We start from the raw sequence: 57,671 nt of genomic DNA, 5'->3' as shown, positions 1-57,671 counted from the left end.
GCTCGCCGACCTTGACGATGCGGCGGACGAGATCGACGGAGAGATCGCCGGAGCGGAACACCGGACGCTCGCCCTGCACCTGCAACTGATGCCGCAACGCCGCGCGCAGCCGCGCCAGCAATTCATCCATGCCGAACGGCTTGGTGATGTAGTCGTCGGCGCCGAGATCGAGCGCCTGGACCTTGCCCGCCTCGTCGCCGCGGCTGGACAGCACCACGACCGGCACAGCCTCGTTGCGGCCACGGATGGTACGCAGCAGCTCGAGCCCGTCGATGTCGGGCAGGCCAAGGTCGAGAATGATCAGCGCCGGCTCCTGGCCCAACAGATCCAGCGCAATCCTGCCGTTCGAGGCTTCGAGAATCTCGTAGCCCTGCGTGGTCAGGCCCATCCGCAGCAGCTTGCGGATCGGCGGCTCGTCGTCGATCACGAGCACCTTGATCGGAGCGCCGGTCATGCGGCCGTATCCAGCGGTCTGGCCTGCGCCAGCACCGGCAGGCGGATGGTGAGGACCGCGCCGCGCCGATCGGTGCGGTTGCCGGCGAAGATGCGGCCATGCATCGCCTCGATGAAGCCGCGCGAGATCGCGAGCCCCAGCCCGGTGCCGGGCCGCACCTGGTCGCCCTTCTGCACGCGATAGAACTTGTCGAACACGTGCTCGACCTCCGCGGCGGGAATGCCGTCGCCTTCGTCACGGATCTCGAGCACGACCCAGTTGTTGTCGCGGGCCGCACGGATCGCGATCGAGGTCTCGGGAGGCGCATATTTGGCGGCGTTGTCCAGCAGATTGAACAGCACCTGCTCGAACAGCACCGCGTCGACCTCGACCATCGGCAGATCGGGCGCCAGCTCCAGCGAGACATGATGACCGGCGAGGATCTTGCCCGCGCGCCGCAGCGCGCTGCCGACGATCTCGCCGACGTCGTGGAGCGCGGCGTTCGGCACGATCGCGCCCGATTCCAGCTTGGTCATGTCCAGGAGATTGGCGATGAAGCGGTTGAGCCGCTCGGATTCGTCGATGACGGTGGCGAGCAGGTCGAGCTTCTCCTTGTCGGACAGCCTGGCGGCCAGATCGCGCATCGTCGAAGCCGCGCCGAGCACGGAGGCGAGCGGCGTCTTCAGATCGTGCGAGATCGAGGTGAGCAGCGCCGAACGCAGCCGGTCCTGCTCCATGGTGCGCTTGACCTTGTCCATGTCCTCGACCAGCAGCACGCGCTCGATCGCGAGCGCCCCCTGGTCGACCAGGGCATCGAGCAGCCGGCGCTGGTCCGGCGTCAGCAGCGGCCCGGTACGATCGTCGTCGATGCCAATGACACCGATCGAGCCGCGCCCGGTGCGCATCGGCAGGAACAGGCGCTTCGCGCCGGGCAGCGTGTCGGAGCCGCGGCCCGCTGCGCGGTCGTTACTCCAGGCCCAGCTCGCCGCGGCGAGGTCGGCGTCGTCGAGCTGATCCTCCGGCGGGTAGCCGGTCATGACCGTGAGCTTGCCGTCCTGCGGCAGCAGCAGCACCACCCGCACCTTCAGCATCAACGCCGCCTGATAGGCCGTCGCCCACAGCACGTCGTCGAGGGTCGCGGTGCCCGCGAGCTTGCGGCTGAAGGCGTAGAGCTGCTCGGTGGTCCGGATGCGCTGGGTGGCCGAATCCGCCTGAACGCGCACGCGCGCGGCGACGTTGGACACCAGGATGGCGATCAGCATGAAGAAGAAGAACGCGCCGATGTTGGTCGGATCGGTGATCGTGAACGTATACAGCGGCGGCAGGAAGAAGAAGTTGTAGCAGAGCGAGGCGGCGAGGCTCGCCAGCAGCGACGGCCCAAGACCGTAACGCGCGGCGACGCCGACCACGGCGGTCAGGAACACCAGATCGACGTTCTCGATACCAAAGAAGGGCTGGATGAGCTCGGCGAGGCCAAGGCCGACAGCCGTGATCAGCAGCGCCATCAGATAGGGCTTTGGCTGCAGCGGCTCGCTGCGCGGGCGCGTCTGCACCGACGGGCTCGGCGTGTCCGGCGCCTCCTCGCCGGCGATGACGTGGATGCTGATGTTGCCGGCGCGCCTGACGAGGTCATGCACCACCGAGCCCCTGATGATCTCGAACAGGCGCGAGCGGCTCGACTTGCCGATGATGATCTGGGTGACGTTGTTGGCCTGCGCGAAGCTGATGAGGTCATCCGCGATGCGCCGGCCGACGCCCGGAATCGTCAGCGCCTCGCCGCCGAGGGTCTCGGCCAGCCGCAGCGTATCGGCGAGCCGGTCGCGCTGCTTGTCCGTGAGCTGCAGGTTGCGCCGGGTCTCGATGGTAACGGCGGTCCACGGCGCGTGGACACGGTCGGCGAGCCGCTTGGTGTAGCGCACCAGCCCTGTCGCCCGCGGATCCTCCGACACGCAGACGAGGATCCGCTCGCCGGCTGCCCAGGGTCCGGCGATGGCGTTGGCCTGCATGTGGGTGAGCAGTTGCTCGTCGACGCGCTCGGCCGTCCGGCGCAGCGCGAGCTCGCGCAGCGCGGTCAGATTGCCGGGCGAGAAATAATGCTCCAGCGCGCGCTCGGCCTGTTTGGGGACATAGACCTTGCCCTCCTTCAGCCGCTGGATCAGATCGTCGGGCGTGAGGTCGATCAGCTCGATGGCATCGGCCCGGTCGAGGATCGAGTCCGGGACGGTCTCGCGTACGCGCACATGGGTGATCTGGGCGACGACGTCGTTGAGGCTCTCGATGTGCTGGACGTTGACCGCCGTGTAGACGTCGATGCCGTGCGACAGCAGCTCCTCGACGTCGAGATAGCGCTTGGGGTGGCGGCTGCCGGCGGCATTGGTGTGCGCAAGCTCGTCGACGATCGCGAGCTTGGGACGGCGCGCGATCACGGCATCCAGATCCATCTCCTCGACGATCTGGTCCTTGTAGGAAATATGTTTGCGCGGGACGACCTCCAGGCCGCGCACCAGCGCCTCGGTCTCGGCGCGGCCATGGGTCTCGACGAAGCCGATGACGACGTCGACGCCGGCCCTCAGCTTGGCATGCGCGCTCGACAGCATCTCATAGGTCTTGCCGACGCCGGGGGCGGCGCCGACGAAGATCTTGAGCTTGCCGGCAGGACTGTCCTCCCGCCGGGCCGCTTCGAGCAGGGCTTCCGGCGAGGGACGTTGGTCAGGATCGCGGCGTTGACTGGCCATGCGGCATTATAGACGGAGGGACCTCGGCGCCAAGGCCAGGACCGTTAAGGCCAGGACCTTTAAGGCCAAGACCCTCAAGGCGCGGCCGGCAAGGCTTCATTGCGGTTTGGCAGCATCGAGCGCCAGATTGAGCGCCAGCACGTTAACGCGGGGTTCGCCGAGCAGCCCGAGCAGACGGCCCTGGGTCTGCTGAGCGATCAGGCTGCGGACGCTGGCCTCCGGCAAGCCGCGTGCCTTGGCCACCCGCGGCACCTGGAACAGCGCCGCCTCCGGCGAGATGTCCGGATCGAGCCCGCTCGCCGAGGTCGTCACCAGATCGACCGGCACGGCCTGGGCGGGATTCTCCGCCTTCAGCTTGTCGACGTCCTCCTTGACGCGGTCGGCCAGCGCCTTGCTGGTCGGGCCCAGATTGGAGCCGGACGAGTTGGCGGCGTTGTAGGGTGCCGGCACGGTCTTGGTCGCATCGTTCGGATCGGCGGCCGAGGTCGCGGACGGGCGGCCGTGGAAATATTTGTCGTCCTTGAACTCCTGGCCGATCAGCGCCGAGCCGATCACCTGGCCGTTGCGCGTGATCAGGCTGCCCTCGGCCTGCGCCGGAAAGATGGTGCCGGCGACGACGGTCATGGCGAGCGGGTAGATCAAGCCCGTGATGAGCGTGAGGGCGAGCAGGACAAAGATGGCGGGACGGATTTCTTTGAGCATCGGTGTCTCCTATTTTTCTCCGTCATTGCGAGGAGCGAAGCGACGAAGCAATCCAGGGCTGCGCGCGGGACTCTGGATTGCTTCGCTTCGCTCGCAATGACGCCGGTAAGTGGTCAAGCCAAATGCAAGGCGGTCACGATCAGGTCGATCGCCTTGATGCCGATGAAGGGGATGATGATGCCGCCTAAGCCGTAGATCATCAGGTTGCGGCCGAGCAACGCGCCGGCGCCGATGGCGCGGTAGGCGACGCCCTTCAGCGCCAGCGGGATCAGCGCGATGATGACGAGCGCGTTGAAGATGATCGCCGACAGGATCGCGCTCTGCGGGCTCGCCAGGTTCATGACGTTCAGCACGTTGAGCTGCGGGTAGAACGCCAGGAACATCGCCGGGATGATCGCGAAATACTTGGCGACGTCGTTGGCGATCGAGAACGTCGTCAGCGCGCCGCGCGTCATCAATAGCTGCTTGCCGATCTCCACCACCTCGATCAGCTTGGTCGGATTGGAGTCGAGGTCGACCATGTTGCCGGCCTCGCGCGCGGCCTGCGTGCCGGTGTTCATGGCGACGCCGACATCGGCCTGCGCCAGCGCCGGCGCGTCATTGGTGCCGTCGCCGCACATCGCCACCAGCTTGCCCTTGGCCTGCTCGTCGCGGATGAGCTTGAGCTTGTCCTCAGGCGTGGCCTGCGCCAGGAAATCGTCGACGCCGGCTTCGGCGGCGATCGCCGCCGCGGTCATCGGGTTGTCGCCGGTGATCATGATGGTGCGGATGCCCATCCGGCGCAGCTCGGCGAAACGCTCGCGGATGCCGCCCTTCACGATGTCCTTGAGCTGGACGACGCCGAGCAGGCGCCCGTCCCTGGCGACCGCGAGCGGCGTGCCGCCGGATTTGGCGATGTCGTCGGAGATTGCACGGATCTCGCGGACAAGCTCGCTCTCGACCGGCTGGACCGCGCGCACCGTATTGCCGGAGACGGGCTGGGTCGGGCCGCCGCCGCCGATGGAGTTGAGGATGGCGTCGACCGCGCCCTTGCGCACCGAGGAGCCGCCGGCATCGACGCCGCTCATGCGGGTCTGCGCCGTGAACGGCACGAAGGTGGCGCCGAGCTCGGCCATGTCGCGGCCGCGGATGCCGTACTTCTCTTTCGCGAGCACCACGATCGAGCGGCCCTCCGGTGTCTCGTCGGCGAGCGAGGCGAGCTGCGCTGCGTCGGCGAGCTCCTGCTCGCTGACGCCCCTGACGGGACGGAACGCAGTCGCCTGGCGATTGCCGAGCGTGATGGTGCCGGTCTTGTCGAGCAGGAGCGTATCGACATCGCCGGCGGCCTCGACCGCACGGCCGGACATCGCCAGCACGTTGAAGCGCACCAGGCGGTCCATGCCGGCGATACCGATTGCCGACAGCAGCGCGCCGATCGTGGTCGGGATCAGGGTCACGAACAGCGCCACCAGCACCACCACCGAGATCGAGCCGCCGGCATAGGCCGCGTAGCTCGGGATCGTCACGGTCGCGAACACGAAGATGATGGTGAGGCCGGCGAGCAGGATGTTGAGCGCAATCTCGTTCGGCGTCTTCTGCCGCTCAGCACCTTCGACCAGCTTGATCATACGGTCGATGAACGTCGAGCCTTGCGCCGCCGTGATCTTGACGCGGATCCAGTCCGACAGGACCTGGGTGCCGCCGGTCACCGCCGAGCGGTCGCCGCCGGATTCGCGGATGACAGGAGCGGACTCGCCGGTGATGGCGGCCTCGTTGACCGAGGCGACGCCTTCGATCACCTCGCCGTCGGAGGGAATGGTGTCGCCGGCCTCGACCAGCACGATGTCGCCGACCTTCAGGCTGGTGCCGGGCACGAGCTTGTAGGTGTGATCGGCCGGGTTCGTGCCCGTCAGCAGCTTGGCCTGGCTCTCGGTGCGCGTCTTGCGCAGCGAATCCGCCTGCGCCTTGCCGCGGCCTTCGGCGACCGCTTCGGCGAAATTGGCGAACAGCACGGTGAACCACAGCCAAAGAATGATCTGGAAGGTGAATCCGAGATTCGCTCCGCCGATGACGACGTCGCGCAGGAAGATCACCGTGGTGAGCGCGGCGACGACCTCGACCACGAACATCACGGGGTTCCTGATCATCAACCGCGGGTCGAGCTTGACGAGCGCCGCCTTGATGGCCGGCAGCACGATCTTCGGGTCGAGCATCGTCGACATCGACGAGCGCTTCTGCAGTTTCATGGTTTCCATGGAGGTTGCTCCGAAATCAGAACACGGTGCCGGCAGTCATCGCGAGATGCTCGACGATCGGACCGAGGGCGAGAGCGGGGAAGAAGGTGAGGCCGCCGATGATCAGGATGACGCCGACGACGAGACCGACGAACAGGCCGCCGGTGGTCGGGAACGTGCCGGCGGAGGGCGGGATCGACTTCTTCTGCGCGAGCGAGCCTGCGATTGCCATCGCCGGGATGATCATAAAGAAGCGGCCGACGAACATCGAGGAGGCGAGCGTGAGGTTGTAGAAGAAGGTGTTGCCGGTGAGGCCGCCGAAGGCCGAGCCGTTGTTGGCGGTCGCCGAGGTGTAGGCGTAGAGCACCTCGGTGAAGCCGTGCGGACCGGCATTGGCCATCGAGGCAACTGCCGAGGGCAGCACGACGGCGACCGCGGTCCAGCCGAGATACATCAGCGGCAGCACCAGGATCGCCAGCATCGCCATCTTGACCTCGCGGGCCTCGATCTTCTTGCCGACATATTCCGGCGTGCGCCCGACCATCAGGCCGGCGACGAAGATCGCGAGCACGACGAACAGCAGCATGCCGTAGAGGCCGGCGCCGACGCCACCGACGATGATCTCGCCGAGCTGCATGTTGATGAGCGGGATCATGCCGCCGAGCGCGGTGAAGCTATCATGCATGGCGTTGACGGCGCCGCAGGATGCCGCCGTGGTGATCACGGCGAACAGCGACGAGGCGACGATGCCGAAGCGGACCTCCTTGCCCTCCATGTTGCCGCCGGTCAGGCCGAGCGCGTTGAGCACATTGCTGCCGCTGGCCTCGGCCCAGTAGGTGATGGCGACGCCGGCGATGAACAGGACGCCCATCACCGCGAGGATCGCCCAGCCCTGGCGCTGGTTGCCGACCATGCGCCCGAACACGTTGGTGAGCGCAGCGCCGAGCGCGAAGATCGAGAGCATCTGGATGAAGTTCGACAGCGCGTTCGGGTTCTCGAACGGATGCGCGGCGTTGGCATTGAAGAAGCCGCCGCCATTGGTGCCGAGCATCTTGATCGCGACCTGCGAGGCCACCGGGCCGACCGCGATGGTCTGCTTCGCCCCTTCCAGCGTGGTCGCCTCGACATAGGGCCCGAGCGTCTGCGGGATGCCCTGCCAGACCAGGAACAGCGTGTAGACGATGCAGAGCGGCAGCAGCACATAGAGCGCGCATCTGACGACATCGACCCAGAAATTGCCGACGGTCCGCGCCGAGGCGCGTGAGAAGCCGCGGATCAGCGCGATCGCAAGCACGATACCGGTCGCGGCCGACAGGAAGTTCTGGTGCGTGAGCCCGAGCATCTGCACGAGATAAGAGAGCGTGCTCTCGCCGCCGTAGTTCTGCCAGTTGGTGTTGGTCAGGAAGCTGATCGCAGTGTTGAAGGAGAGATCCTCAGCGACCGCGGACTGTCCTGCGGGATTGAACGGCAGCACGGCCTGCAAGCGCATCACGCCGTAGATGATCAGGAAGCCGCCGACGTGGAACAGCAGCATCGCGACCGTGTAGGTCAGCCAATGCTGCTCGCGGCGCTCGTCGACGCCGCTGGCCCAGTAGATCGCGGACTCCACGGGCCGCAGCACCGGCGACAGGAAGGTGCGCTCGCCATTGAAGACGCGCGTCATGTACCAGCCGAGCGGCTTGGCGAGCGCGACGATGACGGCGCAGTAGAGCAGGATCTGGATCCAGCCGATCACAGTCATGGGATGTGTCCTTGAAGGTGCGAGAGCCGGCGGTCAGAACCGCTCGGGCCGCAACAGCGCGTAGGTGAGATAGATCAGAAGGCCGAGCGACACGGCGCCGGCGAGCGAATAGTCGAAGATCATGGCGCGTCTCCTAGAGTCGCTCGCAGGCGTAGGTATAGCCGATCGCCAAGGCGAAGAAGCCGGCGGCCAGCGCCAGCATCAGGATGTCAAGCATGGTGTGCTCCTCATGCGCGCGAAAGACGCGCAATGCGTGGAGCGGCCGCGAGCGCCGGTGCAGCCACGGTCCGTTCCATGGCGGACAGATGGCATCGGGCCTCGTAGGTTTTCGAGACGGCACCACCGGCTGAGTTATAGGAATCTCATAAGGACCGCGGCATTCCCCGGGCAAAATCGCGCGGCTGCGGGCCTCGTCCGCATATGAGCGGCCGCACGGCGGAGGCGTCTTTATGCGCCGCTTATTTCTCTCAGCCCCCGCCCCTCTCGCATTCCTACGGCGCCGTCGGCCACATTGCCGGTCAGGGCCCACCGGGCCAACGCTCACTGACGACGGGAGGCCAGCATGGCTGCCTTGACGACACGACCGGATGTGCCGGAGCCGGCACAGATCGCGCAGACCACCACGGCGATGCTGGCGGCTTTGCTTGACGACGACGAGGGAGTCTCACCCTTGTCGGCGCGCGGGCGGCGCCGGCTGCGGATTGCACGATTCCTGGAGACCGAGGCGCGCGTCGATGCCGCGCTCGAACTGGTCGCGCTGCAGCTGCCGCGATGGCAGCTTCGCCGCATTGCCTATGACGACGGCGAATGGCACTGCGCATTGTCGCAACAGCGGGAATTGCCGGACTGGCTCGATCGTTGCGCTGAAGCCCGCCACAGCGATCTCGCCCTCGCCATTCTCCACGCCGCGGCCGAAGCCCGCCGTCTCGAGCCGAGCGTCTCGCAGCCTGACGCAAGGCGCGGCATCACGACGGAGCCGGCGGTCGCCGACCTGCTCTGCTGCGACAATTTCTGAGCCGCCGTCATTGCCGCGATGTTGCTTTCCGCTGACAAGGCCACGGAGCTTCCGGCCGCCAGGGTGCTGCTTCGATTTCTGCTACGAATGTTGGTCCTCATCCTGTTCGCCGCGTTCGGCAGCATCGGCTTCGGTCGCAGCCTCGCTGCCCTGCTCTGGATGACGACGATCCTGTGTGCCGTGCTCGCGATGCTGCGTCGGGAGCGCGTGTTCGCCGCGAGCCTGAACCATTGGGACGAGATGATCGGCTACACCGCGCTCTATTGCGCGGTGATGGCGCTGATCCAGCCGTCCGGAAACTAAGCGCCCTTACACCGCTCTTATGCGATCGCACGCGGCGCCATCTCGAATTCCTACCCCTCGCCTTCGATATTGCCGACCATGAGCGCCGATCGTTCCGACCGGCCTGCTCACACCACAGCAAGGATCACACCCGTGAAAGGTCTCGAACCCCCATCGTGCAGCATGCCGGCCCCCGCGCTCGTCTTCATCGGCAAGAACGGCCGTGGCCAGTGGGTCGCCCAGGAGCAGAATGGGCTCTATGGCGGCCTGTTCGTGAGCCGTGCCGAGGCGATGAAATATGCGCTGTTCGAGAACGGCCACCATCCGGAAACCATCGTCGAGCTCGCGCGCACGATCGAGCTCGATGCCGATGGCCGGCTTGCTCCGATCGGTCTGCTGTTCGCGAGCGGAAGGCGACCGGTCGCATGAGCGATGCGCTCAGGATGCAGCCTGGATCGGCCGCACGCTGGCTCGCCGGCACCATCGCGGACATTCCAACCCCGTTCGATGCCAATGGTGCGCTCGACCGCCCGGCGCTCGCCAGACTGTGCGAGCGGCAGATCGAAGCGGGCGCCAGCGCGATCCTGGTCTGCGAAACCGCAGGCGAAGCATCTACGCTCACCGCGGCAGAGCGCGAACAGGTCATTCGCACGGCAGTGACGGCGGCCGCCAATCGGGTCCATGTCATCGCGGGAGCAGGATCCAACGCGACGCTCCAGGCCGTGCAGAACACCCGCCAGGCGGCAGCCGCCGGCGCGGACGCGATCATGTCGGTGGTCCCTTACTACAACCGACCTACGGCAGAGGGAATCTACGCGCATTTCCGCGCCGTCGGCGACGCGACGGCGCTGCCGGTCATTCTGCACGATTGCCCGTCGCGCACGGGACGCGCACTGCCCGACGATACACTGGTGCGCCTTGCGCGGTGGGCGCAATTCGTCGGCCTGCGTGACGGCACCGGCGATATCGCACGGACCGTACATCTGCGATCACGGCTTCCGATCGGCTTCCGCCTGCTGTCAGGCGACGATGCGATGGCCGTGCCGTTCGCGGCCGCCGGAGGTGACGGCAACGTCTCGCTGGTGGCCAACGTCGCACCGCAGCTCTGCAGCGCGCTTTTCGCCTATTGTCAGCGCGCCCGCTGGCGCGCTGCGCGACGGCTGCATCATCAGTTGCTGCCGCTGATCGAGGCATTCAGCCGCGATACGCCGGCCGCAGTCAAATACGCGCTCAGTCTCCAGGGGCTCATCGCCGCCGGCGTTCGTCTGCCATTGACAGCTTTGGACTCTCCCACGATGGCAGCCGTCATGCAGGCCATGACGCTGCTCAGCGCTCACACCGCAGCCGCGTCACGGAGGCAAGAGGTCCGGTGTTGAGAGGGCCCACCGCGCGGTGCCGCGAGGACCGATCGTTCAGAAGCTCCCTTTGTCGTCAACAATCTGCGGCGACCGCGGCCGGACTCTCGCATCACCCGGCAGCGACGGAGACGCCACGGAACTGCGCCGACAGAGCAGCTCGTTGCGCAAGCGCCGCAGCTTGGCCGCGGCGACCGCGGCATGAATGGTCCTGAAGATGCCGCGCAGCGTCTTGATTGGATGCGGCCGCCGGATGGCTCTCAGGCCGATAGCGCCGCGGGCTTCGCGAAACAGGTCAACCGCGCTCATGTCCATTCTCCGTCGGGCCGGCGCCAGATCCGGCCGGCAAGGCGGAAGATGGAGCCCAGCAGCGTAGGAATGCGAGAGAGGCCGAATTCGTCTCGTATAGGAAATCAATAAGTGCAAGGAGGTTCGGCGCTTTCGCGGTAAGCGAGCTTCCACCTAGCGGCCGCGCAGCACCGCGCAAAAAAAAGGGGCGGCCGATCCGGCCGCCCCTTTTGTATCATCGTCGATCGGTCAGAAGATCTTGACCGCGCTTTCCAACGTCTTCCAGACGCCCCAGGCCAGCGGCACGCCGACGAAGGCCCAGAACAGGGCGGCCTTGACGTCGAGGCCGCCCTTGCCGATGCCGAACGACCCGTGCTGGATCGCCGACTCGTTCTTGGCGAGCTCCGCCTGGTACTTCGCGACTTCGTCCGCGCTCATGTTCCACTTGTCATCGACGGGCTTGATCAGGAAGTTGCAGATCAGGCCGGCGAGCAGCATGGCGCAGAGGATATACATCGTCGTGTTGTACAGCTGGTCGCGCGGCACGCCGGCGGCGAGCTGGAACTCGCGGATGTAGTTGACGACCACCGGACCGATGATGCCGGCCGTCGCCCACGCGGTCAGCAGCCGGCCGTGGATGGCACCGACGAACTGGGTGCCGAACAGATCGGCCAGATAGGCAGGTACGGTCGCGAAGCCGCCGCCATACATCGAGAGGATGATGGCGAAGGCCCCCACGAAGAGCAGCTTGGACCCCATCGCTGCGAAGGTCGGCGCCAGCGCATAGAGCACGATGCCGATCAGGAAGAAGCAGTAATAGGTGTTCTTACGGCCGATGTGATCCGAAAGCGACGCCCAGAAGAAGCGGCCGCCGATGTTGAACAACGACAACAGGCCGGCAAAGCCTGCCGCGATGCCCGCGATCGCGGCCTTCTGGCCGGCGTCGAGCTGGTTGAAGCTGACGTCGGGCAGACCGATCAGCTTGCCGGCGAAGATCTCCTGCAGCATCGGCGAGGCCATGCCGATCACGCCGATGCCTGCCGACACGTTCAAGCAGAGCACCCACCAGACAAGCCAGAACTGCGGAGTCTTGTGCGCGTTGTCGAGATGCACATGGTGCTCCGAGATCATTGCCTTCTTGACCGCAGGCGGCGTCCAGCCTTCGGGCTGCCAGCCGACCGGAGCGACGCGATAGGCAAAGGCACCGATCATCATGAAGACGAAGTAGATCACGCCCATCGTGACGAAAGTCTCCCAGACACCCACCGACGTCGGGGTCTTGAAGTAGTTCATCAGCAGGTTGGCGAGCGGAGCACCGATCATCGCGCCGCCGCCGAAGCCCATGATGGCCATGCCGGTCGCCATGCCGCGCCGGTCCGGGAACCATTTCACCAGGGTCGACACCGGCGAGATGTAGCCGAGGCCGAGGCCGATGCCGCCGATGACGCCGGCGCCGACCCACATCATCCAGAGCTGGTGCACATAGATGCCAAGCGCTGCGATCAGCAGGCCGCCACCCCAGCAGCAGGCCGCAACGGCACCCGCCTTGCGCGGTCCGGCCCGCTCGAGCCAGCCACCCCAGACCGCCGCGGAGCCACCCAGCAGTACGAAGAACAGGGTGTACATCCAGCCAAGGCTTGCGACCTTCCAGTCGCAGGTCGTCGTAAACAGCTCCTGCACCAGGGTCATGTCCGGGCAGGCCTGGGTCTTGGTCACGCCGATCGCGCGCGACAGCGGCAGCCAGAACACCGAGAAGCCATACGCCATGCCGATGCACAGATGGATGCACAGCGCAGCCGGAGGAACCAGCCAGCGGTTGAACCCCGCCTTGGCGACCGTGTGCTCACGATCGAAGATCCCCGCTTGCGAGCCCGGGAGCGTGCCCGCGCTTTCAATGGTAGCCATGCATTCCTCCCCTACGGACTCCCGTCCAACGCAACAACGTCATGTTCTGTCCCCTTGATCAGAATCAATACGCCCACTCACCCCGCCCGCTATCGCGTACCAGAGCAGTCCCGCAACGCACAAACGCTCATCATTGGCTCGATGCGCATAACACCCCACCCGAGACGTTATGCCCTCACCATCTTTGTGCCGCTGTTCTGCCTGGCCCGCTCCCCAGCGGGCATGACTCGTCTCCCGCAACCTCCGCGGAAGCGTCTCAATTGGTGCAGAACTGAGGCAAATTGTCGATAGTAAAATGGTAATAATCGGTCGATCTTCGTGGATTGATCGCACTGCAGCGGGAATGTGTTGCTAACAAACACACAAATTCACGTGCAACCAACGCGACCGCCACTCACGGCTGTAGCCACATTGCTCTCGATTACTTTCCGGACGCGTCACGACCATTCCTGATGGAATCAACTAATGAGATGTCCGGGCGATCAGCGACGGGACACGGCTTAAGGCCGCATGCGCGCGCTCGCGGAAACGTGAAGACGAAGCAACTTGTCCTTGCCTGGCAACAGCGGCGCAAGGCTGGACTGAGAACGCGGCATTGTTGTGAGCTCGGGTTGACGCCGCTGCGACGATAGGAAGCAGCACAATCCCTTGACACATCGATGCGTCGAGATCGCACGCACGAACTACGTAGTTCGAGCAACCTGCAGCAGAGGATGTTCACCGCCGCACGGGTCATCCGGCCGGTCCCGCCGCCTTCTCGATCCGAAACAGAATGCCGCGCTCGGTGCGATCGACGCTCTCCACCCGATCTCCGGTCTCCCGTACCAGATTCGGGATGTCGATCACCGCAAGCGGGTCGGTACAGCACACTTCGAGCCGCTCTCCCGCCTTGAGCGTCCGTAACGCCTTCCGGGTCTTCAGCACCGGCAGTGGGCACTTCAGGCCCGTCAGATCCAGCCTCGTCATCATCATGTGCGCGACCATGGCCAAGCGGTTCCGGCACGTCAACCGGGCCGCACCATCACGGGAACCCTGAACTGGGTTCCTGGGATGCCAGAGGAACACTGGCGTTGCGAACTCGCGCGAGTTCCATCACGGAACACCAAGTTTGTCGCACAACGCCAGAACGTCCGCCAGCGGCATCGCCAGATGGTGGACGAGCGCCGCGATCGCCGGGATATCGTCGAGATGAACGCGCGGCAGCGCGGTCTCGACATCGCCGTCGCTGGCGAGCCCGACGATGCCTGGATCATCGGGAAACAGCAGCGGCTTGCCGTTGGCTGTGCGATGCACCTCGATGCGGCGATGCGGCCCGGCCTTGTAGCCTTCGATGACGACCAGATCGACGGGAGACAACTTCGCCAGAAGCTCCGCGAGTGCCGGCTCCCTTGCGCCGCGCAGCTCGTGCATCAGCGCCCAGCGCGTGCCCGACGCGACGAGGACCTCCTCGGCGCCAGCCTCGCGATGCCGCCACGAATCCTTGCCGGGAACGTCGACGTCGAACTTGTGATGGGCATGCTTGATCACCGAGACGCGCAGTCCCTGCCCCTTGAGATGAGGAATCAGCCGCGTCAGCAGCGTGGTCTTGCCGGCGCCGCTCCAGCCGGCGAGGCCGATGACTTTCATCGCGGTCTCCAGAAAAGCCCCGGCGCTTTCGCACAGCCAGGAGCGCGGAATCGATCGATGGCCCGAAGGCCGGGTGGAACGCCATGTCCACGCTTCGCGCTTGTCATGCCAGCAGCCCCGCGGACCAGGCAAGGCCCGTAAGCGAGGGGCATGCCGGTGCGGCCGCCCCGCAGGCGCAAATGGTGGATCGTGCGCGCCCAACGCTGACGCCCTGGCAGCAGTCGTGGTAACGAACCCGCGATGACAGCCATGACCTCGACTTCGATCCCCGGCGTGCTGCTCGCCGGCGGTCGCGCGCAGCGGATGGGCGGCGGCGACAAGCCGTTGCGCATGGTCGACGGCCGCACCATCCTGGAGCGCGTGATCGCGCGGCTGGCGCCGCAGTGCAGCCGGCTGATCCTCAATGCCAATGGCGACCCCGCGCGCTTCGCAGGCAACGGCCTGACAGTCGTGCCGGATGGTGTCGTCGGCTTTCCGGGCCCGCTCGCCGGCATTCTCGCCGGCCTCGACTGGGTTGCGGCGCACATGCCGGAGGCACGGTGGATGCTGAGCGCCGCCGGCGACTGTCCATTCCTGCCGCGTGATCTGGTCGCACGGCTGGCGACAGCGCGGGCGGCGGAGCAGGCCGAACTGGCGTTGGCGGCGTCCGGCGGACAGATCCACCCAGTGATCGGGCTGTGGCCGGTCGGGCTGCGCGAGGACCTCCGCCACGCCCTGGTCGCGGAGGACATCCGGAAGGTCACCCGCTTCACGGCGCGCTACAAGGTCGCGACCGTGAGCTGGCCGTCGGTTCCGCTGGATCCGTTCTTCAATGCCAATACCGCGCTCGACCTCGCCGAGGCGGAGCGGCTCGCAGCTCTCGAGGATTGAGGACGCCTGATGGACGCGACAACCATGGTCCGCCGCGCCGTGCTCGCCGTTGCCGTGCTCAATCTCGGATATTTCGGCATCGAGTTCGCCGTGGCGTTGGCGATCGGCTCGGTGTCACTGTTCGCCGACAGCGTCGACTTTCTGGAAGACGCCTCGGTCAACATCCTGATTGCGCTGGCGCTGCGCTGGAGCCCGCCGCGGCGGGCGCTGCTCGGCAAGGTGCTGGCGCTGATCCTGCTGGCGCCGGCGATCGCCGGACTGTGGACCGCCGGCGAGAAGTTCTTCACGCCGATCGTGCCCGCACCGCTGCCGCTCACCGTGACCGGCCTCGGCGCGCTGATCGTCAATCTCGGCTGCGCGCTGATCCTGGCGCGGGTCAGGGACCACCGGGGCAGCCTGACCCGCGCCGCCTTCCTGTCCGCACGCAACGACGCCTTCGCCAACATCGCGATCATCGCGGTCGGTCTCGTGACCGCCTTTGTGTGGCCCTCGATCTGGCCCGACCTGATCGTGGGCGTCGGCATCGCACTGATGAACGCCGACGCCGCACGCGAGGTGTGGGAGGCTGCGCACGAGGAGCAAAAGACCGCCAAGGCCTGAACGGCCGAGGAGCCTGCGCGCGTGAGCGACGACCTCGCTGCTTGCGGCATTGCAGCGCACAGGATCGCTCCACCGCTCCGCCGTCCGGCACGATTGACGGCCGCCCTGGATTGATTGCAGATAGGCGGACCGGCCGGCAGAGCCGGAACAAACAACGGCATCATGCCGGTATCGGTGGAGGACTGATTGCAACTCAGCTGCTTGAAGCGGGCGGCGTGGGCCGCAGCCGCGCTGCTGGTCACGACCGCCGCGCAGGCCGAGATCTCCGACAACGTCGTCAAGATCGGCGTGCTCAGCGACATGAACGGCCCGGCCTCGACGCCGACCGGACAAGGGTCCGTCACCGCGGCGCAGATGGCGGTCGATGATTTCGGCGGCAAGGTGCTGGACAAGCCGATCAGCGTCATCGTCGGCGATCATCAGCTCAAGCCCGACATCGGCGCGGCGATCGCGCGCCGCTGGTACGACACCGAGCAGGTCGATCTCATCGTCGACGTGCCGGTCTCCGCGGTGGGCCTCGCCGTGCAGACCATCGCCACCGAGAAGAAGAAGCTGTTCATCACCCAGTCGACCGGTTCCGCCGATTTCCACGGCAAGTTCTGCTCGCCCTACGCGATGCAATGGGTGTTCGACACCCGCGCACTCGCCACCGGCACGGCGAAGGAGGTCGTCAAGCGCGGCGGCGACAGCTGGTTCTTCATCACCGACGACTACGCCTTCGGCCATTCGCTGGAGCGCGACGCGTCGAGCGTCGTCACCGCCAATGGCGGCAAGGTCGTGGGCGCGGTGCGGCCGCCATTCGCGACGCCGGATCTGTCGTCCTTCATCCTGCAGGCGCAGGCCTCCAAGGCCAAGATCATCGGCATCGCCGCCGGCCCGCCCAACAACATGAACGAGATCAAGACCGCATCCGAGTTCGGCCTGCTCAAGGGCGGACAGCAGATGGCGGCTTTGCTCGCGCTGGTCACCGACATCCATTCGCTCGGCCTGCCGGCGGCGCAGGGGCTCCTGCTCACCACCTCGTTCTACTGGGACATGGACGACAAGACGCGGGAATGGTCGAAGCGCTATTTCGCCAAGATGAACCGGATGCCGACGATGTGGCAGGCCGGCGTCTATTCCGCAGTCATGCACTATCTCAACGCCATCAAGGCGGCGGGCAGCGACGATCCGCTCGCGGTCGCCGCGAAGATGCGGGACACGCCGGTCGAGGACTTCTTCGCCCGCAACGGCAAGCTGCGCGCCGACAATCTCATGGTGCACGATCTCGTGCTGGCGCAGGTGAAATCGCCGGAGGAGAGCAAATATCCCTGGGACTACTACAAGATCCTCGCGACCATCAAAGGCGATGACGCGTTCGGGCCGCCCGATCCGGCGTGCCCCTTGATCAAGAAGTGAGGGCGCCGCAACGATGAAGGCATCGTCCCGGCGAACGCCGGCGTTCGACGGGACGACAGCGGTTCACTTGGCAACGCCAATCTCTTTCAAATATCGCATCACGCCTGGATGGATCAGTGCGAGATCGGGCGCTGCCGCAACGGTGTTGGCGGCCGTGGTCTCGCAGGCCTGCGCCAGCGTCCTGCACAGCGCGGCTTCCGCGCCATGCAGCGTCTTCGCCAGCCGGTAGGCAACGTCGTCGGGCAAGGTCTCGCGCACCAGCACGAAGCTCCATGACCCGATCGAATCGATCGCCGCGTCCTGCCCGGCATAGCTGCCGGCGGGCACCGTCAGGGCCTTGAGGAAACCGTGCTTCGCCCTGACCTGCGCGATCTCCTCGGCGGACGGCGCGATGAAGCGGGCACCGCCCGGCGCCTTGGCCATCGCCGCGAAGCCGGGCCAGCCGATGCCGGCGCCCCACAGCGCCGCGGCGCGCCCGTCCTGCACCATGGCCGGGCCGTCGCCAGCACGGTCGAGATAGATCGCCTTGAAGTCCTGGTCCTGCTGCAGGCCGAGCCCGTCGAGCATGTAGCGCGACATGATCGGCAGGCCCGAGCCCTTGGCGCCGAACACCACCGTCTGGCCGACGAGATCGCGGATGCTGCGATAAGGACTGTCGGCGCGCACCACGAACAGGCCCGGGCTGGAAAAGATCGCGGTCAGGATCTTGAGCCGCGTCTTGGGGCGGTCGATGCCCATGAAGGCCTGGTAGGCCGGCTCGCCGGCGACGAGGCCGAGATCGAGCTCACCCTGCTCCAGCAGCGGAATGTTCTCGTTGCTGCCCTTGGTGTTGCGCGTGACGATCGCAAGCCCGGCATCGGCGTCATTCAGGGCCTTGGCAAAGGCATCGCCATAGAGCGGAAAGCCGCCGCCTGGCGTCGCGGTCCCGAGACTGATCGTGAGCTTGCTGATGGCGTTCCCTCCCTGCTGCGCTGCGGCGGCGCTGGACACCAGCGCAACGGCAAGGCCGAGCATTCGCAACGACGTCATGAGCCTGCCTTTCCCTGCCTGCGCGTCCGACACAAGCTTGTATGCAAGCGTGCAGATCTATGGAAGCATGTCGCCAAAGACGACGACAAGAACTTCGGGAGGACGAGATGAAGTGGGCGCGCACGTTCCTGGCCGGCCTGGTGGTCACGGCATGCCTGGCGATACAACCGGCCGCGGCGGCCTACCCCGACCGTCCGATCCGCTGGCTGATCGGCTTTGCACCGGGCGGGCCGGTCGACATCGTCGCGCGCATCATGGCGCAGTGGCTGTCCGATCGGCTCGGCCAGCAGGTGGTGGTCGAGAACCGCACCGGCTCGGGCGGCAACATCGCTGCAGCCGCCGCGATCAACGCGCCGCCGGATGGCTATACGCTGCTGTTCGTCGCGCCGAACAACGCGATCAGCACCTCGCTGTACAAGAAGCTGCCCTACGACTTCATCCGCGACACCGTGCCGGTCGCCAGCATCATGCAGCTCACCAACATGCTGGTGGTCAGCAACGACGTGCCGGCCAAGTCGGTGAAGGAGTTCATCGACTATTGCAAGGCGAACCCCGGCAAGATCGCCTTCGCCTCCTCCGGCAACGGCACCTCGGTGCACATGGCGGCCGAGCTGTTCAAGGCGATGACCAAATGCGACATGCTGCACGTGCCCTATCGCGGCTCGGCGCTGGCGTTCCCGGACATCATCTCCAACAAGGTGCAGTTGATCTTCGACAATCTGCCGACGGCGCTGGAGCAGGCGCGCGGCGGCAGCGTGCGCGCGCTCGGCGTCACCTCGCCGCAGCGCTGGCCGACGGTGCCGGACGTCCCGGCGATCGCCGAGACCGTGCCGGGCTACGAATCGGTCGGCTTCTACGGCATCTCGGCGCCCAAGGGAACGCCGCCTGAGATCGTCGAGATTCTCAACAAGGCGGTCGGCGAGGCGCTGAAGGACCCCAAGCTGGTGGCACGGCTCACCGAGACCGGCGGCATCCCGCGCGCGATGACGCCGGCGGAGTTCGGCAAGCTGGTCGTCGACGAGACCGAGAAATGGCGCAAGGTGGTGGAATTCGCCGGGGTTTCGGTGGACTAGCGTCGCGGCGGGCCGAGACCGGGCCGGCGGCGACGGCGGCGCGCCAAAACGATCCGGTAGCGGCATTGCCGGATGGCTGGCCAGGCTGTAAACGGAGCCCGAACCGTCGTTGGGGTTCCCACGCCGCGCCGGACAGGCCCGCTCCTGCCCGCCGCCAGCAAGACCTCCGCGCCGCGGGGCCTGTAGCTCAATGGTTAGAGCCGACCGCTCATAACGGTCTGGTTGCAGGTTCGAGTCCTGCCGGGCCCACTCGCAAAGTCAATAGTCTACGGCTTGCGGGCCAAGTGCCTCTCCAGGTCAACCACTGTTTCGACCACCGATACGTTCTGCTTGCGGTCCTTTGACGTAATCGCGGCCGCGGCCTCGCGCATGTAATCCGGATGATGATGGCCATATGTGTCGAGCAGTACCTTGACCGACATTCCGAGAAAACCTGAGGCCTGCCAGGGGTCGGCGCGCCTCTGCATGAGCCACGTCGCTGCCGTGTGGCGCAGCGTGTGCGGCGAGATATTCCCCTCCCTCAGCGACAGCCCTGACAGCCGCACCGCGGTCGCAAATCCAGTTCTGACGGATTTGACCGGCTGGCCGTTCCATTCGACGAATGTGCGAACGCACTGCGCCGCGCCGCGTCCAGCGCCGCATGTGCGCCAAAAGCCGTCCTGGTATCGGTACTGGAGGCTGCCGCTTGTTAGTCGCTCGCTTGCCCTCCGCGAGGCGATAGAAGATCCCCCGATCGAGATCGACGAATGACCGGCCTCCGTCGCGCTCAGGCGAAGCCGACGCGATGGCCCCAGCGCGCGTACCAGTGTACAACCCGATCAGCAAGAAACGGGCGATATGGCGCAGCGGCCGCCGGCTCGGAGAATTCCTCCATGCGGCGACTGGCCAACTGCGAGCAAGGAAGTCGTTGCCGGGATGGAGACCTGCTCGGCCCAACGCCGGATGCGGTCAACCTACCTTGCTCATGACGTTGACCAGATCGGCATCGGCAGGCGCGTCGGCAGGAACCAGGGTCGGAGAGGTCGCACGTTGTGGCCGCACGGACTGAGCCGTGGCGACAACGCTCGAGCGGCCGACGATGATGTGGGCGGTGATGACAGCCGGAACGCCGAGCCCGAACGCAATGTGGACCGTGCTGATCCAGGGCCGAAGCGCTTCGGATCCGACGTAGTAGAGCCCGAACGCCGTCGCGATGAGCAGACCATACATCGCGAGGCTGACGATACCGGTCGCTCGATTCTTCCCGGCACGCCACGCGCGCTGGACGTGCACGGGACCGAGCGCCCCAAGCAGCATCAGCGTCACCATTGCAGTTCCGCCATGCATGCTCAGCAGGAATGCGGCGGCCTGCTGCCACATCTCGCTGTCCAGCTCCGTGCGGGTCTTCATCTGATCGGCATAGATCCACAGCGCCCCGCTGGTGAACAAGAGTCCGAGAATTCCGTAGAGGGCGAACCGAAACAAGCCTTTAAGCCGCATGCTGGTGAACTCCTTGCCAGTCCGGTGTCGTATGAATGGCGCCGTTCGCCGCAATCAACATCGCGCTCGCCTGGAAGCGCGCCAGTGGCGCCGCAGCCTGTTGGCCAGCCACCATCACGACCTTGGTGAGGGCGTCGGCAACCATGCAGGTTGGCGCGCTCACGGTGGCGCCGTGGGCCACCCCTGTGGGCAGCCGGGTCGAAGGCGTGACGACCGCTGTATCCATTGTTTCCATCGATCGAAACGGGTCGAAGCGGCGCGCCGACGACGCGAGCGCCCCATTGCTTACTTCGACCTGGCACAAAAGCCTGTCTGGGAAACGCGGGTCGCGAATGTGGACGATGCGGGCATCGGGCCCGAAGGCGGCGAGGTCCCCACCTGCATTGACCATTGCGGAGCGCACGCCGCGGCTCTGCAACGCCGCGATCGCGCGGTCCACGGCGAACCCCTTGGCGATGCCGCCGAGATCGATCTTGACGGCGGAATCGCGGAAACGGACGCGGTCGTCGGCGAGCAACTCGATCGCAGTCGACTGCGGGACATCCGCTTGCGCCGTCGAGCCCACAGACGGCCTTCCCGCGCCGGCGACGGCAACGTCGAAGGCGCCGTCGGAGTGATGGGTCACATCGAGCGCCATCTTCAGCACGGCGTAGGTCCAGGAATGCACATTCACGACGCCGCTCGATGCCGCGCGGTTCAGCCGCGACACGTCGCTGTCGGGATCGTGGAAACTCATCAGCCGATGCACGTCGGTCACCGCGGAAAACGCAGCTTCAACGGCATTCTCCGCATCGCAGCGGTGTGCATCCGTGACGTCGATCTCGACGAATGTCCCGAGCAGAGCCCGTGCTCGTCGAAGGCTAGCGGAAGTGGCTGGCATGATACGACAGCACCTTCTTAACGCCCTCGGTCAAGTGGGTCGAGGACAGCGTGGCGCCCGAGATGTTGCGAATGTCGGAGTTGATGCGAAGCTCGTTCTGACTGCTCTTGCCGACGAACTGACCGAGCCAGCTGGCATCGTGCACCTCGCCGCCATAGGATTCGCGATAGTTCAGAATGTCGACGCGACGCACCCGCCCGTCGGGTCCGACGGCAACCGTGTAGTCGATCAGGAGGTGCTTGCCGACGACGTGATCGTAATAGAAGTAGCCGCCATTGCTCGCCTTCCATACCCTGCCCGGCTGGACTTCGGAAAAGCTGGCTCCCGGAAAAGCGGCCTTCTGCGCCTCTTCGACGCTCATGTACTGAATGGCATGGGCCGGTGCGGCGATCGACATGACGGCCACTGCGGGCGCCGTCCATTTCAACCAATCGCTCATCTCGTCCACCTCAACTTTGTTTCCATGGTACGCCCTCCCTCGCCGAACGCATTTTCGTCTTCTCAGGGCATCAATCGCTGTCAACCTCTCCTGCGAAGCCGTCTAAACGGCAGCAGCGACGCTCCGAACCATCCAGTTCAGTGCGACAATGAACCCGAGCGATCGATCACACTTTGCCTCGGCAACAGCCCTACCCGTTCGCGGGTCTGCCTCCGTCCTTGCGACGTTCGCAACCAAGCGCGCTGCAAATGGCTCCGAATGTCAGTCGAGAGAGTAGTGTTTCGATTGCGGCGAATTGCCACGTCGATGTTGGCGATTTGCCGGAGCGGCTGAGGAATAACAATGTTGCTGCAGATCGCCACATCGCGGGGACCGCGCTCGTGCAGCTTGCGGCACGCGAGCCTGACATTTCAAAGTCATGCAAAGACGTTTGCAGCCGTTTAGACCGATTCAAAATGCGTAATTCCTTCTTCGAACCGGACCTGGAAAGCGCGTCGCGTTTGGCAGGCGATCGTCCTTCGCGGCGGTAAGGCGGCCGCGCAAGAGCATCGCTGCGCACAAACGAAGGTCGGCGCCGCAGATGTGGCGCCGACCTCGTGAACGACATGGCAGAAGACCGCTGCCGCAACTACCACGGCATCTGGTTCATTGCCTCCCATGGATTGCCGCCATAGGGCGAGGGCACGACCTTGATCTTCGCCATCATGCCTCCGTCCTCATGTTCGAGAATATGGCAGTGATAGACGAACTCGCCGACCTGTGAGAACGGGATATCAATCACCACGGGCTTCGACGTGCACTGCCCGTTCCGCCACTGCTCGATGCTGCAGACCCCGCTCTGGGATTCCATTACTTCCGGGACGTTCGGAGTCGCGACGCCGAGCGGGACGTTGTCCTGCAGCATGCCCCCGCCGATGCTCCTGTTCAGCGATACTGATAGTGGCGTGTTCTCCCCCGCCTTGCTGTTGACGGTCCGGAAGCGCGTCTGGTGAATGTGGAAGTTGTGATTTTCCGTCGACAGCTGCACCAGCTCCCAGGTCTCGTGGACGGGGCGCTGTCCCGGCGCGAGCGGCAGACAGACGATGTTCTGCGACGGGTCGAACTGGCTCACCGGAAGCTGGGTGCCGGGCACCGGGTTGCCGTTCTGATCGACCTCCTCATAGCCGAGACCGAAGGTGCCGTCGTCGGTCAGGTCGGCGATGCCGAAGAAGATCCGGCGGCGATGTCCCGCCGGCAGCGGACGGCAGCCGGCACGCAGCGGCGCAGCGTTCGCATACGGCACCTTGGCATCGAGGATGCCTGATGGCTGCATGGTCGCCAAGGCGTCGCCCCTGATGTCCATGGCGTAGGCGATGTGGTTGCGCCAACCGCGCTGGTGGAAGTGCACCTTGGCGAGATCGACCGCCGGCCACTGATCGCCGCTGCCCATCGTCAGTCCGGCCATCTTGAAGGTCGCGGAAGCAGACCGCCCGAGGCTGGCGATCGCACCCGTCGCGGGATCGCGATAGGTGACGAACACTTCGGTGCGCGAGCTCGGCATCATGACCATCTGGGTGACGCAGACCGGCTTCGAATGGAAGCCCGACGTCGGCGACGGCGGACAGGGAACGACCCTGAAGCGGGCGCCGCCGAGACGAACCATGGTGTCCATCGTCGTATCCTGCGGCAGGTTCACGCTCACGCCGTCGACCGAGATCAGCTGCATGACCATCGGCTTCTGCGTCTCGTCATCGGTCAGCTGAAGATTGTAGGACAGGCTGCCGGACGCATTGGTGAGCCGCCAGATCTCGCCATCGGGATCGGTGACCTTGATCTTCGGGAACGTCTGGCCGTTGACCGTGAAGAACCATTTGCCGCCGGAGAAGTTGGAGCCGCCATCGGCCGACAGATCGACGCCCGGGCACGACCCTTCACGCACTTCGGAGCTGCCTGCCGGAAACTGGGCGCAGAAGCCCGGATCCTGCTGGTTGATCACCTCGCCCGGCTGGACGTCCACCGGACCGCTGTCGAACTGCACCGGGCCGCCGGGCGCGACCTGAAGATCCTTCAGAATCAGATGGCGCACGCTCGCGTCCGGAAACGGCGAATGCCTGGCATCGCCATGCGCGTAGTCCGAGACCTCGCCGACCGAGATGATGCCGGCCAGCCCCTGCGAGACCTGGTTGAGCGAAATGCCATGGATGTGCGGGTGAAACCAGAACTGGCCCGACGGGTGGTTGCGCGGAATCTCGATGCGGAAATCCGCGGAGTCCATCTTGTTGGAGCCGTGCTGGTGGGTGGTCTGCGGCACCGGCATGCCGTTGGCCGAGTTGAAGACCTGGACGAAGACGTAGTCCCCGAAGGTCTGGTCGGTCAGCGTCGGCGCGCGCGGCTCGACGATCAGCCCATGGGTATGAAGGTTGGTCGGGTTGCGAAACAAATTGGCCTGACCGGGATCGGTGTTGTGATTCACCTTGGCCGGGTCGAGCTGCGGCAGCTGGTTCACCAGCCTGATCTTCAGCGTATCCCCCTTCTGCAGGGCAAGTCGCACGCCCCCGTAATCCGCCACCGCAGCACCAGCCGGGCATTTGTCGCCGGATGCCGGCCGCTGGCAGATCTCGTAGACCCAGCCGGTCGGATTCATGGGCGCGCCGCCAGGCGGGGCAAAGGTAATCGTCGAGATCGGCTTGGGACGCGCGATCATCAGCAGATCCAGCACACCGCGCGAGCTCCTGAACACCGTCGGCTCGGCCAGATCATGGGCCTGAGCCGCTGCCCCTGCAACGGTCAAGCCGGCCAACACCGCCGCCGCTGATGTCAGTGTTCGCAGAGTTGGTTTGTGCACACGCCCGACTAACATGCCTGATCCCCATCTGGCTCGAGATACACCCGGTAAAAGCGATGACGGTCTCCGGCGCGTGACAATCGAATGAGTCGTCCGAACTCATCAGCAGATCGACCGCCATCGTCCCCTCAGCTTCGTCGCTATGGACGTCGGGTGGCTCCTTTGTGACGATTTTCTTCGTTTTGTGAGAATTGCCGACCGGCGTTTAAGAATCGATCTAACAACATGGCCGGCCGCTTGCGTTGTGCGCGTGGCGGACAAGCGTCGACACAAAAACGACAACCCGCCCTCGTAGCTCGCGATGGATCTCTCTAGATCGTGCCGGACGCGGACGCTGTCGGACGGATTTGTGAGTGCCCTGCTCCAAGGAGACCGAAGGATGCTGCTTGCTGTTGTTCTCGCATGGGCCTGCAATGTGACCGGCATTGCCTGCGGAGCGCCGACCACCGAGATCATCCAGAAGGCCTACGAGCAGGAAGCGCCGTCATCCGGCGTGCGCCACGACAAGGGACTGAGGATCGTCGAGGCGACATGCGACAAGGGCGGCGAGGGCGGGCGCTTCCTGTGTCAGGTCTCGTTCGTGTCAGAGGACGACCCCGATAAGCGCCTGTATTTCGACATCGTCTCCGCCGCTCTCACGGACAAGGGATGGGTTCTGACGAGCGGATTGTGCAAGCGCTAAGCGCCGTCTGGCACAGGCCGAAACGGCCGTGATCGAGAGCGTGCCGGCGCGGACTGCAGGCGCCCATCGACGCGCCCCGTTCCCGGTCGGATCGCTGCTTACAATTGACGGCGCCCCGAGCGCTGGCGCTGGTGCATCCGAAGCAGCCTGGACTCGGGCGACAGATAGGGCGGCCCCGCTTGAGCCAGCGGAGGCGCCGTGGGCGTCGATGGCATCTGCGCAAGGCTCTCGCCGACCGTGTTCGCCGGCTGGCCCGGCGCCGGCGCGAGCGTGAGAACGGTAACGTCCTCGCCCCTTTGCAGCGTGACGGATCTCGCCTCTACGAGACGCAGCGTCCAGCCCTGATAGTCCGCACCGGTTCTGATCCGCAACGCGGTCTTGCTGCCCGGGTCGACGAAGACGGCGAGGCCGCGATCACCGTTCACAACGGTGCCGACAAGTGAGAGCTGCGGCCGTTCCGGAACGGACGCCTCCTGCACCACCGGAGCGGCCACGACGGCCGGCGGCGGGACATCGGTCGGCGGAGGGCTGCGAGACGGCGAGAACAGCGGGCGTTCGCGCGTTGCCGACAGCTGCTCGAGCGGAATGCCCCACAATGGGTTGCCGGTGCGCGACGGCGGTCGCTGCGCGATGGACGAGGCTTGCGCCGATCCGCTCGGCTGTTCGGCGGAGACCGCTTCCGAGACGTCCAGGCCGGTCGAATGAGCGATGCCGAACGCCGACCCCACCGCCAGAACGCTGCAACAGCCGATCATGCAAAGCTTGGCGAGACTGCTCATTGCGGGCCCTGCCACTGTCCAGAGACCGTGATCAGCACGCGCAGTTTTCCGCTGGATGCCGCCGCGGGGGCGTGCCCCTCGACGACCAGCTCGTCGACGAACAGACAGGGCATGCCGGCCTCCAGATCGTAGAGGATCGGCTGCAGGTCGGACTGACCGGCCTCGAAGTTCGCGCTCCCGCTGATATGACCGTCCTTGGCACGGGGGCCCTGCACATCGAGCTGCGACGACGACACGCTGCCGCCATGACGCGTCACCACGTCGCCGAGGCGCTGCAGCAGCGCTGCTCCTGCTACGGTCACGGTCGGTCCTTCGAGAAAGGCCGATCCCGTCATGCCGGCATCGCCGTTGCTGTCCTGACGCGCGGCCGCCATGCTGTGGGCGTCCAGCAGGTGGAGTGTATCGGCGAGCGAGGTCACTTCGCTGCGCTGATCGATCATGCTCTTGATCGACAGCACCGTGACCGAGATCAGCACGATCAGCAGTCCCGCATAGGCGACCGCGGCGATCGAGGGCGATGCGGAATTATCCGTGACGAGCTTTGCGACGCTCATGTGCCAAGTCCAAAATGGGGCTTGATGCCAGCTTCGATATGGAACCGTTCTCCGGGATCCTCAGCCGAACGCGTGGTCGGCGCGAAGAAGGTCGCACGCGTGAAGTGCGCCGACTGCTCGATTAATTTGACCAGCGCCGGCGCGTCCTGGGTCATGCCGACGATTTGCATCCTGTCCTTCTCGATCCGCAACTCGGTCACGTAGGTGTTGTCCGGTAGGATCCGGGACAGCGCCTCCAGCAGCACGACCGCTGCGGGAGTCTCCTGCTTGCGTCGCATCAGGCCACGCAGCGCGGCACTGTCGGCCCCTTGCAGATCGAGGCGCAGCGCTGCGCGCCGATCCGAGATCTTCTGCGCGAGCTGGCGTTGCTGCTCGTCCAGATGTCCTCCCAGCAGGCTCGTTGTCGCGAACGACAGCGCCGCCGCGAGGGCGGCGACCATCAGGAGCGCGGTGAGGACGCGACTGATACGGCCGACGTCGAACGCTCCCTCCAAGCGCTGCTCGGTCAGCCTCGTTTCGCTGAACGCAATGAGCCGGTCGTCACGCGGCGTCGGCGCCGTCTCGGGCGCAGCAAACAGGACGATCGATCCGGCACGCCAGGACTCGGCAAGGCGAATGAGCGGATCCAGCTTCGCTCTTGGTGCTGCGATCACCATGGTCCGGATGCGCTCACCCGATATCTCTACTGGCGCAGTCCTGCCGAACACGGCCTCTTCGGCCGACCACGGCGTCAGCCGATCGAGCTGCGAGCGTATCATGGCATCGAGAAACTCGACGGCCCGCTTGGGCAGATCGAGCGGCCGCCACAGGAAGCGGTCCGATCTCAGCACCACTTCGATCCGGCTGCCGCGCAGGACTGTCTTCCAGCTCTCGGGAAGTGCGGGAAAGGCCTCGTGGCCGTCCGGCAGACGAACGCGACAATCCGGCGGGACCGGTCGCCGAGGCCGCGCGACCATCCGCATGATGAAGACGTTCCGTTCGGTCTCGATCAGCCGAATCCCCGGCCTGATATTGAGCCGGCCGATCGCGGCGACGATGGTTTCGGCGACGGAGCCGATCCAGGCCGCCAGTTCGTGGCGCACTCTCGTCGACATCGTCATCTCGGCGCCCTCCCCGCTTGTTTGAGCATCCCCGGAGCATCGACGTCATCGCGCCACGACAGCACCCGGTAAGGATCGTCACCATCGCCCAGCAGGATGACCGCCTCCGTTGCGGCCCGGCGACCGCCGTCAAAGCCGATCGTGATCCACACGCGGACGGCATCGGCGACCTCCAGCGTCGCTGCGGCGCGTGCGGGACCGAGCGCCGCGTTGAGCGACCTGACGTCTCGACGCAGGCCGGCTCGCTGCTCGAGGAAGCTCTTCAGCTGATCCGGCGTCATTCCGGGAAGCGCGGCCACCACTTCGGGGGCGGCCTCCAGCGGGTCGACCTCCCTGCGGCCGCTGAAGACGGTCACGAAGGGCATCGCCTTGTCGACCAGCGCCGGCGGCAGGTTGAGCACCAGCCGAAGCTCCTCGACATTGGCGAACGGCGCGGTGCGCGGCATGTAGTCCGCACCGGCTGTGCGGTAGAGATCGCGCTCTGCGTCCGCGCCGGTCTCGGCCGGCGGCGTTCGCCAGCCGACGATCCGCTCGGCATATTCGCCGGCCCTGCCAGCGCGCGCGCCGAGACCCTCTAACAAGGCGGCCAGCATCTGCTTGGAGGCATGATTGAGATCGATGCGAGCTGCTTCCGACCGAAACGCGACCGAGACCTGCGCATGATCGAGCCGGAACGAAAAGGCCCCGGCAGCGGGGCGCTGCGGCTTCGGCAACGCCAACAATTTGTAGGCCGCAAGCTCCAGGCCGGCGGGGACCAGCGCGGCGGATCGCAGGCGCGCATCGTCGAGCGACAGCCGCTGGGCGGTGCTGACGAGATAGACGGACAGGGCTCCCGCGAGTCCTGCGAGCGAGACAAGGAGCCACAGCACCGCCACGAGGACGAAGCCACCTTCCCGATCATCGGGATCAGCGTCTCGCGGATGGCTGTCTCGGCACATGATCATTGCTTCGATGCCGCGGAGGCACGCCCGACCGTCGCATCGGCGGAAAGCGCCTGCCTGTCGCAATTGGTGTCCGCGGGCCGGCAGACGCTGTCGGCCGGTGCCGAGACACGAATGACCGCGATCCGCGACAGCGACGGCGCGCTCCCGCGGCTTCCGTCATGCACCGTCACCCGCACGGCTGCCGGCAGCTTCTCTGCATTGCGCCACGACGGACTCCAGATCCGGTCGGCCCCCGCATAGGCGAACGACACCCGGTACGGCGCCTGCAGCAGCACGACCGGATCGGCGAACTCCCAGGCGGACACACTGCCAGGTGCGAAGGCCGCGCGAGTCCGCGTCAACGCCACGTCGTCGCCACCGCCGCTTTCGGCGATGCGGATCACATCGAGACCCCGGCCCCGCTGCGGTCCGAGCGCCGTTCGGACGAGCGTGATCGACGTCTCCGATCCGTCGAACAGAACGGACCTGGCCTGTCCATCGGGCCTCATGAACTCGGCGGCCGCGATATCGGCGGCAATGCGGTCGAGCGCCACGCTCACCGATTCGCTGCGCTGGATGCGATGCAGACCGCGATTCCAGTTCGGCAGCCATTGCGCCGTGATCGCGAACAGCGCGGAGACCAGCAGCCCCATCACCACCATTGCGACGAGGGCTTCGACCAGCGTGAAGCCTGCTCGACGATCGTTGACCCGTGTCGTCATCACTCGGCCCGCCTCCGGAACAGCCGGACGGTTTCCAGCTCCATGGTCGCGCCCGATGGCGATCGCACCTGGAGCATGATCTTCTGCGGGATCCAGGCGGATGCGCCGCCCGGCGCGCCGATATCGACGGGGAGGGGCTCCGCCTGCGCGCGCCAGAGATGTGCCGTCGCCTCCCCCGACTGCGTCGGAGATGCTGGCGGCAGGCGCGACGGAAAGGCCAGCCACAGCGCGTCGTAGGCGGCCTGCACCAGCGCGACGTGCTGCTCCAGCTTCCTGCTGCCGCGCGCCGAGGACCCCATGAGCGCACCGATGGCGACGAGCGACACCGCCATGATCGCGAGCGCGACCAATGTCTCGATCAGGGTAAATCCTGCCGTCGCCCTATCGGCTCGACAGACCAGTGCGCGGGACAATCTCGATCCCTCCTGTCAGCCAGTTGACGCGAATTTGGTAGCCCGCATCGAGATGGGTGAGCGTGATGACGCCGCCGCATGACATGCCCGTTCGGAAGAAGCTGATGGTCTGGAATGCGGGCCGGTCGTCGCAGCGGCGCGGCAGCACCGTTTCGACCCGCACGTCCATCGGCAAGCGAACGACCTGCCCGTTCGCGCCCGAGCTGAGCGAGCGCGCCTGCGCGTCAATGCGCGTCGCGACCTCGAGGCCTCGCCTGATGGCAGCGTTCCGATCGGCCTTCAACAGCGCGGCAGCCTCGACGGCATAGGCCTCGAGTTGCGGCCGCGAGGTCTGCCGCGATACGGCGGGGACCACGACGGACGCCAGCAGCGCGATGATCGCGAGCACGCACACCACCTCGATCAGAGTGAAGCCGGCCTCGCAGCCGTCGCGGCCCCCCATTGCTATCTGGCACCGATCGTCATCGACGAGGAGATGTCAGCGGCGAGATCCACGCCCCCCTCCTGCCCGTCCGATCCGTACGACACGATCTCGTAGGGCACATGCTGCCCGGGCGAGCGGTAGACGTAAGCGTGGCTCCAGGGATCGCTCGGGACGCTTCCTCCCTTGAGATAAGGTCCCGCCCAGCCTGGGATGGTCGAGGCGGGCCGGACCAGCGCGGTCAGGCCTTCCGACGAGGTCGGATAGCGGCCGGTGTCGAGATAGAACAGATCGAGCGCGCTGGAAAAACTCTGAATCTGAATCCGGGCCGTCTTGACCCGGGATTCGTTCAGGGAGGACAGCACACGCGGTCCGATCAGACCCATGATCATTCCGATGATGGCAATGACGACCAGCATCTCGACCAGCGTGAAGCCGCTCTGAGGGTCGTCGCGCGCGGTGCGTCTCCGCCGCGCGGTGCCGCTGATCCCTGCCTGTTTCATGCGATGGTCCATCTTGGGCTACCCGACGAGTTGCGTCACCGACAGGAGCGCCGTCATCACCGAGACGATGAGACCTCCGACGACGGTGCTGATGAGAATGATCGCAGCCGGACCGACGATGCCGACGATCCGATCGAGGCCGCGTTGCAGCTTCGCCTCGTAGAACTCGGCGATGCGGCCGGCGAGGACCGGAAGCTGCCCGGTCTCCTCACCGATCCGGATCATCCGCGTCGCCATCGCCGGCAGGATGTTGGTCGCTGCCAGCGCCTCCGACAACTTGCCGCCGTGACGAACACGGTCAGCGGCGGCGTTCCACGCTGCACCGCTGCCGGTGACCGACATGATGTCGACCAGGATGCGCAGCGTCGCCGTCAATGTCAGCCCGCTGCCAAGCAGGATCGCGAGATTGCGGCAGAAAACGCTCGTGCGATACGACCGGAACACGGTCGCGAGGCCCGGAAGCCGGCAGACCCGCGCGATCACGGCAGCGCGCACGCTTGCGCGGCCAAGGAGAAGGAGAGCGGCAGCAATCAGCGCGCTCGCCGACAGCGCGATCGCCGCGCCGTTGCCGCGGACGAAATCGGAGATGTCGAGAAACGTGTTGATGGCGGCGTCGGACCTGGCGCCGAAATCGCGCAGCACCGCCGAGAACTGCGGCAGCACGACGATGAAGAAGAACAGCATCACCAGAAAAGCGGCGATCAGGACAAAAAGCGGGTACTGCATCGCGTCGCTGAGCTTGCGACGCATGGCTTCCGCGCGCGCCCGCTCGGCGCCGAGCACATCGAGCACGTGATCGAGAGTGCCCGAGACCTCCCCGACCCGCACCAGCGCGACATACATCGCGGGAAACTGCAAGGCATGATGCGTCAGCGCTTCGGCGAAACTCTCTCCGGCCAGAACGCTGGATCGCAACCGGCCGATGATCGGACGCAGCCGCCCGATATCGGCGTCGCCGGCCAGCAGTTCGAGCGACTCCTCGAGCCGTGCTCCGGCCTTTAACAACAGCGCCAGATCGCGCGTAAAGGTCGTGACATCGCCGTGGGTCGGACGGCCGAGCAGCGCAAGCATGTCGCGCGCGACGAAGCTCGCGGTCCTTTCCTCGATCGTCTCGATCGGCAACAGCCGCAGATACTCGATCCGGTCAATCACCTCCTTGGCCGTCGCAGCCGAGATCGTGCCGCGCACCACGTCGCCGTTCTCGGTCAGTGCGCGATAGCGGAACTTGCTCACCGGCTCACCGTAACGTTGTGACGCGCAGAATTTCGGCGACCGACGTGGCGCCTGCCCGGCACTTCGCGACGCCATCGTCGAGCATCGTGGTCATGCCGTTCAGAATGGCGCTGCGGTCGATCACGGCCGCATCGGTCGTGCCCTGGATCAGCGACCGGATCTCCGGATTCAGCTCCAGAACCTCGAAGATGCCGAGCCGGCCGCGATAGCCGGTGCCGCCGCAGCGCACGCAGCCCGCCGGCTCGTAGACCGTCTCGCCGACGTCGAAGCCCACCGCGGCATAGCGCGGGTCCGCGCAGAGATCGTCGGCGCTCAGCATCCGCTTCGACCTGCAGCGCTCGCACAGCCGGCGCACCAGCCGCTGCGCGATCACCGCGCGGAGCGTCGAGCGCAGCAGAAAGTCCTCGACGCCGAGATCGAGCAAACGCGGCACAGCAGCCGCGGCGTTTTCGGTATGCAGCGTGGTCAGCACGAGATGGCCGGTCAGCGCGGCATGGACCGCGACATGGGCGGTCTCGCCGTCGCGCACCTCGCCGACCATGATGACATCGGGATCCTGCCGCACGAAGGACCGCAGGGCGGAGGCGAAGGTCAGCCCGATCGATGGCTTGACCTGCGATTGGTTGATGCCCGGTATCTCATACTCGACCGGGTCCTCGATGGTGAGGATCTTGCGCGTCGGCTCGTTGAGGATCGACAGCGCGGTGGCGAGCGTGGTGGTCTTGCCGCTGCCGGTCGGCCCGCAGATCACGATCATGCCGTGCGGCAGCGCCAGCAGGCGGCGGAGCGATCGGTCGTCGTGGGGAGAAAAGCCGAGCTTCTCGATCGCGAGCAGACCCCGGTCCTTCGGAAGCAGCCGGATCACCGCCGACTCGCCATGCTGCGTCGGCATCACGGCAACGCGCACGTCGAGCTCGAAGCGGCCGGCGCGGAGCCGCGCAGCGCCATCCTGAGGCAGGCGCCGTTCGGCGATATTCAGCCCGGCGACGATCTTGATGCGCGAGATGACGGCTTGGGGCAGCACGCCGGACGGCTCAGGGAGCGGCTTCAGCAGGCCGTCGACACGCATCCGGACCGATAGCCCGCTCCGCATCGCCTCGACATGGATGTCGCTGGCGCGCAGCTCCACCGCCCGCTCGAACAGATCGTTGACCGCGCGTACCACCGGCGCTCCGGTGGCGAGGTCGCGCAAGCCCTCGATGTCGTCGTCGCGCAGCTGCGGCTCAGCCGTTTCGTTGCGCGCCGGTACCTTGTCCTCGCCGGCGAGCCGGTTCAGCGCGGTGGCAACATCCTCGGCGGAGGCGACCACCAGTCCGACCGCAGTGCCGAACACCAGCTCCGCGGCGCGTGCCGCTGCGGTGTCGCGGGGATCCGCCACCGCAAGGCATGGTCCGTGCCCGGCGGATTGGAACGGGAAGACCATCGTCTCCCGCAGGAAGCGCCGTGAAAAATGTTCTGTGAGCGGTTTGGACGCCAGCAAATCGGACAGCGCGATCCGAGTCAATCCGAGCTGCCGCGCGATGTCGTCGGCGGACTCGGGACCTGCGGGATTGGTCGCCGTCGAAGATCCCATCCCCGCGCTTTCCTGCGCCGCAGCGCCGACCCGTCCAGCGGCGAGCCGGACCGGCCCGCGGCTATCCCGCAGATCGTCGGCCAATCGTAGAGGAGGAGTCGAGCTCATGGCGCGTCCCGTGACGGATCGTTGTCGATCACTTCATTGCCGAGGTCCGGACTGCTGAACAGTTCGTTCTCGATACCAAAGATGACCCTTCTGCGGTCAGCTGATTAGAACAACTACAAACCAGAAATCGATGCGGTCGCGCGACCTCCGCCGGGCTGCGTCGGCCGCCATTCGAGCGCGAGCCGCTGGCCGTCGGCGATCTGATCGGGCGACATCTTGAACGCGACGGCGTCCCGGATTCGCAAATAGGGTTCGCGCAGACGATTGGACGCTGCGGCCGCTGCAAGATTGAGCCATTTGTAGGCCAGCACGAGGTCCTGGCAGACGCCATACCCCTTGTCGTAGCTCAGGCCCAAGAGGTGCTGCGCCGTCGGATCGCCGCGCTCGGCGGCTCCGATATAGAGATCGACCGCCGCCTCGTAGGACTGCGGGACGCCGAACCCGTTTTCATACATGTAGCCGAGCGCGGTCATGGCGCGAGGATGTCCACTCTGCGCCATCGGCGCCAACGCTGCGGCCACCCTGACATAATCGCCGCGCGCCAGCGCGGCCCATGCGTCTCCGCGCGGCCGCGCGTCGGCCGCGGCGATGCCGAAGGCGAGCGCCAGAACAGCGAAGGCCGTTGTCGCATGCCGCATCATCGATTGACCCGCGGAGTCTGAAGCGCACTTGTCGAGACAGGCCTGATCGTGCCGCGCAGCTTGGAGCGCAGCTCCTCGGCGACGTAATGGGCGTCGGTCCCGTCGCGGATGATCTGGGGGCGAATGAAGATGATCAGCTCGGTCCGTCCGCGGCTGCGGTCGTTGTTGCTGAACAGGTCGCCGAGGCCCGGGATCTGGTCGATCCCCGGAATGCCACTGCGGGTGCCCTGATGGGTCTCGCTGATGAGACCGGCCAGCAGGACGGTCTGGCCGCTGGCGACTGCGACCGAACTCTTCACCTTGCGCTGCGCAACCGTCGGCGTGAGGCTGTTGGCGGTCTGCGGCGAGACGTTGCTGATCTCCTGCTCGATCTCCAGCCGGACGTTGCCGTTCTCGTTGACCCGCGGAGCGACCCGCAGGATGATTCCGGTGTTGCGGTAATCGATCGTGTTGACGACCGTGTTGTTTGTCGTGAGCACCGTCGCGCTGCCGGTCGACACCGGCACCTGATCGCCGACCTGCAAAGTCGCCGCCTGGTTGTCGATCACCACCAGCGATGGGTTGGACAGCACCTTGACGTCGGTGACCGTATGCAACGCGCTCAGGATCGCGCTCGGCTGGGATTCCGACCCGACCAGGAAATTGAACCCGGGGAAAGCGCGGCTAAGAAAGGCGTTGGTGATCGTTCCCGCGGCCGAGGCAACCGTTGCCGGCGCCGATGTCGAGGTGGTGTTGAGCGCTGACCCCTGGTCGGGCTTCAGGCCGAGATTCTTGCTGGTGAGATAGGCCTGCACGCCGTAGTTCAGCGAATCGTTGAGCGTGACTTCGGCGATCGTCGCGTCGATTGCGACCTGCAGCTGCGGACGATCGCACTGACGCAGGGTGGCTTCGATCAGCCGGTAGTTTTCCCTGTCCGCGTAGATGAGAAGCGTGTTGTTGACGACGTCGGGCGTGATCCGCACGCCCTCCATGAGCGGCTTGCCGCCCGAACCCGATGCGCGCGATTCCGATCCCGTATCAAGGCCGGCCTGGGTCGGCGGCGGCGCCCCGCCGAAGCCGCGGTTGGCGACAAGGCCGGCGTTGCCCTGCTGCTGGCTCGCGAAGCCGCCCGACTGTGCCGTCGTGCCGGCGGCCGAGAGCCGCTCGCTGCTCGAGCTCGACGATGCTCCAGACCCAGGAGCGAGGTCCGAGGACGACGCTTCGGCCGCGCTGCCCGCGTTTCCGGTGAACATGTCATTCAGCACCCGCGCCATCTGGCGCGCCTCGCCATACTTGACACGGTAGACATGCACGCTGTTGCGCAGCGTGTTTCCGGCATCCAGCCGCTTGATCCAGGTCTCCGCCGTGTGCAGCAGCGCCGGCTTGCGGCTGATGACCATGACGGCGTTCATCCGGCTGACCGTCTGGAACTTGACCATGTTCTGGCCGAGCCCGCTATCGCCGGTGTCCATGATCTTCTCGAGCTCGGCGACGATCGGCTCGGGATTGCCATTGACGATCGGAAAGATCCCGACCGACTGTCCCCGCATCCAGTCCGCATCGAAGCTCAGCGCGGCATCGATCGCGGTGCGGCGCTCGGCGCCGGTCCCCTGAATCAGCAGCAGGTTGCGGCCCGGATCGGCCCGCACCGTGCCCGGCTTGAGCGCAAAGCTGTCGAGCAGCTTCAGCAGTGTCGGGGCGGAGACATATTGCAGCGGCAGCACGGAGATGCCGTAGCCGGGCTCTGCCGAGCCTCCGGCGGGATCGACGTTGCCGGCGCCGACCGCGTCGCCGAGCGGAATCAGCCGGTATCCGGAGTTGTCGCGAACCAGCGCCGTCCCCGAGAGCCGGAGCGCGTTCTCGAGCACGTAGGCAACGTCCGATTTCGGGACCGGGCGCACCGAGGACAGGCTGACCGTTCCCTGGATCCTTGGATCGATGGTGTAGCCGACGCCGAGGACGTCGCCGAGCACGACCTTGGCCACCGTCGCGATCGGCGTATTCTCGAAGTTCAGCTCGAACCCGTTGCCAACCGGCTGCGAATGCGCCGCCACCTGCTGGATCGGAAGCGAGCCCGCGGCCGGCGCTTCCGCTCGCGCATCCCTGGCATCTCGTGCATCGTCGTTGCCACCATAGATTTCGGCACGGGCGCGCCGCGCCGCCGGCGACTGCTCCGGCATCGCCTGCCTGGGATAGCGCGGCGAAAGGTCGATCCGGCCCACCTTGTCAAGCACGTCATCACCGCGGCTATCGCTGCCGAGCGTCGCCGGGTTGCAGCCCGCCAACGCGATCGACGTCATGACCAGCGTTGCGAGCGTGCGGCATCGCAGCCAACCTGCGCTCAAATCAGCAATCTCAACCACTCGCCCGCCCACCCGATCTGCCGAGTCCGTTCTTCGTTTCGAGGCACGCCCGGGCGGAGAGCGGCTGCTTTCCGCCCGGGTCCTCCAACCTGTGTCTCGCGAGGAGACGCCGCTGCCGTCAGGCCGCGGCCCCTGCGCGCGTCGGTCGGCTACCAGAGCCAGCCGACGCCCGCGAGAACCCGATCGGACATCGCCCCCGCCGCGCTGTGATCGATCACCTTGGTGTAGTTCAGCTTGTAGACAAGGCTCGGATTGGGAAACACGGCAATGCCGACATCGTGGAACGTCATGTCACCGCTGCCCGTGATGTTGTTCAGGCCGTTGGTGAGATCGGAGCCGAGCATGCCCGACGTCTGGAAATTCTGTCGGGTATAGCGGTAGAACGGCACGATGTCGTAGTCGTTCGGCGCCCTGAAGTGGTAGGCGATCTCGCCGGAATAGCCCCACATGTTCTTGCCGACGTTGTTGTCGTCGACGAGATCATTGTTGGCGCGGAGGTTCTCCGGATTGGAGAAGTTTACGTGGGCATATTCAGCCCGCAGCTCCAGCCCGGTGTTCGGAACGCGATAGCGAGCCTCGGTATTGAAGATCGTCATCGCGTTCTTGCCGAGCGGCACCTCGCTGCCGTCCGGCAGCGTCGCATAGGCGCCCCGCGGCGTGACGTTCGGCGAATAATAGATCGCCGAGCTTCCGGCAAAGCCGGGGAGGAACGATGGCGTGTAGCTCAGCCGGAGCGTATAGGCGAGCTCGTTGCTCAGCTGCCGATAGTCGCCGATCGGCGCTCGCGACAGTGCGAGCGCTTCCGAGCCGCTGATGCCGCCTTCATAGCCGCCCGGATTGATGTGGCCATTGTCGCCGCGATGATCGAATCCGTCACCGAAGTCCTCCGCGCTCTGGCTGACCTGGAACTGGTAGTTCAAGCCATCGATGATCTTGCCATGAAATCCTGCCGATGGCGCATACCACGTCGTCGGGATCAGGCCGTTGGCGAGCTCCGGCCGATGCACGCTGTAGAATAGCGTCGGCTCGTGATACAGGTTGGTGAAGGAGATCGGGATCAGGTCGATACCCGGAGAGCGCAGGGTGAAGTGGTCGTTGAACTTGATGTCGAAGAAGGCCTGCTCGACCTCGACCGCACCGTGGAGCTTGTCGTCATTGTCGAACGCGATGCCGCCATGCTCCCATTCCAGCTCCGCGTTGAAGGTGATGGAGTCATTGACCTGATAGGTCGGCAGCAAGACCAGGCGGGCCATGTCGAAGCCGTTCTGCCACTGACCGTTAGCTGCGGGATTTTGCACCGAGCCGAACTTGATCTCGCCGTACATGCCGATCTTCATGCCGGGGACCGGCGACGGCGCGGCACCGAACAGGTCTCTGCTGGGCTGCGGCGCAGGCGCTTTCAGATCGGCTGCTGGGAGAAATCGCGGCTTGGAATCCGAATCGGCGAACGCTGCCGCGAGCCGTGATGCCGGGGACGACGATGGTGCGGCATCAGCCGCCTTCGATCCACTGGCCTTGACGTCCTTCGGGTCGGCGAGCGCCATGGCATTGCCGACCGGCAGCCTGGATGCAGCCTGTGCGTTGTCGGATGCCTTCGCGCCGCCGGCACGCGCGTCCTTGGCGCCGATCAGAGGCATCGGATCGGACGGGCGGCGGGATGCAAGTGATGCGGACTGCCCGACGCTGGTCGTCTTCTTTGCCTTGGCGTCCTTGAGCTCGACTTGAAGGCTGTTGATGCGCTGCTCCATGGACTCGAGCTTCGCCATCAGCGCTTTGACGGCTGCCCCGTCCGTGGACCGCGCCGAACCGGCTTCGGCCGCCTGGGCTGCTGCCGCGCTCAACGCCAATGTCGATACCGCGGCAAGCAGAGATGGCAGGAGTCGGTCGCGGCCGCGAAGCGGGCCGCCGCCTTTGCCAATACTCAAAGCGCCGTCGTGTGAAGACGCGGAGCAATCTGCGCGCCTTCCGCTGCAGCTAATCAAGACCATCAGTCAAACCTCCCCATGATGATGCGCGGACGTGCATCCCCTTCGCCCGCGCCGCCGTGAGCACAGAATTCGTGCGCGACTGCGAGCCATTCGCGCTAGAAGCCCGCGATGTCGATACTTGGGCTCGTCGGGGATGCTCGCGTGTCAGCACTTGGGCGGCGCTCGTTGCGCGGCAGAGGCGCGGCTGGGCCTACCAATCGCTCGGACCCTGCCGAGATCTGGCTAAGTGTTTTCAGTCATTGATAATTGCTGCTGGGTTCATGTCCGGCGTGCGAAGCGCTGAGTAGCGCAGCGTAGAGCTGCATTCATGCCTTTGCATCGCGAAGTAATAAGCGATGTCACACTTCGTCAGCGACGGCCCTACTCCGAAAGAAATTGCGTTGGCGCGATGGCGCAGCTCGGACGAAGCGATGGAATCCGACGAAAAACCGCAAGTGATCGCGACTGAGATTGCGGCAAGACGCCGCATGCTTCTCTCATGGAGATGCCGCATCTACGCACGCGAATACCAGCCGTTTCCGATCAAGGCAGTCAAACCGGAAAGACGCTCGGCTTCTTTAAAGGGATTCTAAACCGGTTACGCGAACCGACAGCGGCGGTTCTCGAAATGATAACAAATCAGTTGGCGCAATTTTCAGGACCGACGACACGCCCGGACTAGCTCCCATCATTACGCCGCATTGCGTGACGCTACTATTCGCCAGTTAGTGCGGTCTATCTGACGTTGGCTTCAGTATTCCCTCGAATGCCGTCGACGAAAGACGTCGCCTGGCCACATCGGGATCGTGAATAGTCAGATACGTCCATCTTCTTCGACGCGCGTGACGGAATTTTCTGCAAAGCGGGACGAACGTCAGGACGGGAGTTGAGGGTGAACCGATTGCTTCGCTTGGTCGCCGCTATCATCGGAGAGGCACTATGAACGCTGTCCATCGGTTGGAGCCGGCGGCCGGACCGTTGCAGAATGTTCTTGGATATCTCACCGAGATGATCCTGCGCGATGCACGTGCGGTCGCGCGCCTGTCTGACCATCGGCTTGCGGGCGGACAATGCTTCGTGTTTCATCAGCATGAGCTGGAGAAGCTGCCCGGCATTACCTACAACACGTTCGATGCTGATGGCCCCGTGTGGCTCTCCATCGAACGCCTGGTCGCCACCGATCCTCCCGCCGTCGAGTACGACCTGGCGATGTGGATCGACGTGTCCGCCGATCCGGACCGTCGCCCTCTGGTTCGGCAGCGCGTGACGATCACGGTGCACGCGGCGGAAAAAGACCTGCTGATCGCGGCCGGTCACGCACGCGCCGAGCACTGCTCGCCGGCGAACGGCCCGGGGGTGGCCGCCGGGCTCTGGAGCGTGCGATTGCATCTTGAGCAGCGCCCGGACATCGTCGAGCGTCTGGACCGCTATCTCGCCGGCTCGTGGGCCAATTGGGCCGCGGCCGAGCGGCCACGCCGCAAGACCATCGCGGTTCACCAGCGATTGCGCGAGATGGCTCGCGTGGCGGGAGCCGGAGGCAACGATGGCAGCTGCGAAATCGTGTGGGGCGTTGGCGTGTCACGCTGGCGGCGACAAGGCCGCGAGCTGGATCTGCCGCTGCTCGAACGCCTGGTCGAGATCGAGGTCCTCGATGGCTCCGACACCGAAATCAGAATCCGGCCCCGCATGGTCGGCGCGACGGCCAATCTCAAGGCGTTCGAACCGCTGACATCAGCGGCCGGCTTGGCGGGGCAAACGGCCGAGCAGTTGCTCGAGACGATCGAGCGCGGCAACGAGCTTTCGCCATTCCAGCCCGCCAGCTTCGAGCCGGTTCTCAGCGCCATCGGCTCACAGCTCGACCCGCATGGGATCTACTGTCCCACCATGCCCGACTCCGCGTTGCTGCTTCCCGAGGAGGACGAGCAACTGGTCGTCTCCGATCGCTGGGTGATCTTTGCGCGGCCGCGCTCGGACGCACTGCTGTTGCGCGACATCGACCGACTGAAGCGAGCGATCGAATACGCGCCCGGCGACGCTTGCTGCCTGGCCGCACTGTCTCGCCTCCTGCTTGGCGCGCCGGACCACGAAGCCCATGACGGCGCGCGCCGTCGTCTATCCGGCGCGATCGGTGACCCGATCGACGTCGGGCCGGATGCGCAGATCGCGGCGGATCACGGCGACCTGTTCTTTCCGCTGCCGACGAACTCCGACCAGATGGAGATCGTGCGACAGCTCCGGCGATCGGACGGACTTGTCGTGCAAGGCGCGCGCGGGTCCGAGCGCACGTCCACCCTCGTCAACCTGGTTTGCCATCACCTCGCAATGGGCCTGCGCGTTCTCGTCGTCTCGCGCAACGAGGCTGCACTCGGACTGTTGTCCGAGAAGCTGCCGCGCGCCGTCCGTGATCTGACCGTCGATCTGACCGGCTCCGACAAGGACGTCTTGAAGCATGCAGAGACAGTCGTCAGCCGGCTGCTGTCGATCCTCAAGACCACGAACCCGCGCGCGCAGGCGGAACAGGTCAATCGGCTGGAGCGCGACATCATCGCGACCGGCGTCGAGATATCACGTCTCGATGATGCGTTCGCAGACGTCGCCAGCCGCAGCATGCTGCGGTCATCCGGTGTCCCCGACCTGCCGTTCGACGCGTTGACGACGCTGATCGCCGACCGCGACGCCTATGCCTGGTTCACCGATCAGCCGTCACGATTCGTGAGTGAGAGCGACCTTCTGGTTGCGGCGGTCGAGCAGGCCCGTGAGGCGCGTGTTCGGCTGGGTGCCGATCTCGCATATGTCGACGACGCGCTCCCGGAAATCGCGGCCCTGCCGGACGCAGCGACCGTGAGACGTCTGCACGAGGACCTGCAGCCGGCGCGGATCGACGGCGAAAGCCATGACGGCCGGCTTGCCTGCCAGATCATCGCGGAGCTCGGGCCGGACGGAGCGGACTTGCTCGCCGGCGACCTCGACGCGCTCGCGGCGGCCCACCGCGTCATTGCCGACGAGCCCTGGCTCGCAGCGCTGTCGCCGGTCGGCCGCAAGGCCGATGCAATGTCGGTTGACGATGGCATCCTCATCGATTTTGCCCGCGATGCGTCGTCCCTGCTGTCGCAACGTGTCGGCTTCCTGGTTCGGCCGGTGGAAACGCCGGCGGACGCCTTCGCCAGCCAGGAACTGCTCACGATTGTCGAACGGCTGTCGGCCGGAGCAAGGCCGCTCGCGGCATTCTCCCTGTCCGGCCGTGCGTTGAAGCAGACCGTGGAGGCGATCAGGGTGGCTGGCTTCGCGCCGAAAGGCGCGGCCGACTGGGGCCATGTTCGCGACTATCTGACCTGGCGTCGTCACCTGCATTCGCTCGACGCCAGATGGCGATCGCTGGCGGCCGAAATCGGTGCGCCTACGCCTGAGCCGGACTCCTCTCATACGTTTCACGGTCACGAGCGCGTCGTCAAAAGCGTCGAGGCCGCGATCGTGCTGGCGGCGCTGGCGAAGCGCAATGTTCTCACCGCCGCACCGAAGCTGTCGATGCCGGACGACGCGATCGCCGGATTGCTCGCTGACGGCCGACGACTTTCTGCGCTGGCAGCTGCGGTGAGGAGCATGGCTCTCCGCATCACCAAGCAGCGGCTGGAGCTCACCCGGCTGAACGGGCTGTTTCGCGGCAGCGGTAAGCTCACAACGCTGGCTCATGCCGACGTGCTGTCGCAGATCGGCTGCGATGGTGTCGAGCCGCGCGACATCGAGACGCGCTGGACCACCCTTCGCACCCGGCTGAAGTCGCTGCACGACCGGCGCCAGGATCTCGAGTTGCTCGACGAGGTCTGCCGAGCGATGACCGAGGCCGGAGCAGATGCCTTCGCCCGTCGGCTCAGGACCGAGCCGGCACATCCGCAGACCGGCGATCCGGTGCTCGTTGCAGATTGGATGATGGCCTGGAACTGGGCGGTGCTGATGCGGCAGAACGAAGCCATCGGTCAGCATCAGCGCTTGCGAGATCTGTCCGACCAGCGCGCGGCTATGGAGATGCGACTGCGCGAGCTGTTCGGCCAGGTGGTCGTGGCACGGATGCATCTCGGCCTGGTACAGAACACCGGCAGCGCCATGAGGCAGGCCCTCACCGTGTTCATGACCACGCTGCGAAAAATGGCAGCGACCTGTTCCGGCCCCACCGCATGCCGGTTGCGTCAGGTTACACGCGAGGCACTCGAGAGCTGCTACGAAGGCATCCCATGCCAGCTCGTGCCGGCATGGCGCGTGGCCGAGCGGCTACCGGCCCGGCTCGGCGCATTTGATCTCGTCGTCATCGACGATGCCTCGCAATCCGATCTGCGCGAACTCACTGCGATGCTCCGGGCCCGCAAGGTCGTCGTCATCGAGGACGATCGGCAGACCGGCGAGCACGTCGCGCAAGGTGAGCACGACATCGAAACCATCGCACGCAGCATCCTGCGCAGCGGTCCGGCTGCCATGCGCCAGTTCCTGCTGCCGGGCGCAGCGCTCTGCGATTTCATCAAGATGCTGTTTCCCGACCGGATGATCAGACTTCGGGAGCACGCTCGCCGGGTCGATCCGGTCGCGCTTGCAGCCGTCGGCTCATCGCAGCCATCGGCACAGCCGGCAACCGGTATGCATCCGGCCGCCACGGGACCCGCTGCTGGCACGGCGGCGGATCACCCTGCATCTGCGCAATCCCTGACGCGCCGCGCCTATTCGCTGGAAGACGAGATCGCCACGGTGGCCGAAAGCCTGTCGATGGCCCGGCTGTCGGAGCAACGCGACGAGCCGGCCATCTCGATCGAGAGTCCGGTGCCGGATTGGCTGAGCAACAGGACAGGCGCCGGCATCGATGCACGCCCATCGCGGCGCGGGGCGCGTGAGGTCGCGACCGACGAAACGCCTGCCGCCTCGTCGTCTGATACGCTCGCCTCTGCGCCGCCAGCGTCCGTCGCGCCCGCAGCGCCGGTCGAAATCGCGGAGAATGAGCCGCCCGTGGCCGATCGTTTTGCGCAGGCTGCAAGGTCGCCGGCGGACGATGTCGCCGTCGCACGAGTGGCCGTGCTCGCCCACGAGGTGGAAACGTCCGAGACGATGACACTCGGTCAAGCCGAGTCGGAGCCTGCCGCTGTCCGTATCGATCATCGCGCGCTGTCGCCGGGTCGGCGTCCGCGGCCTGATCATGGAGCGAGGCGTCCACACCGCTCGCTCCGCCGGCACATGATGGCCGCTGCCGCCGGCTTGGCGGTCGCGGTGGTTGGCGCATCGATCTACTGGCAGCCGGCGGCGAGCCGGATCACGACGTCCTGGCAGACGGTCTTGAACCGACTCCCGGTCTCCTGGAATGCGGCCTCGCCGGCCGCCGCGCTACCGGCCGGCACCGAGCCCCGCAAGGTCACCGCGGATCGGATCACGCCCGACGTCAGGGGCGGTGCAGGCGGCGATGCGATCACCACGGGGAACGCGACCGCGACGATGGTATCCCACGCCGTGCTGTATCAGGAGGATCCGCAGGATCCGAACGGCAAGCGCTATCTCGGGAAGGTAACCTGGCATGTCGAGCCTGAGGCAGGAGCGGTGCCGGCATCGATCAAAGGCGATGTGGAGATCGACAAGAGGATGAAGGCGACGTTGTCGCTGCGTCCAAATAAGGAAACCGAAATGCCAGCGAGCCACATCATGGAGATCAAGTTCAACTGGCCGGACGATCCGTCTCACGTCGGGGTGGAGACTTTGAAGGGCGTCAGCATGAAGCCCAAGGAAGCGGGCCGCGGGACCCCGTTGACCACCATGACCGCCAAAGTGACGCCAGAGTTCTTCATGATCGCGCTGTCGGCGGGTGATGTCGACATGAAGCGGAACGTGTTGCTGCTCAAGGGCAAGGACTGGATCGACATCCCGATCGTCTACAATGGCGGCAGCCGGGCGGTGCTGGCGATCGAGAAGGGAGCGGACGGTGAGCGTGCATTCAAGGATGCGTTTGCCGCCTGGGGCCAATGACTCGGCGGCAAGGCCGGCGCACGAAAGGTGTCCGATGATCGGCATCGACGTCGTCGCGCCAGCGCAGGCGCCGGCCACCGATCGAGACGAGCGACCGCTGACCGCCGTGACCTATCCGGTGCCTTGCGAGCAGTGCGGCCGGATCGTGCGGGTGGCGATGAACACGCTGCGCCCGCTCAGTTTCCACAGTGTCGACGAGCAGGTCGCCTGCCCCGAGATCCAGGAGCGCCGCAGCAGGGGCGACGGCGGACTGTTGTTGATGATGTGCGGCCCCTTGAAGCAATCGCTCGCCGCACGATGCGATGCGGCCGAGGTCGAGGCCACCGCTCCCGGTGGCGGACAGGCGGGACGGGTCGTCTGCAGCATTCCCGGCGTCTCGATCGCTCAATACGCCCCGAACGAGGCGCGCAGCCGCGCGGAGATCTGGCAGGCGCACGGCTACGACAAGCTGGCCACGACGCTTCGTGCGGCCGCGGCGAGGGCGGAGCGCAGGCCGCTGGTCTGGACCCGCGCTGCGGCGGCCGGCCTCGGCGCATTGTTGCTCGCTGCCGCCGCTAGCTGGTTCATGCTGGCGCGGGAGCCGGCCGCTCCCCCGCCAACACAGCCGCAAGCCGCCGAGGCCTCCGTGGCCGAGTCGAGCCGCGCAAGCGTCGAGAGTTCGGTGCGCGTCGTCACGGCAGAGGCCATGTCGGCCGCGACCGCCCCCGCCCCGGCGCCGATGCCGGACGCGCCCTCGGACACTGCAACGCTCTCGCGTTCCGCGGAAACCGCGCCGCTCGAGGCGCCCACCCTGCTCGCGTCGGCAAGCGCTGCGACCGCTCCCGAGACTGCGCCGGCGGCAGAGTCGACTGCGACCCCAGGGCCGGCGGAGGCAGCGGCGATTCGCCTGCCTGACATGGTGATGATTCCAGGAGGGGAATTCGCGATGGGCGGCGTCGAGCGCTCCGAGCTTCCGGTCCACCGCGTCACGATCAAGCCGTTCGCGCTCGGCAAATACCCCGTCACGATTGGCGAGTGGAAGGCGTGCGTGGCTGACAGGGCATGCGCCGACGTGATGAGCGGCCCGGACGACAACCCCGTGACAAATGTCGGCTACGACGACGCCAGGGGCTATCTGGCTTGGCTCTCGCGGGCCGTCGGCAAGCCGTTCCGGCTCCCGACCGAGGCCGAATGGGAATATGCCGCGCGCGGCGGCGCAACGACGGCGTTCTGGTGGGGCGACCAGATGCGCTCCGGCATGGCCAATTGCAACGGATGCAACGAGCCCGGCGCGCCCGCGCAGCTCATGAAGGTCGGAAGCTTTGCGGCCAATCCGTTTGGCCTGTTCGACATGGGCGGGAGCGTCGACCAATGGGTGGCCGACAGCTGGCACAAGAGCTATCAGGGCGCGCCGTCCGATGGCTCGGCATGGATCGACGAGCAGAGCTTCGTCCATGTCATTCGCTCGGGTTCATGGAAGAAGGATGCGAGCTATGCCCGCAGCGGGAGCCGCGATCGCTATGATGGGCGCGTCAGGTATCCGACCCATGGCTTTCGCCTCGCTCTTTCGCTCTGATGCGGCCGCTGTATGCTGAGCCAGGCCAGCGTGCCGTCGACGCCGATGCCGGGCCTGCGCCCGCAAATGTCTCGCACCACAGCGAACACCAGCGTCGCAGATCCGCAGGATCGCCTGTTCTGCCGAGCCTCTTTATTCAAATTCTTATCGGGAATCGTAGGACGAGACCGATCGAAACCTCAAATTTGCCGCGCTACGTCCCATTCATGGACCGGCTACACCGTTCGATATTTGCGATCGATGATCGTCGTTGTTTATGAGTTGGGGATTTATGTGGAGTGAGAAATCTATGCGTCGCGCGCCGCTATTGGATCTGACGCCCTGGCGACGACGTCGTCTCGCCCCAGTCGCGACGCTCGGGTCCACCGTGTTGGCCTGCACGCTGGCGCTGTTGCCGCCTTTCGCATGGGCGCAGGCGAAAACGACGCCGAAGGACGCCTACCTGTATTTCATCACGCCAACCGACGGCGACACCGTGAAGAGCGCGTTCTGGTGCCGCTTCGGACTTCGCAACATGGGCGTGACCCATGCCGGTGACGCCTTTGCCAATACCGGCCATCATCACCTCCTGATCGACGCCGATGAGCCGATCAGCCCGGGCGAGCCGATTCCGCAGGACAGAAAGCACCTGCACTACGGCGCGGGCGAGACCGAGGCTCTGATCGAGCTGCCCCCCGGCAAGCATACCCTGCAGCTCGTCCTGGGCGACGGCATGCACTTCAACTTCGATCCGCCGCTGGTATCGAAGAAGATCACGATCACCGTGAGCAGTGCTTCGCAGAGGCACGGGCGGAGCGCCACTCACGCCCACCGGCGGACGCGGCATCTTCACGCGCACACCGCGCGTCAGGCGGCGCAACCGTCGGCCGCCGAAGCGCCGCCGCCCGATCCGGCAAAATCGGCGGGAGCCGTCGATTTCATCAAGAGCTTCCTGTCGGGTGCGAAATGAACCTCCGCCGCTCCCCCATGGAGCCGGTTCGGCCGGCACATCAGTTCATCGCGACGTGCCGAAGCCTCCAACCGCAGCGCTGCATTTGTCCGGCTCGGCTCTATTGATACGACCTCCAGACGCGTGGCTTGCTTCGCCTCGGCGAGCGCCAAGAGCGATCATCAGCATCGGTCCGAGCTCGGAGGCGAGGCGCTGGGAGACCACGCCATTGATCGTCCGGAACAGGTACGACAGGAAATAACCAGCCGCGAATGGAATGAACACCAGAGCCGTAACGGTCCAGCCTGGGATTGCGGCACCACCGACCTTGGCGTCAACGCCCATCCTGCCGAACATGTAGTCCGGCTCAAACTCCCGGTGACCTCTTCCGAGCCGCTGCTCAGCGCATTGGTCCCTGCGCAAAGCGAAAGGGATCCTCGCCGCCCTCCCCGGCAGCCGGCACACCCCCGCGAATGCTCGTTAGCCGCGCCGACCTCGCCCTGCAGACGCGGGGACGCGCCGACACGCTCGTCGACCATGTCGTCGCCGATGTCGCCGCCCGGGATTCCACGGGGCCAGTTGCGCAGACGTCGCACGCGCTTCGTGATCGTGTTCGCGGGCTGCACGCATACCACGGCGCGATGGCTCGATGGCCTCGCCGAGAACGGCCGGCTGCTCCTCCCGCTGACCACCGAGGATTGGTCCGGCTTCCTGCTGCGCGTGGTCCGCCGCGGCACTTCTTTCGACGCCTCGTCCACCGGTGGGGTCAGCATCTACCCCTGCAAAAATGGCCGCGATGAGGACGCCAGCCGCCGGCTGAAGAGCGCACTCGAGAGCGCGAACACGGTGAATGTCCCGATCCGGGCACTCCACCGCGGGAACCCATCGTCCGCAAGATTCCGAACGGGTCTGGTATCATGCCCCTGGCTTTTGGCTGGAGCGATAAGGAGCTGAGACCGATAGGCCCGCACAGGAGGCCGAGGTCGGCAGCAGTAGCACCGTCTGACCCGAGTGATCCCCCGAAGGAAACGACCAAGATTTCATTCCGGCCGCGGCGGCGGAACGCATCGGCCAAGGCTCCGAGATACGACGGCGCAACACGATTGATCGGTCAACCCGCACTCCGAGTCGCAGATCCTGCACTCGTTGCGTAGCTCCACCGAGTTTTTCGCCGGAGTTCGCTAGACTACGATCAGTGCCGAAATCGCCTTTCACTTTGCTGACAAAAAGCTCGATTGCGGCACTCAGCTCGACCGAACGAGCACGGTTGAACGCTAGCCATGTCAATGGCTTGCTGATCAACAGGCGAGCCGCTTTTATCTTGCCATCAGACCCTGCCCTCTTCTCACCTGATCTTTCGGCAAAGATTTCTGTCAGATCATTGCTAAGAGGCTTACGGTCGAGCCGCAAAGAGTTAGCAGGCAGATCGATTTCCGTGGCGAGAGCGCACCATCATCGGTTGGCGGGTGATATCGTTCAATTGCGACTATCATCTCGCTTCAGACCTGCACCAGGGGTGCATAGGGTGTGAAATCTCCCTTCCCTTCCTTCCTTGATCCTTGGCTTGGCTTCTCGTCCTCTTCCGGGGCTTGTGGATCAGCCAGATCTCAGCGGACAAATCGCTTAAGTCCTGCGGTCGGCAAGTCGATATGGCTACAGTTGCGCTGCCAACAAACTGCCTTCCGAGTGCGACGTTCGTGGAGGCTCTTTGCATTACGATCGGGCGAGCATATTCCTACCCCCGTATAGCAATGAGACTATCTCGGCAGTCCCGCTGCAGACCGATCGCGGCTCGCAGCGGCCGATCGATCCTGGGAATCGTCAGCCTGATAAATTGGACCAAGACGATTCGGCGCCGCGGGGCCAAGGATGAAGCCGCTTCCAACGCGTGGCAACTGACGCACGCCGCCTGACTTTCTGCCCACCCACGGCAAATCAGATGTCGGTTGTCAGTCGATTTTCGGCCAGACGTCAGCACCAAGCTCGCCACTGCATGCCGACGTCGTTGGCGATATTGTTCCGTGCAGGATGCGCACTAAGCCCATGATCTCGCGAAATTGGCAAACCAGCGCGATCCAGAAACGTCGGACGAATCGTTCGTCCGCCTGGAAGTCGTATCTGTGATCGACTGTTCGATTTATGCTCTCGCGAGCCGGGCTGAAGGACCGGCGAGCCCCCGGCCGTGTGCACGCGGCCGCGCCGCCGGTTCGGCTTGCGGGAGCGGCAGCGCTGAAGACCGTGCGTGCAGACGGCCGCGCAACCGGTGTCAACCGGTTGCGCGGCTTGTGCTCAGGCGGCACGCTCCATCAGGCGCCTGGCCTTGCTTTCGAGCTCGAGTCTTCCGTCCTGATGCGCCTTGCTTCGGGCCACGGCGGTGATGCCCTGCACGAAGTCGAAGATGCTCTCCGGCTTGCGGTTCTCCTCGCCAAGAACGGCTTCAATGACCTTCGATGTCTCGGCTTTGGAAAAGCCATTCTTGCGCAGAAAGCTCTCCCGGTCCTCATCCGTGCGAGCAACGATCCGCTGCCGTGCGGCTGCAATACCAGCGACAAACGGCGCGGGCGAGGAATTGGCAAAACTCGTCAATGCCGGTGCAGCTTCATGCGCAAACCGCTGCGCGGCGAACTTCGAATGCCGGATGGTGATCAAAGTTCTCCACGCCCCAGAGATTGCGTTTCATGCAGACGGCGCGCAGATAGAAGCTCGCTATGCCAAGCGTCTTGCTCCCGACCTCACTGTTCCAACAGTAGAAGCCCCGGAAATAGACATCGGGCGAGCCGTCCGGCAGCCGTCCCGCCTCGATTGGATTGGTGTCGTCGACCAGAAACAGGAACACGTCGCGATCACTGGCATAGAGCGTGGTCGTATCCTTGGTCACGTCCACGAAGGGATTATGGCTCATGCTCGACCAGTCCAGCACGCCCGGCACTTTCCATCGTGTGTCACCGGTGCCATTGCCGGCGATCTGCACAACGGCGGCAACGAGTTCAAGCCGATCAATGCCGTGCAGACGATCTGCGTGGTGAGGCCGGGTCACCCTCGTCGAGCTTCATTTCATCCTTCGGCCCGACAAAGCGCGAAAGCTTTCTGCTTAAAATCCGGCCGACGTCGTCCATGATCGTAAAGGCGGCCGGCACGAATACGAGGCTGAGAAAGGTCGAGGCGAGCAGCCCGCCAATCAATGCGACCGCCATGGGGGAACGGAATGCGCCGCCTTCGCCGACTCCCAATGCAGAAGGGACCATGCCTGCGGTCATAGCCGCTGTGGTCATGATCACGGGCTGAGCGCGCTTGCGGCCGGCTTCGATCAACGCCTTCGTGCGCTCCACACCGCTCGCCACCTCGGTGATTGCGAGGTCCACCAGCAGGATCGCGTTCTTCGTTACGATTCCCATCAGCATGAGGAAGCCGATAATGGCCGAGAGGTTGATGGCATTGCCGGTCAGAAGCAGCGCAAGGAACGCTCCGCCGATCGAAAGCGGCATGGAGAAGATAATGGTGATCGGATGCATCGCGTCGGCGAAGAGAAGAACGAGGACGGAGAGCACCATGAGTACGCCTGCAGCGATCGCGAGCGAAAAACTCGAAAAAACTTCTTCCATGATCTCTGAATCGCCGAACCTTGCGATCGTCACACCGGCTGGCAAGTTTCGCGCCGAGGGCAGCGCCATAACCTGCTCGATCGCCTCGCCGAGCGGGGTGTTTCCGACGAGATCGGCCTGGATCGCGACGCGACGCCTGCTGTCATAGCGTTCGATGGTCGTCGGCCCCTCGCCGAAGCCGACGTCGGCGACCGTGGCCAACGGTACGGTGCCGTTCTTGGCCCTGATTCGCAGCATATCGAGGGTCGATAGATCGCCCCGCGCCCGCTCGTCGAGTTGCACGCGGATCGGTACTTGCCGGTCGATGGCCGAGAACTTCGCCAGATTTGCGGATGTATCTCCGATCATCGCAATCCGTGCAACTTCGGCGATCTGCGTCCCGGAGATTCCGAGATCGGCAGCCTCCTCCAGCCTTGGCAAGATGCGAATCTCCGGCCGGGCAAGAGCCACAGTCGAGACGACATTCGCGAGAACGGAGACGTTCTGCCGGACGTCCCGCTCCACCGCGAGCGCCGCCTGCTCAACTGCGGCGCCATCGGGTCCGGAAAGGATCAGCGTGAACTCGCGTCCGCCGCCGCCATTGCCGAAGCTGTAACGTATGTCCGCGATCGCGCTGAGCGTCGCGCGCATGTCGTGCTCGAATGCCTTCTGGTCGTGCGACCGGTTCCTGCGCGCAACGAGCTCGACGATGATGGTGGCCTTGCGGACGTCACCGGCGGTGACGCTCAGCCCGTTGGCGCCGGCGGCGCCGCCGGTGACATAGACGCTCCTGACTTCTGGCCGTTTCGCGAGCAGGGCCGTGATGCGGTCCGCGGCGGCCGCGGTATCCGCGATCGTCGAGCCCGGTGGCAGCTCGATCTGGAGAACCGAACGCGACAGGTCATTGGTCGGCAGAAAGCCAAGCGGTAAGGATCCTGCGACCATTAGCGAGCCCAGGAAGACCAGCGCCGCAAGCGCGAGCGTGACGAAGCGGTGGCGAAGCGACCATTCGAGCATGCGAAGATAGTGCCGCATGATCACTCCGTGCCCTTCGGCATGGTGCTGACGGTCGCGAAGGAAATATGCCGCCAGTAGCGGCGTTATCAGCCTTGCGACCAGCAGAGAAAACGCCACTGCAATTGCGACCGTGAGGCCGAACTGCTTGAAGTATTGACCGGCGATGCCGCCCATGAAGCTGACCGGCACGAACATGGCGACGATGGTCATGGTCGTCGCGACGACCGCGAGCCCGATCTCGTCGGCCGCCTGGAGCGCGGCGCGATAGGGTGATTTGCCCATCCGGATGTGCCGGACGATGTTCTCGATCTCGACGATCGCATCATCGACCAGGATGCCGGTGACCAGCGTGATCGCAAGCAGACTAACGGCGTTCAGCGAAAACCCGATGAGGTCCATCGCCCAGAAGGTCGGAAGTATTGACAGTGGTATCGCGAGCACGGAAATCGCCGTCGCTCGAAGGTCGCGCAGAAAAATCAATACGACGATGACCGCGAGGATTGCGCCTTCGGCCAACGTCTGCATGGTGGCTCTATAATCGGACTTGGTATAGCGCACCGTGCTGTCGATCTCGGACACAGACAGGTCGGGATGCTCGTTGGTGAGCGCCTGCAACTTCTTCGCGACCGCCTCCGCGACGGCCACGTCGGAGAAGCCCTTTGCACGAAAGACACCGAAGGCGACCACCGGACTCCCATTGAGGCGAGCAAAGCTGCGTGCTTCGGCTGCGCCATCGGTGACCGTGGCAATCTCCTTCAACGCAGCCCTTCGACCGCCCGGCAGCACGATCGCGCTATTGGTCAGTCCGTCGATCGTCGCGGCCCCCGCGAGCATCCGTATGGTTTGCTCTCCCGACCCCACTTCACCGCGCCCGCCGGTGAGATCGACATTGGTCGCTCGCAGTTGCGAGTTCACGTCCGCCGCGGTGATGCCAAGTGCGATCAGCCGGTCGGGCAGCAGCGACACCCGGATTTCACGATCGGCGCCGCCCGCACGCTTGACCTGCGCGACGCCCCGAACGCCCTGAAGCGCCCCCGTGATGACGTCATCGACGAACCAGGACACCTGCTCGGTCGTCCAAGAGGGAATCGACACGGCATAGGTAACGATTGCCATCCCTTCGACCTCCACCCGCTGTATCGAGGGTTCCTCGATGCTCTGCGGCAACTCCGACCGGATGTTAGCCATCGCATTGCGGACGTCGTTGACCGCACGGTCCGCCGGCGTCCCCAGTTGAAACTCGACGGTCGTCACGGAGACCCCGTCAGAGATGCTCGACGTGACGTGCTTGACCCCGACGACCCCGGTCGCCGCATTCTCTACGTTCTTAGTGACCTGCGTTTCCAGCTCACTCGGCGCAGCGCCGGTCTGGGCGATCGTGACGGTCACGATGGGGATGTCGATGTTGGGCATCTGCGTTATCGGCAGGGTCTTCAGGCTGACCGCGCCGAGCACGATCAGGACGCCAAACAACACCAATGACGGAATAGGCTTACGAATCGACCAGGCGGAGATGTTGAGGGCCATATCAATCTGCCCGCCCTGGTCCGGCATCGCTGCGGACCGGCAAGATCCGTTCGCCTGGCCTGACAAAAGCGGCGGCTCGAACGACGACCTCCTGACCTTCGATCAGCCCGTCGACAATTTCGACACGGGTGCCGCGTTTGAGGCCGGTCTGGACATTGCGGATTTCGACGACATCGTTGGTCGCAAGCTGAACATAGGTGCCATTCTTGCTGAAGCTCACGGCGGACAACGGCACAGTGATGGCTTGTCGCTTGCCGATTGTAATGCTGCCGCGGGCAAAAACACCGGCCCTCATGGCCGTATGCGGCGGGAGCGCGACCGCGACGCGGCCGAGACGGCTCGATTTGTCTACAGTGGGATCGACCAGCCGCACATGGCCGATGACGGCCTCGCTGACGCCGGGCAGCCAAACCTCGACGTCTTGGCTTGGCTCGATCTGTGGGAGCACCGTTTCCGGAACCTCGGCATCGAATTCGATTTGACCGTTGCGGACGAGCCGGAATAGAGGTTCGCCCCCCGTGCCGGCCACCGCGCCCAGGCGGGCGGCGCGGTGCGAGATAATCCCCGCAGACGGCGCCTTCAGTTCGGTTCGCGCGATTTTCAGCTCGATCTCGCCACGCTGCGCCTCCGCAAACGCTTCCTGGGCTTCGGCCATGCGCAAATTCTCCGCAGCGGCAGCGGACTTTGCCGCGGCGACCTTGGCCTGGGTCTCACGCGTCAGGAGTTGCGCTGGAGATATCGCGCCGGTCGCGTTCAAGGTTTGCGTGCGTTTCAACGTCTCCGCCGCTTCCGCTTCGTTGGCTTGCATCTCCGTCAACGACGCGTTCATCTGCGCGACCGACGCTTGGGTTATCGCGATCATCGCGGTGTTTTGCGCGAGCTGTGTCCGGAGCATCGTGCTGTCGAGGCGAGCGAGCACCTGCCCTTCTTCGACGCGATCGCCGACGTCGGCCAGCATCTCGACGATACGTAACCCGTCGACTTCCGCACCGACAACATCCTCCTCTCGGGCCACGAGGGATCCGGTCACCGCGAGTGTCTCGGTGATCGAATGCCGTACGGCTCGGGCGAGCGTCGTGGCGATCGGTGCGGCCCCCGGGCGCTCGGCTGCGTCCCGTCGCGGATCGGAGATTTGCGTTGCGACCGCTTCGGCCTGCTGGCGCCCCGCGCCGATCACAGCGAAGATGTAGACGCAGACCGTGACGGCGAGCACTAGGAGGGCGATCCAAGCGAACCTTAACACCGGCCTTTTCACCCGACTACCTTCCTTTGGATCCGACCGCGAAGCCGGCATGATGTGAATCCGACGGCCGGCGTCAGCATCCGCGATCGACCGCTTTTCGAATGAGTATGGCGTACGCCGTTCGAGGATCAGGACGGATCAAACCGTTCCCAACGTCCCGCGTATCAAACCAGCGTCGACGTCGATCGTCCGGCGGCTGGCGGCCTCCGCAGGAGTACCGACAGGGTCGAACCTGTGACGCGGATTTCCCTGAGAGCTGGCCGACGATCCGCCCGCCGCAAGCCGTTCGACCAGTTCCGCAATCTCGTCACGAGCGTTGTGGCGGACGAACGCGGTGCGTAACGCTTGCGCACCGCGTCGGTATTGCGGCTTGGTGAGCACGGCGCGGACCGCCTCGCGAATCTGCGAGGCGGATGGCCGGCCGGTTCCAAGATTGATGCCGGCGCCTGCCCACGCGACCCGCGCAGCGATTTCCGGTTTTTCCTCACTATCCCCGGCAACCACCAACGGCACACCGAGACTGAGCGCGTGATTGACGGCGCCATAACCGCCATTGGTCACCATGACGCTCACCTTCGGGAGCAGGCGGTCGAACGGCAGGAATGTCACCGCCTTCGCATTGGGCTGCAACACCACCGGGATCGATTCGACTGGTGGGCCGCCGGTGCATGCGATCACCGTCAGTTCCTCGTTCGCCAGGGCCGTCAGAGTTGGTCCGACAAGCTGCCCAAGATCGCCGTTTGCGAGAGTGCCTTGCGTGACGAGTACGATCGGACCCGCTTTGTCGACGTCGTCCCACCAAGGCGGCGGGTGGAAGCCGATCGATGGCGGTGGCAGCAGCGGTCCGACGAAGCGGATGCTGTCTGGCATCTTGCCACGCGAATATTCGAACTCCTTGGCCGTAAGCTGCAAATACAGATCCGGCAGCGTGATCATGCTATCGAACAGAAATGCCGGCAGAGGGCGCGCCCCGTTCTTCACCAGGACATCGTTGAAGTATTGCTGCACCGAGCCGAAGATCGCTTGTTGCAGGTGGCTGTTCATTGCAGCATTGCGCGCGCGATCGGCTGGCGTGATGGATGGCGGGAGCGCGGTGCCGAAGAATGCGGTGTCCGCGCTCGACAAGGCGAGAGCGGTGATCCCGAGCGCGACGATCGGGGCTCTTTTTTCCGGCGGCCCGAGCACGAGCGGAAAGGTCCCGCAGAACATCGTATCGGTGATGATCGCATCGAAAGGAAAGTCGCGGCGCAAGTCGCGTATCCCGGCGGCCTGATGCGGCATTGCATCCGCAAAGATGTGCTTCAATCCGAAGCAGAGCTGAGCGGGGCCAGGTGCAATCTTGCGGCGTTCGGGAAAGCGCTCGTCGAGCTTCCGATAATCGACGTCGATTTCCGGGCGAAACGCGACGAAGCGCGCGCCGGTCGCCTCCACTCGCTCTCTGAACAGGCTCCCGCTATATACGACGACCTCGTGGCCGCGACCAACGAGGAGTTGGGCAACGGCCAACAAGGGAAATACGTGACCGGGTAGCGCGGTGACCGCGATGAGAAACCGCGCCATGTTGTGCTCTCCTATCCTAACCCACCAACCGATCGCTGTTCATTTCGCCGTTTCTGGCAACCGCATCGGACACAGTTCCTGCGAGCCGCAGATTGACAAAATAGCGTTCGAGAAGGGCCGCGCTGACCGGAGCGATCGCCGCGCCCACCGCAGCCAAGTGTTCCTGCGTGAAGTCCGAGGTAATTTCCGGGTGCGATCGCGACGTGTCCTCCTTTGACACGATCGACAGGACGGCTGCGAGATCATCGTCCTGTGTTTCGGCAAGCCGCCGTCGTCCAATGTCGATCCATTGATCGAGCGGCACGAGGTCGAGCCGAAGGCCGAGCCGGCGAAAGATCCGTGGGACCTCCCGCACATCAATTGGCTCACGGTTCATGAGATGATAGACGCTTCCCCAGGACGCTTCCCTGCCCGCGAGCCGGACGATCGCTCGCGCGACGTCATCGGCCGGCGTCATGTTCAACATCAGGTCCAGGTCGGGAATCGCGCCAAGTTCCGCATAGAGCCGGACAAGGCGCCAGATCAGATCCGTTTCGTTGCAGATTCCGTTCGCGCGATCACCAGTGACGCTGCTGAGGCGATAGATCGACAGCGGCAGGCCGCGAAGCTGCGCCTGCCGGACGAGCGTGTCGCCGACCCACTTGCTTTGGCTATAGCCGCTCGCGAGACCCTGCCACGAGGTCAGATCAGTCTGCTCCGACACCGGCCCAGACTGATATTTGTCGATCACCGCAAGGGTGGAAACGTAGTGCAGCCGCTTTGGTCGTCCACTCACGGTCCAATCGAGCAGCGTGAGGACGCTGTCCACATTGGCGGGTTTTATCGCAGCATAGTGATGGAGGAATTCGACGCTCGCGCCGCAATGATAGATCGCTTCGCACTCGTCTCGCACAATGCGGACACCCCTCTCATCGAGTCCGAGAGCCGGATGTCCGAGATTTCCGGTCAGAACCTCGATACGATCCTCGTCCCAACACGCCGAAAGCTTTCGCTTATCGAGCGCCTGCCGCAAACGGGCTTCGGCCGATTGCCGATCTGGGGCGCGAACGTGGCAGGCGATTTGCGCGTCCGTCTCCTGGATCAGCGTGGAGAGAAGATGACTGCCGACGAAGCCGGTGGCGCCCGTCAGGAAAATGCGTTTGGGCTTCTGCGGCGCGCGCCCGCCGATCAGCCTGATGTGCGTCGGCAGGAGAATGTCGCGGGACAAGTCCAGCGGCCCCTCCGAAGGTCCGTCGAGATCGAGCTGCGCTGCGAGGTCCCGGACGATGGGCGTCGCATAGACCGCCGTGATCGGGAAGTCCGGCTGGATCTCGTCGCGGATGCGGCGGCCAAGACGGATGGCGAGCAGCGAATGGCCGCCGAGATCGAAGAAGTTGTCATGGATCCCGACGCGCTCGAGCCCGAGGGTCTCGGCAAAC

General features: G+C 65.2%; 46 protein-coding genes, 1 tRNA gene and 2 pseudogenes (1 of these 49 running past the window's edge). 13 read left to right on the top strand and 36 right to left on the bottom strand.

From position 1 onward, the window contains the following. From QX135_RS04505 to QX135_RS04480, 6 genes are all read right to left on the bottom strand, one after another. Window positions 1-454 carry the 5' portion of a response regulator transcription factor gene (locus QX135_RS04505; protein ID WP_315775903.1) on the bottom strand. 236 nt of this gene lie to the left of the window's left edge, so only the first 454 of its 690 coding nucleotides appear in the window; its start codon is at window positions 452-454; its stop codon lies off the left edge, out of view. Beyond that, window positions 451-3,168, bottom strand: coding sequence for a sensor histidine kinase KdpD (locus QX135_RS04500; protein WP_316177176.1), 2,718 nt, complete (start codon window positions 3,166-3,168; stop codon window positions 451-453). The genes QX135_RS04505 and QX135_RS04500 overlap by 4 nt, the downstream gene beginning before the upstream one ends. Before the next feature lie 96 nt (window positions 3,169-3,264). Next, window positions 3,265-3,870, bottom strand: coding sequence for a K(+)-transporting ATPase subunit C (locus QX135_RS04495; RefSeq protein WP_316177178.1), 606 nt, complete (start codon window positions 3,868-3,870; stop codon window positions 3,265-3,267). Window positions 3,871-3,983: 113 nt separating this feature from the next. After that, window positions 3,984-6,104, bottom strand: a complete 2,121-nt coding sequence (gene kdpB, locus QX135_RS04490; protein ID WP_316177180.1) for a potassium-transporting ATPase subunit KdpB — start codon at window positions 6,102-6,104, stop codon at window positions 3,984-3,986. Window positions 6,105-6,120: 16 nt separating this feature from the next. Then, entirely contained in the window at window positions 6,121-7,824 is a 1,704-nt protein-coding gene (gene kdpA, locus QX135_RS04485) for a potassium-transporting ATPase subunit KdpA (protein WP_316177181.1), read from the bottom strand. A gap of 33 nt (window positions 7,825-7,857) precedes the next feature. After that, window positions 7,858-7,947 (bottom strand): K(+)-transporting ATPase subunit F, encoded by a 90-nt coding sequence (locus QX135_RS04480; RefSeq protein WP_042340291.1) that lies wholly within the window; start codon window positions 7,945-7,947, stop codon window positions 7,858-7,860. A 439-nt stretch (window positions 7,948-8,386) separates the two neighbouring features. On the opposite strand from QX135_RS04480, the gene QX135_RS04475 reads away from it, so the two are divergent. The 4 genes from QX135_RS04475 to dapA all read left to right on the top strand — a co-directional run bounded on the left by QX135_RS04475 (window position 8,387) and on the right by dapA (window position 10,497). Then, window positions 8,387-8,839, top strand: coding sequence for a hypothetical protein (locus QX135_RS04475; RefSeq protein ID WP_316177183.1), 453 nt, complete (start codon window positions 8,387-8,389; stop codon window positions 8,837-8,839). A gap of 18 nt (window positions 8,840-8,857) precedes the next feature. Then, window positions 8,858-9,142, top strand: a complete 285-nt coding sequence (locus tag QX135_RS04470; protein WP_315782057.1) for a hypothetical protein — start codon at window positions 8,858-8,860, stop codon at window positions 9,140-9,142. A 132-nt stretch (window positions 9,143-9,274) separates the two neighbouring features. Further along, window positions 9,275-9,550 carry a hypothetical protein gene (locus QX135_RS04465; protein ID WP_316177185.1) on the top strand — a complete coding sequence of 92 codons (276 nt, stop codon included), beginning with the start codon at window positions 9,275-9,277 and terminating at the stop codon, window positions 9,548-9,550. Then, window positions 9,547-10,497 carry a 4-hydroxy-tetrahydrodipicolinate synthase gene (gene dapA / locus QX135_RS04460; RefSeq protein WP_316177187.1) on the top strand — a complete coding sequence of 317 codons (951 nt, stop codon included), beginning with the start codon at window positions 9,547-9,549 and terminating at the stop codon, window positions 10,495-10,497. The genes QX135_RS04465 and dapA overlap by 4 nt, the downstream gene beginning before the upstream one ends. A 36-nt stretch (window positions 10,498-10,533) precedes the next feature. Here the strand turns inward: dapA and QX135_RS04455 are convergent, their stop codons facing one another. From QX135_RS04455 to mobB, 4 genes are all read right to left on the bottom strand, one after another. After that, entirely contained in the window at window positions 10,534-10,785 is a 252-nt protein-coding gene (locus tag QX135_RS04455; RefSeq protein ID WP_316233968.1) for a hypothetical protein, read from the bottom strand. Window positions 10,786-11,013: 228 nt separating this feature from the next. Continuing rightward, window positions 11,014-12,669, bottom strand: a complete 1,656-nt coding sequence (locus QX135_RS04450; RefSeq protein ID WP_315771955.1) for an OFA family MFS transporter — start codon at window positions 12,667-12,669, stop codon at window positions 11,014-11,016. A 732-nt stretch (window positions 12,670-13,401) separates the two neighbouring features. Next, complete coding sequence (locus tag QX135_RS04445) at window positions 13,402-13,641, bottom strand: sulfurtransferase TusA family protein (protein ID WP_315738740.1); 240 nt, start codon at window positions 13,639-13,641, stop codon at window positions 13,402-13,404. Between the two features lie 120 nt (window positions 13,642-13,761). Further along, window positions 13,762-14,295 (bottom strand): molybdopterin-guanine dinucleotide biosynthesis protein B, encoded by a 534-nt coding sequence (gene mobB, locus QX135_RS04440; RefSeq protein ID WP_315738683.1) that lies wholly within the window; start codon window positions 14,293-14,295, stop codon window positions 13,762-13,764. Window positions 14,296-14,535: 240 nt separating this feature from the next. Here mobB and mobA point away from each other — a divergent pair, with 240 nt between their 5' ends. From mobA to QX135_RS04425, 3 genes are all read left to right on the top strand, one after another. Then, complete coding sequence (gene mobA / locus QX135_RS04435; RefSeq protein WP_315813773.1) at window positions 14,536-15,165, top strand: molybdenum cofactor guanylyltransferase MobA; 630 nt, start codon at window positions 14,536-14,538, stop codon at window positions 15,163-15,165. Between the two features lie 9 nt (window positions 15,166-15,174). After that, entirely contained in the window at window positions 15,175-15,765 is a 591-nt protein-coding gene (locus QX135_RS04430) for a cation transporter (protein ID WP_315775891.1), read from the top strand. 186 nt (window positions 15,766-15,951) lie between these two features. Next, on the top strand, window positions 15,952-17,163 hold the full coding sequence (locus QX135_RS04425; RefSeq protein ID WP_315738686.1) for an ABC transporter substrate-binding protein: 1,212 nt from the start codon (window positions 15,952-15,954) through the stop codon (window positions 17,161-17,163). A gap of 63 nt (window positions 17,164-17,226) precedes the next feature. Here QX135_RS04425 and QX135_RS04420 read toward each other — a convergent pair whose 3' ends face one another. Beyond that, window positions 17,227-18,192, bottom strand: coding sequence for a TAXI family TRAP transporter solute-binding subunit (locus tag QX135_RS04420; RefSeq protein WP_315738687.1), 966 nt, complete (start codon window positions 18,190-18,192; stop codon window positions 17,227-17,229). A 107-nt stretch (window positions 18,193-18,299) separates the two neighbouring features. Between QX135_RS04420 and QX135_RS04415 the strand changes: the two genes are divergently transcribed. Together QX135_RS04415 and QX135_RS04410 are read left to right on the top strand one after the other, a co-directional pair. Further along, window positions 18,300-19,265 (top strand): tripartite tricarboxylate transporter substrate binding protein, encoded by a 966-nt coding sequence (locus tag QX135_RS04415; protein ID WP_315782067.1) that lies wholly within the window; start codon window positions 18,300-18,302, stop codon window positions 19,263-19,265. Between the two features lie 176 nt (window positions 19,266-19,441). Beyond that, window positions 19,442-19,514, top strand: a tRNA-Ile gene (locus QX135_RS04410). A 17-nt stretch (window positions 19,515-19,531) separates the two neighbouring features. On the opposite strand, the pseudogene QX135_RS04405 reads toward QX135_RS04410, so the two are convergent. The 5 genes and pseudogenes from QX135_RS04405 to QX135_RS04385 all read right to left on the bottom strand — a co-directional run. After that, window positions 19,532-20,120, bottom strand: a pseudogene (locus QX135_RS04405) (tyrosine-type recombinase/integrase); the annotation flags it as partial. A 93-nt stretch (window positions 20,121-20,213) separates the two neighbouring features. Then, window positions 20,214-20,744: a hypothetical protein gene (locus QX135_RS04400; RefSeq protein ID WP_316177192.1), complete on the bottom strand. Its 531-nt coding sequence runs from the start codon at window positions 20,742-20,744 to the stop codon at window positions 20,214-20,216. Further along, window positions 20,734-21,624 carry an FAD:protein FMN transferase gene (locus QX135_RS04395; RefSeq protein ID WP_315738690.1) on the bottom strand — a complete coding sequence of 297 codons (891 nt, stop codon included), beginning with the start codon at window positions 21,622-21,624 and terminating at the stop codon, window positions 20,734-20,736. The genes QX135_RS04400 and QX135_RS04395 overlap by 11 nt, the downstream gene beginning before the upstream one ends. Beyond that, window positions 21,605-22,063, bottom strand: coding sequence for an FMN-binding protein (locus tag QX135_RS04390; RefSeq protein WP_315715594.1), 459 nt, complete (start codon window positions 22,061-22,063; stop codon window positions 21,605-21,607). The genes QX135_RS04395 and QX135_RS04390 overlap by 20 nt, the downstream gene beginning before the upstream one ends. Window positions 22,064-22,691: 628 nt before the next feature. Continuing rightward, the gene (locus QX135_RS04385) at window positions 22,692-24,686 is read right to left on the bottom strand and encodes a multicopper oxidase domain-containing protein (protein ID WP_316177297.1); all 1,995 of its coding nucleotides are present in this window, start codon (window positions 24,684-24,686) and stop codon (window positions 22,692-22,694) included. A gap of 580 nt (window positions 24,687-25,266) precedes the next feature. Between QX135_RS04385 and QX135_RS04380 the strand changes: the two genes are divergently transcribed. After that, window positions 25,267-25,569, top strand: coding sequence for a hypothetical protein (locus QX135_RS04380; protein ID WP_316177194.1), 303 nt, complete (start codon window positions 25,267-25,269; stop codon window positions 25,567-25,569). A 98-nt stretch (window positions 25,570-25,667) separates the two neighbouring features. Here QX135_RS04380 and QX135_RS04375 read toward each other — a convergent pair whose 3' ends face one another. The 14 genes from QX135_RS04375 to QX135_RS04310 all read right to left on the bottom strand — a co-directional run bounded on the left by QX135_RS04375 (window position 25,668) and on the right by QX135_RS04310 (window position 39,338). Next, complete coding sequence (locus tag QX135_RS04375) at window positions 25,668-26,348, bottom strand: hypothetical protein (RefSeq protein ID WP_316177196.1); 681 nt, start codon at window positions 26,346-26,348, stop codon at window positions 25,668-25,670. Further along, on the bottom strand, window positions 26,345-26,902 hold the full coding sequence (gspM, locus tag QX135_RS04370) for a type II secretion system protein GspM (protein WP_315738695.1): 558 nt from the start codon (window positions 26,900-26,902) through the stop codon (window positions 26,345-26,347). The genes QX135_RS04375 and gspM overlap by 4 nt, the downstream gene beginning before the upstream one ends. Beyond that, window positions 26,899-27,996 carry a PilN domain-containing protein gene (locus QX135_RS04365; protein WP_316177198.1) on the bottom strand — a complete coding sequence of 366 codons (1,098 nt, stop codon included), beginning with the start codon at window positions 27,994-27,996 and terminating at the stop codon, window positions 26,899-26,901. The genes gspM and QX135_RS04365 overlap by 4 nt, the downstream gene beginning before the upstream one ends. Window positions 27,997-27,998: 2 nt before the next feature. Then, the gene (locus QX135_RS04360) at window positions 27,999-28,940 is read right to left on the bottom strand and encodes a type II secretion system protein GspK (RefSeq protein ID WP_316177199.1); all 942 of its coding nucleotides are present in this window, start codon (window positions 28,938-28,940) and stop codon (window positions 27,999-28,001) included. 2 nt (window positions 28,941-28,942) lie between these two features. Continuing rightward, window positions 28,943-29,647, bottom strand: coding sequence for a prepilin-type N-terminal cleavage/methylation domain-containing protein (locus QX135_RS04355; RefSeq protein ID WP_316177201.1), 705 nt, complete (start codon window positions 29,645-29,647; stop codon window positions 28,943-28,945). Next, window positions 29,647-30,048 carry a type II secretion system protein gene (locus tag QX135_RS04350; protein WP_316186368.1) on the bottom strand — a complete coding sequence of 134 codons (402 nt, stop codon included), beginning with the start codon at window positions 30,046-30,048 and terminating at the stop codon, window positions 29,647-29,649. The genes QX135_RS04355 and QX135_RS04350 overlap by 1 nt, the downstream gene beginning before the upstream one ends. Further along, complete coding sequence (locus tag QX135_RS04345) at window positions 30,029-30,502, bottom strand: prepilin-type N-terminal cleavage/methylation domain-containing protein (protein ID WP_316177204.1); 474 nt, start codon at window positions 30,500-30,502, stop codon at window positions 30,029-30,031. Before QX135_RS04345 ends, QX135_RS04350 begins: the two co-directional genes overlap by 20 nt. Window positions 30,503-30,504: 2 nt before the next feature. Continuing rightward, complete coding sequence (gspG, locus tag QX135_RS04340; protein ID WP_316177206.1) at window positions 30,505-30,984, bottom strand: type II secretion system major pseudopilin GspG; 480 nt, start codon at window positions 30,982-30,984, stop codon at window positions 30,505-30,507. An 18-nt stretch (window positions 30,985-31,002) separates the two neighbouring features. Next, window positions 31,003-32,217 (bottom strand): type II secretion system F family protein, encoded by a 1,215-nt coding sequence (locus QX135_RS04335; RefSeq protein ID WP_316177208.1) that lies wholly within the window; start codon window positions 32,215-32,217, stop codon window positions 31,003-31,005. Window positions 32,218-32,221: 4 nt separating this feature from the next. Continuing rightward, entirely contained in the window at window positions 32,222-33,898 is a 1,677-nt protein-coding gene (locus QX135_RS04330) for a GspE/PulE family protein (protein ID WP_410052006.1), read from the bottom strand. Between the two features lie 113 nt (window positions 33,899-34,011). Further along, a complete protein-coding gene (locus tag QX135_RS04325) occupies window positions 34,012-34,539 on the bottom strand; it encodes a tetratricopeptide repeat protein (protein ID WP_316177212.1) in 528 nt (175 codons plus the stop codon). Then, window positions 34,536-36,893 carry a type II secretion system secretin GspD gene (gene gspD, locus QX135_RS04320; RefSeq protein ID WP_316177214.1) on the bottom strand — a complete coding sequence of 786 codons (2,358 nt, stop codon included), beginning with the start codon at window positions 36,891-36,893 and terminating at the stop codon, window positions 34,536-34,538. Before gspD ends, QX135_RS04325 begins: the two co-directional genes overlap by 4 nt. A 137-nt stretch (window positions 36,894-37,030) precedes the next feature. After that, entirely contained in the window at window positions 37,031-38,647 is a 1,617-nt protein-coding gene (locus QX135_RS04315; RefSeq protein ID WP_315796635.1) for a porin, read from the bottom strand. Between the two features lie 454 nt (window positions 38,648-39,101). After that, on the bottom strand, window positions 39,102-39,338 hold the full coding sequence (locus QX135_RS04310) for a hypothetical protein (protein WP_315775874.1): 237 nt from the start codon (window positions 39,336-39,338) through the stop codon (window positions 39,102-39,104). Between the two features lie 449 nt (window positions 39,339-39,787). Between QX135_RS04310 and QX135_RS04305 the strand changes: the two genes are divergently transcribed. The 3 genes from QX135_RS04305 (at window position 39,788) to QX135_RS04295 (ending at window position 47,346) form a co-directional block, all read left to right on the top strand. Next, window positions 39,788-44,842: a helicase gene (locus QX135_RS04305; RefSeq protein ID WP_316233967.1), complete on the top strand. Its 5,055-nt coding sequence runs from the start codon at window positions 39,788-39,790 to the stop codon at window positions 44,840-44,842. A 34-nt stretch (window positions 44,843-44,876) separates the two neighbouring features. Then, window positions 44,877-46,397, top strand: a complete 1,521-nt coding sequence (locus QX135_RS04300) for a formylglycine-generating enzyme family protein (RefSeq protein ID WP_316233966.1) — start codon at window positions 44,877-44,879, stop codon at window positions 46,395-46,397. A gap of 289 nt (window positions 46,398-46,686) precedes the next feature. Continuing rightward, the gene (locus QX135_RS04295; RefSeq protein ID WP_316233965.1) at window positions 46,687-47,346 is read left to right on the top strand and encodes a DUF4399 domain-containing protein; all 660 of its coding nucleotides are present in this window, start codon (window positions 46,687-46,689) and stop codon (window positions 47,344-47,346) included. Between the two features lie 45 nt (window positions 47,347-47,391). Here QX135_RS04295 and QX135_RS32420 read toward each other — a convergent pair whose 3' ends face one another. The 6 genes and pseudogenes from QX135_RS32420 to QX135_RS04265 form a co-directional block, all read right to left on the bottom strand. Next, window positions 47,392-47,682: a hypothetical protein gene (locus QX135_RS32420; protein WP_410053217.1), complete on the bottom strand. Its 291-nt coding sequence runs from the start codon at window positions 47,680-47,682 to the stop codon at window positions 47,392-47,394. Window positions 47,683-49,614: 1,932 nt separating this feature from the next. Next, window positions 49,615-50,314 (bottom strand): annotated as a pseudogene (locus QX135_RS04285) (DUF932 domain-containing protein); the annotation flags it as partial. Window positions 50,315-50,321: 7 nt separating this feature from the next. Further along, window positions 50,322-53,450, bottom strand: coding sequence for an efflux RND transporter permease subunit (locus QX135_RS04280; protein WP_316233964.1), 3,129 nt, complete (start codon window positions 53,448-53,450; stop codon window positions 50,322-50,324). Window position 53,451: 1 nt separating this feature from the next. Beyond that, window positions 53,452-54,663 carry an efflux RND transporter periplasmic adaptor subunit gene (locus QX135_RS04275; RefSeq protein WP_315738709.1) on the bottom strand — a complete coding sequence of 404 codons (1,212 nt, stop codon included), beginning with the start codon at window positions 54,661-54,663 and terminating at the stop codon, window positions 53,452-53,454. Window positions 54,664-54,831: 168 nt separating this feature from the next. After that, the gene (locus QX135_RS04270; protein ID WP_315782099.1) at window positions 54,832-56,253 is read right to left on the bottom strand and encodes a glycosyltransferase; all 1,422 of its coding nucleotides are present in this window, start codon (window positions 56,251-56,253) and stop codon (window positions 54,832-54,834) included. A gap of 16 nt (window positions 56,254-56,269) precedes the next feature. Continuing rightward, the coding region (locus QX135_RS04265; protein ID WP_315775867.1) for a thioester reductase domain-containing protein at window positions 56,270-57,671 on the bottom strand (1,402 nt) is incomplete at its 5' end.

This window comes from Bradyrhizobium sp. SZCCHNR1098, from assembly GCF_032489375.1.
Taxonomy (GTDB): domain Bacteria; phylum Pseudomonadota; class Alphaproteobacteria; order Rhizobiales; family Xanthobacteraceae; genus Bradyrhizobium.
This window is presented reverse-complemented; position numbering and strand designations above follow the sequence as displayed.

Bases quoted from the DNA above. Each gene is read 5' to 3' on its own strand.
- QX135_RS04500 (WP_316177176.1), bottom strand. From the start codon at position 3,168: ATGGCCAGTCAACGCCGCGATCCTGACCAACGTCCCTCGCCGGAAGCC.
- QX135_RS04495 (WP_316177178.1), bottom strand. From the start codon at position 3,870: ATGCTCAAAGAAATCCGTCCCGCCATCTTTGTCCTGCTCGCCCTCACG.
- kdpB (WP_316177180.1), bottom strand. From the start codon at position 6,104: ATGGAAACCATGAAACTGCAGAAGCGCTCGTCGATGTCGACGATGCTC.
- kdpA (WP_316177181.1), bottom strand. From the start codon at position 7,824: ATGACTGTGATCGGCTGGATCCAGATCCTGCTCTACTGCGCCGTCATC.
- QX135_RS04480 (WP_042340291.1), bottom strand. From the start codon at position 7,947: ATGATCTTCGACTATTCGCTCGCCGGCGCCGTGTCGCTCGGCCTTCTG.
- QX135_RS04475 (WP_316177183.1), top strand. From the start codon at position 8,387: ATGGCTGCCTTGACGACACGACCGGATGTGCCGGAGCCGGCACAGATC.
- QX135_RS04470 (WP_315782057.1), top strand. From the start codon at position 8,858: ATGTTGCTTTCCGCTGACAAGGCCACGGAGCTTCCGGCCGCCAGGGTG.
- dapA (WP_316177187.1), top strand. From the start codon at position 9,547: ATGAGCGATGCGCTCAGGATGCAGCCTGGATCGGCCGCACGCTGGCTC.
- QX135_RS04455 (WP_316233968.1), bottom strand. From the start codon at position 10,785: ATGAGCGCGGTTGACCTGTTTCGCGAAGCCCGCGGCGCTATCGGCCTG.
- QX135_RS04450 (WP_315771955.1), bottom strand. From the start codon at position 12,669: ATGGCTACCATTGAAAGCGCGGGCACGCTCCCGGGCTCGCAAGCGGGG.
- QX135_RS04445 (WP_315738740.1), bottom strand. From the start codon at position 13,641: ATGATGATGACGAGGCTGGATCTGACGGGCCTGAAGTGCCCACTGCCG.
- mobB (WP_315738683.1), bottom strand. From the start codon at position 14,295: ATGAAAGTCATCGGCCTCGCCGGCTGGAGCGGCGCCGGCAAGACCACG.
- mobA (WP_315813773.1), top strand. From the start codon at position 14,536: ATGACAGCCATGACCTCGACTTCGATCCCCGGCGTGCTGCTCGCCGGC.
- QX135_RS04430 (WP_315775891.1), top strand. From the start codon at position 15,175: ATGGACGCGACAACCATGGTCCGCCGCGCCGTGCTCGCCGTTGCCGTG.
- QX135_RS04420 (WP_315738687.1), bottom strand. From the start codon at position 18,192: ATGACGTCGTTGCGAATGCTCGGCCTTGCCGTTGCGCTGGTGTCCAGC.
- QX135_RS04415 (WP_315782067.1), top strand. From the start codon at position 18,300: ATGAAGTGGGCGCGCACGTTCCTGGCCGGCCTGGTGGTCACGGCATGC.
- QX135_RS04400 (WP_316177192.1), bottom strand. From the start codon at position 20,744: ATGCGGCTTAAAGGCTTGTTTCGGTTCGCCCTCTACGGAATTCTCGGA.
- QX135_RS04395 (WP_315738690.1), bottom strand. From the start codon at position 21,624: ATGCCAGCCACTTCCGCTAGCCTTCGACGAGCACGGGCTCTGCTCGGG.
- QX135_RS04390 (WP_315715594.1), bottom strand. From the start codon at position 22,063: ATGAGCGATTGGTTGAAATGGACGGCGCCCGCAGTGGCCGTCATGTCG.
- QX135_RS04385 (WP_316177297.1), bottom strand. From the start codon at position 24,686: ATGAATCCGACCGGCTGGGTCTACGAGATCTGCCAGCGGCCGGCATCC.
- QX135_RS04380 (WP_316177194.1), top strand. From the start codon at position 25,267: ATGCTGCTTGCTGTTGTTCTCGCATGGGCCTGCAATGTGACCGGCATT.
- QX135_RS04375 (WP_316177196.1), bottom strand. From the start codon at position 26,348: ATGAGCAGTCTCGCCAAGCTTTGCATGATCGGCTGTTGCAGCGTTCTG.
- gspM (WP_315738695.1), bottom strand. From the start codon at position 26,902: ATGAGCGTCGCAAAGCTCGTCACGGATAATTCCGCATCGCCCTCGATC.
- QX135_RS04365 (WP_316177198.1), bottom strand. From the start codon at position 27,996: ATGTCGACGAGAGTGCGCCACGAACTGGCGGCCTGGATCGGCTCCGTC.
- QX135_RS04360 (WP_316177199.1), bottom strand. From the start codon at position 28,940: ATGTGCCGAGACAGCCATCCGCGAGACGCTGATCCCGATGATCGGGAA.
- QX135_RS04355 (WP_316177201.1), bottom strand. From the start codon at position 29,647: ATGACGACACGGGTCAACGATCGTCGAGCAGGCTTCACGCTGGTCGAA.
- QX135_RS04345 (WP_316177204.1), bottom strand. From the start codon at position 30,502: ATGGGGGGCCGCGACGGCTGCGAGGCCGGCTTCACTCTGATCGAGGTG.
- gspG (WP_316177206.1), bottom strand. From the start codon at position 30,984: ATGAAACAGGCAGGGATCAGCGGCACCGCGCGGCGGAGACGCACCGCG.
- QX135_RS04330 (WP_410052006.1), bottom strand. From the start codon at position 33,898: ATGAGCTCGACTCCTCCTCTACGATTGGCCGACGATCTGCGGGATAGC.
- QX135_RS04325 (WP_316177212.1), bottom strand. From the start codon at position 34,539: ATGATGCGGCATGCGACAACGGCCTTCGCTGTTCTGGCGCTCGCCTTC.
- QX135_RS04315 (WP_315796635.1), bottom strand. From the start codon at position 38,647: ATGGCGAAGCTCGAGTCCATGGAGCAGCGCATCAACAGCCTTCAAGTC.
- QX135_RS04310 (WP_315775874.1), bottom strand. From the start codon at position 39,338: ATGCGGCGTCTTGCCGCAATCTCAGTCGCGATCACTTGCGGTTTTTCG.
- QX135_RS04305 (WP_316233967.1), top strand. From the start codon at position 39,788: ATGAACGCTGTCCATCGGTTGGAGCCGGCGGCCGGACCGTTGCAGAAT.
- QX135_RS04300 (WP_316233966.1), top strand. From the start codon at position 44,877: ATGATCGGCATCGACGTCGTCGCGCCAGCGCAGGCGCCGGCCACCGAT.
- QX135_RS04295 (WP_316233965.1), top strand. From the start codon at position 46,687: ATGCGTCGCGCGCCGCTATTGGATCTGACGCCCTGGCGACGACGTCGT.
- QX135_RS32420 (WP_410053217.1), bottom strand. From the start codon at position 47,682: ATGTTCGGCAGGATGGGCGTTGACGCCAAGGTCGGTGGTGCCGCAATC.
- QX135_RS04280 (WP_316233964.1), bottom strand. From the start codon at position 53,450: ATGGCCCTCAACATCTCCGCCTGGTCGATTCGTAAGCCTATTCCGTCA.
- QX135_RS04270 (WP_315782099.1), bottom strand. From the start codon at position 56,253: ATGGCGCGGTTTCTCATCGCGGTCACCGCGCTACCCGGTCACGTATTT.